The following is a 57,671-nucleotide window of genomic DNA, read 5'->3' as shown; positions in this document are numbered from 1 at the left end:
GCCGCCTGATCAAGCGCGAGCGCCCGACCATCGTGCTGGGCATGATGACGACCGCGTCGGTCCTGGCCATCGTCGCGGCGCGCGGCCAGCCTTGCCGGGTGATCGCCACCGAACATACCCACCCGCCCTCGCAGGAGCTGCCCGAAATGTGGCTGCGCCTGCGGCGCTGGGCCTATCCCCGGGCGGCGGCGGTGGTGGCGCTCACCTCGGGCACGGCCGCGTGGCTGCGGGAGCACGTGCCGGGCTCGCAAGTGACCGTGATCCCCAACGCGGTACGCTGGCCTCTGGATCGCGCCGAGCCGCTGCTGCCGCCGCCGCCGCGCGATGGGCGCCTGCGCCTGCTGGCCGCCGGGCGGCTGCATCCGCACAAAGGCTTCGATCTGCTGATACGGGCTTTCCACGCGGTAGCCAGGCAGTTTCCGGATTGGGACCTGGTGATCCTGGGCGAGGGCGATTGCCGCGACGCGCTGCAAAGCCAGATAGACGAAGCCGGCCTGGCGGCGCGCGTCAGCATGCCGGGGCGGGTGGGCAATGTGGGCGACTGGTACGCGCAGTCCGACCTGTATGTGCTGAGCTCGCGCGTCGAGGGCCTGTCCAATACCTTGCTGGAAGCCATGGCCAGCGGCCTGGCGCCGGTGGCTTTCGATTGCGAGACCGGGCCGCGCGAAATCGTGCGCAATGGCATCGACGGCGTGCTGGTCCGTCCTGCCGAGGACGACGAAGCGCTGGCCGCCCATTTGTCGGACATGATGGCGCATCGGGAGCAGCGCGCTGCCTATGCGCGGCGCGCCGTCGACGTGCGCGACCGGTTTTCCACGACACGGGTGATGGCCTTGTGGGGCCATTTATTTGAAGTCCATTGAGGCCGCGAGCCTGGAAGCGAGCAGACTATGTGTGGAATCGTTGGAATATGGGGCGCCCTGCCGGACAAGCGGGCCGTGGTCGGGGCCGGATGCCGCAGCTTGCGGCATCGCGGCCCGGACAGCGAGGGCTATTGGGAAGACCAGCAGGCCGGCCTGGCGCTGGGCCATGTGCGCCTGGCCATCCTGGACCTGACAGAGGCCGGGCACCAGCCCATGATATCGGCCTGCGGGCGCTACGCGCTGGTGTTGAACGGCGAGATCTACAACCATCTGGAGCTGCGCGCCGATCTGCAGGCCCAGGGGCATGCACCCGCCTGGCGCGGGCACTCCGATACCGAGACCATACTGGCCGGGTTCGCCGCCTGGGGCGTGCAGAGCACCCTGCAGGCGGCCGTGGGCATGTTCGCCATGGCCTTGTGGGATCGCCAGGAGCGCACGCTGACGCTGATGCGCGACCGCATGGGCGAAAAGCCGCTGTATATGGGCTTTGTCGCCGGCAATTTCGTATTCGCCTCGGAACTCAAGGCGCTTACCGGCATACCGGGCTTCAATAAAGAGCCGGACCGCAAGGCCTTGTCCCTGCTGGTGCGCCACAACTATATTCCCGCCCCTTTCAGCATATACAGCGCGATCAGGAAGCTGGAGCCGGGCTCCTGGCTCCAGCTGTCGCAGGAGCAGCGCCAGCATGGCGCGCTGCCCTTGGCCCAGCGCTATTGGTCGGCCCGGGAAGTCGCGCGGCAGGCCCGCGGCAATAGCCTGTCCTTCGGGTCGGACGGCGAGGCCGTGCAGGCGCTCGAAACCGTGCTGGCCTCGGCGGTAAAGGGCCAGATGATTTCCGACGTCGACCTGGGGGCCTTCCTGTCCGGCGGCATAGACTCGTCCATCGTCGTCGCGCTGATGCAGAAAGACAATGCGCAGGCCGTCAAGACCTTTTCCATCGGCTTCAATGAACCGGCCTATAACGAGGCCGAACACGCCAAGGCCGTTGCCGCCCATCTGGGCACCGACCATACCGAACTCTACGTCAGCGCCGGCGATGCGCTGGCGGTGGTTCCCGGCCTGGGAGGCCTGTACGACGAGCCCTTTGCCGATTCCTCGCAGATTCCGACCATACTGGTGACGCGCATGGCGCGCCGCCACGTAACGGTGGCATTGTCCGGCGACGGCGGCGATGAATTGTTCGGCGGTTATTCGCGTTATTTTCGCGCCAGCCGCTGGTGGGACAAGCGCGCATCCATCCCGGCGCCCTTGCGCGGTCCCATGGCCGCGGCGGCGCGCCTGGGCGCCGGATGGCTAGCCGCGGGGCGCGCCGGCGAACAGTTCGACAAATTGGCGCAAGTGCTGGCGGCGGACCACTCCGGCAAGTTCTATCAGCAATTCGTGTCGTACTGGAAAGATCCGGCGCAGGTGGTGATAGGCGCCGATATTCCCGCGACGGCGTTCGACGAGCCGTCCGACGACGCCATCTTCGAACGCATGATGCTGCTCGATGCGCTAACCTATCTGCCTGACGATATCCTGGTGAAGGTGGACCGGGCGGCGATGGCGGCCAGCCTGGAGACCCGGGTGCCGATGATAGACCACCGCGTGTTCGAGTTTGCGCAGCGGCTGCCGCGCGATTACAAGATACGGGACGGCCAGGGGAAATGGCTGCTGCGCCAATTGCTGTACAAGCATGTGCCGCGCCAGATGGTCGACAGGCCCAAGAAAGGCTTCTCGGTTCCGCTGGCCGCGTGGCTGCGCGGGCCGCTGCGGGACTGGGCGGCGGCCTTGCTGGACCCTGCGCGCTTGCGCCAGCAGGGCCTGTTCCACGCCGAGCCTATCGTGCGCAAATGGCAGGAGCACCAGGCCGGCAAACGCGACTGGAGCACCCACTTATGGAGCATTCTGATGACGCAGGCATGGCTGGAGCATAACTCGGCGGCGGGCGCGGGGCACTCATGAAAATATTGTTTTTCGTCAGTTCCATGCATGCCGGGGGCGCCGAACGGGTGGCGGCCACGCTGGCCAGCGCCTGGGCGGCGCGCGGCGACCAGGTGATACTGGTTCCCAGCTACACGAAAAAAGGCAGGCTGTTCTACCGCCTCGACCGCGGCGTCAAATTGATATGGCTGGCGGACCGCATGGGATGGCTGGGCAAGACGCGGCTGGCCAGCGTGCGCAAGTGGTTCGCCATGCGGCGCCTGGTCAAGGAAACCAGGCCCGACGTGATTATTTCCTTCCTGACCAACGTGAACGTGATGGTGCTGCTGGCCACCCGCGGGCTGGGCGTGCCCACCATCGTCTGCGAAAGAACCAATCCGGCGGTCAGCACCAGCGCCGGCAAGACGCTGGCCTGGCTGCGCCGCCATACCTATCCCTGGGCCAGCCTGGTCACGGTGCAGGCCCAGGCCAGTGCCGAGCCTTTCCGCAAAATGCTGCCGGCGCTGCAGCGCCTGGCTGTCATTCCCAACCCCTTGCCGCCGGAGCTGGCGGGGCCTTTCACGGCGCGTCCTGTTCCGGACCCCGACCAGCGCCGCCGCCTGGTGGCGATGGGCAGGCTGGTGCCGATCAAGCGCTTCGAGTCGCTGATACAGGCATTTGCCGCCTTGGCCGAAGGCTTCCCGGAATGGGACCTGTATATCTGGGGCGAGGGCCCTCTGCGCGCCGGCCTGACGCAGCAGATCCGGGACGGCGGGCTGGAGGCGCGGGCATTCCTGCCCGGCCGCAGCGCCGAGCCCTGGCAGGAACTGGCCAAGGCCGATGTCTTTGTCCTGACGTCCGAGGTGGAGGGCTTCCCCAATGTGCTGCTGGAAGCCATGGCGCTGGGGCTGGCATGCGTAACGGTCGATTGCCCCAGCGGCCCGCGCGAGATAAGCAACGACGGAGAAGACGCCCTGCTGGTGCCGCTGGGCGACCAGCAGGCGCTTGCCGGCGCGCTGGGCCAATTGATGGCCGATCCCGTTTTGCGCGATGTGCTGGGCAAGCATGCCGCCATCGCGGTGCGCGACCGCTATGAGCTGCACGAAGTATTGCACCAGTGGGACGGCTTGATAGCCAGCGTGCGCGAGCCGCAAGACCAGGAAGGCACAGCATGAGCGACTACGCGGACACGAACCCCGGGCCACTGCAGGTGGTGCATATTATTTCGGGCCTGGGCCACGGCGGCGCCGAAACCGTGCTGCACCGGCTGCTGACCGCGCCCACCCAGCCCGATCGCCATTGCGTGATCTCCATGGGAGACGAAGGCGTGTTCGGCCCGCGCCTGCGCGCGGCCGGCGTGGCGGTCTACACGCTGGACATGAAGACGCCCGCCGGGGCGCTCAAGGGCTTGTGGCGCCTGCATCGCCTGCTGCGCCAATTGAATCCCGACGTAGTGCAGACCTGGATGTATCACGCCGACCTGATAGGCGGCCTGGCCGCCCGCCTGGCGGGCATCAAGGCCGTCGCCTGGGGCATACGCAACTCGGGCGCCGACCTGCAAAAAAGCAGCCGCTCGGCCAAGGCCTTGTCGTGGCTGTGCGCGCGGTTGTCGCGGCTGGTGCCCGGAGTGATCGTGGCGTGCGCCGACAATGCCGCGCAGCGCCACCGGCAATGGGGCTATCGGGCCGACCGCATGCTGGTCATTCCCAACGGCTACGACCTTTCCTGCTGGCAGCCCGACGAGCAGGCGCGCGCCGAATTGCGGGCCGAATGGGGCTGGGCCGGCGAGGCGGGCGTGATCGGCAGCGTGGCGCGCTGGAATCCCTTGAAGGACCACGCCAATCTGCTGGCCGCCTTTGCGCTGAGCGCGGCCCGCGATCCATCGCTGCGCTGCGTGCTGATAGGCCATGGCATGGACGCGTCCAACGAGGCGCTCATGGCCTTGATCAATGGCCATGGCATAGCCGGCAAGGTGAAGCTGCTGGGCCGGCGCGATGATGTCCCCAGGTTGATGAACGCGCTGGACCTGCATGTATTGTCGAGCCGCGCCGAAGGCTTTCCGAACGTGGTGGCCGAAGCCATGGCGACGGGCGTGGCATGCGTGGTGACCGACGTGGGCGACGCCGCCAGAATCGTCGGCGATGCGGGCTGGGTGGCGCCGCCGCAGAATCCCGCGGCCTTGTCCGAGGCCATGGACCAGGCCGTGGCCCAGCTGGGCACCGCGCAGATGCGGGAGCGCTTGCGGCAGGGACGCGAGCGGGTAGGGCGATTGTTCAGCCTCGAGGCCATGGTGGACGCCTATCATGTCGTGTGGCGGCGCCTGGCGCAGGATTATCCGCGCCGGCCCGGTCCGGCGATGGACGCTTCATATTCCGGGGCGGGCGGCGGCAGGGCGGGCCGGCCGCGGCGCTTGTTGTTCGTGGTGAACAATCCCGCGTTTTTCCTGTCCCACCGCTTGCCGCTGGCGCTGGGCGCGCAGCGGGCGGGCTTCGAGGTGCATGTGGCGACCATGGACGGCCCGTCGGTGCCGCAGATCGTGGAGCATGGCCTCGCGCACCATGTCATTCCCATGTCGCGCAGCGGCAAGCACCCTGTGCAGGAAACACAAAGTATCTACGCCTTGTGGAGGCTGTTCCGGCGTTTGCGGCCCGACGTGGTCCATGCCGTGACGATCAAGCCGGTGTTGTATGGCGGCATTGCGGCGCGCCTTGCCGGCGTGCCGGCCTATGTCGCCGCCATTTCCGGCCTCGGCTTTGTCTTTACCAAGCGCGGCCAGGGCCTTGATTTTCTGCGCCTGGCCGCCACCCTGCTTTACCGGCTGGCGCTGGGCCATCCCAATAGCCGGGTGATTTTCCAGAACGTCAACGATCGCGATGTATTGCGCAAGGCCGGAGTGGTCAGGCCCGAGCAGGTCGTGCTGATACGGGGATCGGGCGTGGATTTGAACGAATTCCAGGCGGTTCCCGAGCCGGACGGCCCGCCGGTCGCGATCATGGCGGCGCGTCTGCTGCGGGACAAGGGCGCCGTCGAGTTCGTCGAGGCGGCCCGCCTGGCGGCGGGCCACGCCGGCGGCTTGCGCTGGGTGCTGGCGGGCGGGCCGGACGCCGGCAACCCGGCCAGTGTCTCCGAGGAGGAGTTCGCCCGGTGGCAGCGCGAAGGGGTGGTCGAATGCCTGGGCGAACGCTCGGACATTGCCGCGCTGTACCAGCAGTCGCATATCGCGGTACTGCCTTCGTACCGCGAGGGTTTGCCCAGGTCGCTGGTGGAAGCGGCGGCTTGCGGGCGGGCGGTGGTGACGACCGATGTTCCGGGCTGCCGGGATGCCATCGAGCCGGGGGTATCCGGTCTGCTGGTGCCGGTGCGTAATGCCAGGGCCTTGGCCGATGCGGTCATGCGCCTGGCCGGCGACGCGCAACTGCGGCATCAAATGGGCGAGGCGGGCCGGCGCCTGGCGGAACGCGAATTCGATATCCGCAAGATCGTGCAGACGCATGTGGATCTTTATGAGATGCTCAGTGACGGCTAGAAAGGCAGCGCAATGTCCGCCGACAGCGCGCTTAATGCCGAGCGGAACTCCGCCTTGATGCGCTCCAGCGCCTCCGGCGTATCCCCCTCGAAACGCAACACCACCACAGGCGTGGTATTCGAAGCGCGCGCCAGGCCGAAGCCATCCCTGTACTCGGCCCGCACGCCGTCTATCGTGCCTATGCTCGTCGCCGTCGGAAAATCGCCATCCTTCTGCAGCCGCTCGATCAGGGCATGCGGCTCGCCTTCCTGCATCTCCAGCTTGAGTTCCGGCGTCGAAATATCCTGCGGCAGCGCCTCCAGAAGGACCGAAGGCTGCTCATGGCGGGACAGGATTTCAAGCAGGCGGGCGCCCGTGTATAGGCCGTCGTCAAAACCGTACCAGCGTTCCTTGAAGAAAATATGCCCGCTCATTTCCCCGGCCAGCGGCGCGCCCGTTTCGGCCAGCTTGGCCTTGATCATCGAATGTCCGGTTTGCCACATCAGGGGCTTGCCGCCCGCCTCCTTGATGGAACGGGCCACATGCCGGCTGCACTTGACGTCGAAAATAATCGTCGAGCCCGGCTGACGCTGCAGAATATCGAGCGCATATAGAATCAACTGGCGGTCGGGCCAGACGATTTCGCCCGATTTGGTCACCACCCCCAGCCGGTCCGCGTCGCCGTCAAAGGCCAGGCCCAGCTCGCAATCCGTTTCCTTGACGCGCCGGATCAAGTCCTGCAGATTGTGCGGGTCCGCCGGATCGGGGTGATGGTTGGGGAAACTGCCGTCGACCTCGCAGAAAAGCTCGTCCACGGTACAGCCCAGCGCCTTGAACAGGCGGGCCGCCACCACGCCGCCGACGCCGTTGCCGCAGTCTATGGCTATCTTCATCGGGCGGGCGAGCTTGACATCGGCGCTGATGCGCTCCACATAGTTGTCCAGCAGATCGAGCTTGCTCAGCTTGCCGGGCGCCGGATGCGCCGCGCCGGCGTCCAGCTCCGTCATGGCGCGCTTGAGGGCCTGTATGTCCTCCCCATGCAGGGTCTTGCCGCCCATCATCATCTTGAAACCATTGTAATTGGGCGGATTGTGGCTGCCAGTGATGGCGACGCCCGAGCCGGTTTGCTGTGTGTGGGTGCCGAAGTAGACGACGGGGGTAGGGACCATGCCGATGTCTATGGCGTCTATGCCCCCTTGCATCAGGCCTTTCTGCAAGGCCTGGGCCAGTTCGGGGCTGCTGAGCCGGCCATCGTAGCCCACCACCAGCGCTGCGATGCCCTCGCTGCGGGCGCGCTGCGCCAGGGCCAGGCCCAGCAGGTGGGCGAATCCGGGATTGAGCTGTTCGGGCACGGTGCCGCGAATATCGTAGGCTTTGAAAACGGCGCCGGGCAGGGCGGGGGTATCGGTCACGATGCGTCCTTGAAAAGTCAGAGTCTTGACCGTGATTATGGCGGATTCGGCCCGCCAGTGCCGACCAAAGGTATCGCTCGGCGATATTCTGTATCTGCCTTAAAATGGGCTTTCGGGCATTTCATTCGTGAAGAAGGTAAATAATGAGTCGTGTGGACGAGTTAGTTCAGATGTTGGGCCGGCAGCATGTATTGACCGGCGAAGAGGCCGTATCCTATACCGTCGACTGGCGCGGCCGCTACAGCGGCAAGTCGCTGGCTGTCGTCAAGCCCGGCTCCACCGAAGAAGTCGCGCAAGTCGTGCGCTGGTGCGCGGCCAACAAGGTGCCCATGGTGCCGCAGGGCGGCAATACCGGCCTGTGCGGCGGGGCGACCCCCGACGCCAGCGGCGCCGCCGTGGTGGTGTCGCTGGCGCGCCTTAACAAGATACGCAGCGTCGATACCGACAACGACACCATGGTGGTCGAGGCCGGCTGCATTTTGCAGTCGGTGCAGCAGGCCGCGCGCGACGCCCAGCGCCTCTTTCCGCTGAGCCTGGCGGCCGAGGGCAGCTGCACCGTGGGCGGCAACCTGGCCACCAATGCCGGCGGCACCCAGGTGCTGCGCTACGGCAATGCGCGCGACCTGGCGCTGGGGCTGGAAGTGGTGACGGCCGAGGGCGAGATCTGGCACGGGCTGCGCGGCCTGCGCAAAGACAACACCGGCTACGACTTGCGGAATCTATACATAGGCAGCGAAGGCACGCTGGGCATCATCACCGCGGCGACGGTGAAACTCTATCCGCTGCCCGTGGCCCAGTGCACGGCGCTGCTGGCGCTGAATTCGATCGAAGACGCGGTGTCGGTATTGTCGGCCGCGCGCAAGGGTTTCGGCGCGGCGCTTACCGGCTTCGAACTGATAGCCGGCGGTTGCCTGCAGGGCGTCGTCCAGTGCTATCCGCAGCAGCGCATTCCCTTCGAGGGCGAGTCGGCCGGGCTGCCCTGGTATGCCTTGCTTGAGCTGTCCGACAGCGAAAGCGCCGAGCATGCGCGCGAGCGTTTCGAAACCGTGGTCGGGGAGGCCATCGAGGCGGGCCTGGTGCTCGACGCGGTCATTGCCGAAAACATCGCGCAAAGCAAGTCGCTGTGGCATTTGCGCGAAAGCATACCGCTGGCCGAAAAGGCCTTCGGCAAAAGCATCAAGCACGACGTCTCCATCCCGGTATCCAGAATGGCCGACTTCGTGCGCAGCACCAACGCGGCATTGCAGGCGCGCTTCCCGGGCATAGAACATGTGATTTTCGGCCACCTGGGCGACGGCAACCTGCACTACAACGTCGCCAAGGGCCAGGCCTGCACCGAGGATGAGCTTCTGGCCAGGCAGGATGCCATCTACGAACTGGTGCACGACAGCGTGCACCAGTTCGGCGGCTCCATCAGCGCCGAGCATGGCGTCGGCCAGTTGAAGCGCGACGCCCTGCCGCGCTACAAGGATCCCGTCGAGCTCGCCATCATGCATCGCATCAAGCGCGCGCTCGATCCGGACGGCCTGATGAACCCCGGCAAGATGCTGGCTCCCTGACCCGGTCCGCTTGCCAGATTAAAGCCTGGCGGGCAGGACGGTGCCGGCGCATACGCCCAGGCTGATGGTGGGGTAGCCCGGCTTGCTGCATCGGGCGCGCAAGATGACTTCGTCATGGTCCTGCAAAAAAAACCGCTCCTCGCCCCATGGCAGCGCGACGGGCTTTTTCCCGCCCTGGTTGAGCTCCAGCAGCGAGCCTTCCTGGCCCTGGTCCGGGCCGGACAGCGTGCCCGTGCCCAGCAGGTCGCCGGCCTGCAGATTGCAGCCATTGACGGTATGGTGCGCCACCAGCTGGGCCGCGGTCCAGTAGGCGTGCCTGAAATTGCTGCTCGACAGAAGGGCCGGCTCGAGCTTGGCGGCGCGCGACCGCTGCGTGCTCAGCAAGACTTCCAGGCCGATATCGAAAGCCCCCGCCGCCTGGTTGTCTGGAGAATCCAGGTAGGGCAAGGGCTGCGGGTCACCGGCGTTGCGCTGGAACGCCGTGCGGAAGGGCGCCAGGGCTTCGAGCGTGACCACCCAGGGGGAAATGGTGCTGGCGAAATTCTTGGCGAGGAAGGGGCCCAGTGGCTGGTATTCCCAGGCCTGCAGATCGCGCGCCGACCAGTCGTTCAGTATGCAAAGGCCGAACACATGCGACTCGGCCCCGGTGATGGCGATGCGCTCGCCCTGCGGGTTGCCCTGGCCGACGAAGATGCCCAGCTCCAGTTCGTAATCCAGGCGCTCGCAGGGGCCGAAGCCGGGCTCGCCGCCTTCGCTGGCGGGGCGTGTCTGGCCGACGGGCCGCGGGAATTTCTGGCCGGTGACGCCTATGCTAGAGGCGCGCCCGTGGTAGCCGATAGGGACCCATTTGTAATTGGGCAGCAAGGGGTTGTCGGGACGGAACTGCCTGCCCACGGCGGTGGCGTGATGCAGCGAAATATAGAAGTCGGTGTAGTCGCCGATATGCGCCGGCAGCGCAAATTCGAGGCCGGCCTGATCGTGCAGCAAGGGCTCGAGCGCTTGCCGCATGGGCGAGCCGCCGCGCAGGGCGCGCGATAGCTGCAGGCGCAAGGCCGACCAATGGTCCGGTCCGAGCGCCATGAGGCCATTCAGCCTGTCCGCCTGGCAGGCCGCCAGGGCCTCGCCGGCCGCGCCGGGCCACGGCCGGGCCCGCGCCAGCGCCGCCAGGTCCAGCGCCCGGTCGCCGATCGCCACGCCCGGCCGGAATGCCTGCGCGCTTGCGGCCGGCCGGAAAACCCCGAATGGCAGGTTCTGGATGGGGAAGCCATTGTCCGGAATGTTGGCCGAATCGACCCAGCTTTGCAGGGCCGGGTCATGCGTTTCGTTCAGGTATGCCATGCGGGTCTGCATCCTCGAGTCCTTACGGTTTGTCCGGATTGAAGTGTTTCTTGAAGCCCGACCATGCCGCATCGTAGTCGCTTTGCAGCGTGTCCGACGACAAGGCCGCGGGGGTGGGGCGGATGACGCGGCGCGTTTCGAACATGAAGGCCATGGTGTCGCGTATGTAGTGCGGCTGGCTGAGGTCGGCGCTGGACGCCTTCTCGAAGGTTCCGGCGTCCGGGCCATGGGGCGTCATGCAGTTGTGCAGGCTGGCGCCGCCCGGCGAGAAGCCCTCGGCCTTGGCATCGTACACGCCCTGGATCAGGCCCATGAATTCCCCGGCGATATTGCGGTGGAACCAGGGCGGGCGGAAGGTGTTTTCCATGGCCAGGATGCGCGGCGGGAAAATGGCGAAATCCATGTTGGCGGCGCCGGGGGTGTCCGAAGGCGAGGTAAGCACCGTGAAAATGCAGGGGTCGGGATGATCGTAGCTGATCGAGCCTATGGCGTTGAACTGGCGCAGATCATACTTGTAGGGGGCGTTGCTGCCGTGCCAGGCCACGACGTCCAGCGGCGAGTGCGGCAGCGATGTGCGCCAGAAGGCGCCCGTGAATTTCGCAATCAGTTCGAAGTCGCCCTCGATGTCCTCGTACCAGGCGACCGGGGTCTTGAAGTCGCGCGCATTGGCCAGGCCATTGGAGCCTATCGGACCCAGTTCGGGCAGGCGCAGCACCGCGCCGAAATTCTCCAGCATATAGCCGCGCGCCGTCTGGTCCAGGAGCTCGACGCGCAGGCGCACGCCGCGCGGAATGACCGCGATTTCGCAGGGTTCGATGTCGATCAGCCCCAGTTCGGTGGCCAGGCGCAGGCGGCCTTCCTGCGGCACGATCAGCATTTCGGCATCGGCGTTGTAGAAAAAGCGGCGCGCCATGGAGCGGTTGGCGGCGTAGAGATTGATGCTCACCCCGCTCAGGTCGTCGCTGTCGCCGTTGCCCGCCCAGGTGCGCATGCCCTCGATGAAATCGGCGGGCTCGGCGGGGATGGGCAGTGGATTCCAGCGCAGGCGGTTGGGCGTGACGGGCCCCGAGCCGAACTGATGCAGCCAGGACTCGGCGCCATCGAAGGGCTGGAAGGGCTGCTGCAGGGCGGCGGGGCGGATGCGATACAGCCAGGAGCGGCGGCTTTCCGCGCGCGGAACCGTGAACGCCGTGCCGGACAATTGTTCGGCATACAGGCCGTAGGGGCAGACCTGGGGCGAATTGCGCCCCACCGGCAGGGCGCCCGGCAGGGCTTCGGTTGCGCAGTCGTTGCCGAAGCCGGTTTGGTATTTGAGTGTGTTCATCGCGCATGGCTCCTGGAAAATGGGCTTCAGTCCGTATGTTGGGCGACTGCGCGGGCCTTGGCCAGCGCGTCGGCGACGACGCCCATGTCGCCGATGTGATTCGACAGAAGCAGCACCAGGGCCGCGTTCATGGCGTGGCTCTGTTGCGTGCTCAAGTCGCGATGCGCATCGATGAGGCGTTCGTAGAATTCATCGGGTAGGGCAAAGTTGGATTGCGTGAATAGCTGCGTCATGATGCCTCCTGTGGAGGTAAGCCCGCCGCCTGTTGCAAGGCGCCAAGAATGCGGCGCTTGTCCGGCTTGCGCCAGCGCGCGGCGATATGCTGGTCGGGCCGGATCAGATAACAGGCGCCATCCCGCGCATCATAGCGCCCGGCCAGGACAGCGTCATGGTCCTGCACCGATGCCAGCCCGTCCGGCGCCGGGCCGGCCACGCCGGCGCCCAGGACCAGCACCACCTTCACCCGCAGCGGCCCGCCCTGCAGGCCGGCAAGCTCATGCAGAAGGCCGGGATCGGGCAGGGCGGTGGGGCAGAAGACGGCGACCGTGAACCGGCCGTCGAGCTGGCCCAGCCACCAGGCGGCGTTTCCCGCCACGCGCAGCGGGCCGTCGGGCGCTACGGCGCCCAATGGCAGGGCGGGGGAAAAGTCGTCGGCGTCGGCCGTGTTCAGGCTGGAACCGGTGTAGGCCGAGGGCAGGGAAAGCCGGCCGCTATTGACCAGCTTGCGCGCGAATTCATAGTCCCTGGCCAGCCTCAGCGTGGTGTTCCTGAACAACAGGCTGATTTCGCTTTTGGGCGTAATGAAATCGGTGGCGCGGGATGAATGCAGGATGTTCTCGTCGGCGGCCTGTTCGCGTTCGCTGGCATAGCTGTCCAGCAGAGACTCGGGCGCCAGGCCGCGCACGACCAGGTCCAGCTTCCAGGCCAGGTTGTCGGTATCCTGCACGCCGCTGTTGGCGCCGCGCGCGCCGAAAGGCGAGACTCGATGGGCGGCGTCGCCGGCGAAGAGTATGCGGCCATGGCGGAATTTTTCCATGCGTTCGCAGGCAAAGGTATAGACGCTGACCCATTCCAGTTCGAATTCGGCCTCAGGGCCCAGCAATGCGCGTATGCGCGCCGCGACTTTTTCGGGCTTGATTTCTTCGGCCGGGTCCGCGTCCCAGCCCAATTGGAAATCCACCCGCCAGACGTTGTCCGGCTGGCTATGCAGCAGCACCGACTGGTTGGGGTGAAAGGGCGGGTCGAACCAGAACCAGCGTTCATGCGGATAATCGGCCTGGGTCTTGATATCGGCGATGAGAAAGCGGTCGCGGAAGCTGCGGCCGCGGCTTTCCTGCCCTATCATTTTGCGTATGGGCGAGCGCGCGCCGTCGCAGGCGATCAGCCAGTCGGCGGTCATCGCATAGGAGCCGTCGGGCGTTTCGACCGTAAGCGCCACGAGGCCGTCGCGCTCCTGCGCCGCGACGGCCTTGTGGCGCCAGCGCAGCTCTATGCCGGGATGCGCGGCGGCCTGCTCGTACAGATAGCCTTCGCAATAGTATTGCTGCAGATTGATGAAGGCGGGCCGGCGATGCCCAGGCTCGGGCAGCAGGTCGAAGTTCCAGACTTCCTTGTCCTTGAAATAGACCCGGCCCACATTCCAGGAAATGCCTTTGCGGACCATGCGTTCGCCCGCGCCCAGGCGGTCCCATATGTCCAGCGTGCGCTTGGCGAAGCAAATGGCGCGCGAGCCGGTGGACAAGCGGTGATCGTCGTCGATCACCACCACCTTCTGTCCGTGCAGGGCCAGGTCCAGCGCCATGCTCAGGCCCACCGGCCCGCCGCCCACCACCACGATGCCGTGGTGGCTGGCGCCTTGCGCCGGCTTGTATTCAAGCTCTATGGCTTGATAGTCGATGTCTCCCACCCCATGCTCCTGTCTGGTGGTTGCGCCGCGGTTTTTATTTTTTTTCCCTGACCGTCTTGCGTCGCCGCGGTGTTGCTTGCCGCGCAGCGCTCAGCTTTCCAGCTGCTTCCACATCTCGATGTCGCGCTCCGCCGTCCAGATGCGGGGATCGTCGTGGCCGGTGGCTTCATCGTAGGCGCGCGACACATCGAAGGGCATGCAGTGATCGAAAATGACCCAGTCCGCATAGCGCGGCTTCATGAAGTCATAGGTTTCGCGGTAGATCGCTTTCAAGCCCTTGCCCGCGGCGACGCCATTGTTGACGCAGGAATACAGATCGGTCAGGAAGGCGCGCGTGCCGGCCAGGCCCTTGCGGACTTCATCGGCGGACTTGAGCGCCGGCCCGCGGCCCGGCACCATTTTCTCGGCGTTGAACTCGGCCAGGGTATCCAGCGTGTGGGGCCATTCGCGGAAATAGCAGTCGCCGGCATAGGGGGTGGACTGATACTCGACCAGGTCGCCGGCGAACAATATGCGCTGTTCGGGCAGCCAGGCTATGGTGTCGCCCTTGGTATGGCCGCGGCCCACTTGCAGGATCTGGACCTCGAGATTGCCGAGATTGACGGTCATTTCGCCGTCGAAGGTGATAGTGGGCCAGGTCAGGCCCGGCGGCACCGATTCGACATTGCGGAACAGGCGCGGGAAGCGGCCGATCTCGCTGGCCTTGTCCTGTTCGCCGCGCTCGACGATGAGGTCGTAGGTATCGCGGCTGGCGATGATTTCCTGGGCCTCGTAGGCCGATGCGCCGAGCACCCGCACGGCGTGGTAATGCGACAGCAGGATGTATTTGATGGGCTTGTCGGTGACTTCCCTGACGCGGCGGATCACGTCCTGCGCCATCACGGGGGTGGCCTGGGTATCGATCACCATGACCGCGTCATCGCCGACGATGATGCCCGAATTGGGATCGCCTTCGGCGGTGTAGGCATAGGCGTTGCCGGAAAGTTTCTCGAACGAGACGGCCTTGTCTTCAAGGTCGGCGTGGGAGGCGAATTGTTTGCTCATGGGATTGCAGTCTCCTTGTATTGGCTAAAAATATATCGCACTATTCGTTAATGTGCAATTGATTCGTTATAGACTAATACGCAATCAGGGCAGCCCCGCACGCGCGCCGCCTAAACAGGCTATCGAAGGAGAGCTCGCGCCTCATGGCCGCCCCGCATGCCGCGGCTAGCGCCGCTGGCACTTGGGGCAATAATACGTGGCCCGCTGTCCTTGCACGATACGCTTTATTGGGGTGGCGCAAATGCCGCAGGGCTGATTCGCTTTTTCATAGACCGCCGCATAGACTTCGAAATAGGCGCCCGGCTGCCCCGTCGCATTGACATAATCGCGCAGCGTGCTGCCGCCCGATTCCAGCGCCTCGCCCAGGGTTTGCCGGATGGCGGCGGCCAGCCGGCGGCAGCGTTCCAGCGAAATGGCGCCGGCGGCCGTGCGCGGGTTGATGCGCGCGCGGAAAAGCGCTTCCGAAGCATAGATATTGCCCACCCCGACCACGATATTGCCGGCCAGCAAGGCCTGCTTGATGGCCAGGGTCTTACCCCGCAGGTGTTCATGCAGGTAGCCGGGCGTGAACAAAGGGTCGAAGGGTTCTATTCCCAGCCTGGCCAGCAATATGTGGGCGGCCAGCGGCCCGTCGGCATTGTCGTGCCACAATATGGCGCCGAAGCGGCGCGGGTCGTGCAGCAGGAAGCGCGCATGGTCGAAGATCCATTCCGCATGGTCGTGCTTGCGCCGCGGCTCGTCGGGCGTCACGCGCCGCAGCGAGCCCGACATGCCCAGATGTATGATCTGTGTCCCGTGGGCGAAATTGATCAGCAGATACTTGCCGCGGCGCTCGCAGCTTTGGACTTCATGCCCGCTGATATTCCGGCCGAGGTCGGAAGGCACGGGCCAGCGCATGCGGGGTTCGTAAACTACAAACTGCTTTAATACATGGCCGGGCATAATCGTCGCTATTCCGCGACGCGTCGTTTCAACTTCTGGTAGTTCAGGCATACGGGGGTGATAACATCCTTAAATCTGAGTGTGTAATTTTGCCATCTGACGCTTTATTCCCGGCGCAGCGGCGGTGGTTCTCTTTAATGAAACGTTCAATTCCTCTGCTGTTAATGCTGTTTGCGCCTGTTTTTGTGTCCTGGTCCGGGCCGGCCTGTTCGGCCGAGGCCGCCAGGACACGCGAGCAGATCGAACAGATACGCCTGCGCTCGGGCGAACTGCCCGCGGTCAAGCTTACCGCCGATATCCTTTATCGGATACTGGCATCTGAAATCGCGGCGCAGCGCAGCCAGTACGATATGGCCAGCCAGACCCTGCTCGACCTGGCCCGCGAGACCTCCGATCCGCGTCTGGCCAAACGGGCCTTTCAGTTTTCCATGGCCGATCGCGACCTGGCGCGTTCGCTGCAGGCGGCGCGCGCCTGGGTTCTGCTGGCGCCCAACGATCCGGAAGCGGTGGCCTCGTCGCTGGCGCTGGCCGCCTCCAATGGCCAGACCGCGGGGCTGGCGGCCGCGCTCGGCACGCGCATAGAAAAGGCCGAAAACAAAGAGCAGGCCATCATCCAGGCCTCGGCCATCGTCAGCAAGATGGCCGACAAGCGCATGGCATTGGATGTGCTGGAAAAAGCCCTGCATCCGTCGGTACGTTCGCTGCCCGTGGCGCACCTGGCGCTCGCCGATGCGGCCTGGGCGGCCGCCGACCCCGCGCGGGCGCTGGCCGAGGCGCGCCGGGCCCTGGCGCTCGACCCCGAGTCCGAGGTCACCGCCCAGCGCGTGCTCGAATACGGCCTGAAGGTGGATTCCGTCGCCGCCATCAACGAAACCCGCGCCTATATCGCCAAGCATCCCGACAGCCGCAAGCTGCAGCTCTTGCTGGTCAACCGCTTGGTGGACCGCAATGACTTCAACGCCGCCCTGGCGCAGGTAAAGGCCATGCGCCAGCAGGCGCCCGAGGATTTCGACCTGCTCTACACCGAGGCCGAAGTGAATATGCGGGCCGAGCGCTATCCGCAGGCCCAGGCCCTGCTGGAAGAATATATCAGTGTCCAGACGCAGCGCCGCAAGTCCGTCAACGACAAGGCCAGCAATGCCGCCGCCGATGCCTCCGACGCCCGCCTGCTGCTGGTGCAGATCGCCGAGAAGCAGAACCGGCTGGGCGACGCCATCGCCCAGCTCGACCTGATCGACGAAGGTTCCCTGCGCTTCCAGGCGCAGATACACAAGGCGGTGCTGCAGGCCAAGCAGGGCAATCTGGCGCAGGCGCGGCGCAGCATCGACGCCCTCAAGCCCCAGGATCACCACGAGCGTTCGGTCGTCGCCCTGACGCTCGCCTCCATTTACCGCGAAGCGGGGCGCACCGACATGGCCGTCGAGATCCTGGCCAAGGCCGACGCCGCCATGCCGGACACGTCCGAGATCAAGTACGACCTGGCCATGCTGTACGAAAGGCAGGGCAAGTACGAGGAATTCGAAAAGCTGATGAAGCGCGTCATAGAGCTGGATCCGAATAACGCCAACGCCTATAACTCGCTGGGCTACACCTACGCCGACCAGAACCGCAAGCTGGACGAGGCCCAGGACCTGCTGGAGCGCGCGCTCGACCTCGATCCCGGCAATCCCTTCATCCTGGACAGCGTGGGCTGGTACCTGTACCGCAGCGGCGACTACGAGGCGGCGCTGGAATATCTGCAGCGTTCCTACGATCAGCTGCCGTCGGCGGATGTGGCGGCCCATCTGGGCGAAGTGCTATGGGTCACCAAGCGCGGCGATGAAGCCCGGCGCATCTGGAGCGCCGGGATGGCCAAGGATCCCCAGAACGAGACATTGCTCAAGACCCTGAAGCGCCTGGGAGTCACGCTGCAATGAGTCTTTCCTTCATGCGGCGCGGCTGGGCCTGGTGCTGCGCCGGCCTGCTTTGCCTTCTGCTGGCGGCTTGCGCCACGCCGCCGCGAATCGACAAGGGCGCCCCCGGCCAGGCATTCGACCGCAGTGGCCGGTTCGCCGTTAGCGTCAATTACGCGGACGGCAGGCGGGACGCCGTGCAGGGGGGCTTCGCCTGGCACGATACCGGCCGCGCGCTCATGCTGGACCTGGCCAACCCGCTGGGCAATACCCTGGCGCGGGTCCAGGTGGAGCCCGGCCTGGCCACGCTCACCCGCAGCAATGGCTCGATCGAACAGGCCGAGCATCCCGATACGCTGGTGGAGCTTGCGCTGGGCAGCCCCATACCGGTGGGGGGCCTGCGCGACTGGCTGCAGGGCCGCACGGGCAAAGGCAGCGTCGCGGGGCTGGAAAAAAACGGCGGCGGCCAGCCGGCGTCGTTCAGCCAGGATGGCTGGCGGGTGCAGCTGTCGCGCTACGATGCGCAGGGTCCCACCCTGCTGCAGCTCAACCGCAGCGACGCCAATCGCGCCATCAGCGTTCGCCTGGTGGTGGACGGCGGCTGAGCGGGGCGCGGCGTGGCTTCTTTGTATGATGTCCCGGCTCCGGCCAAGATCAATCTCTTCCTGCATGTGACGGGGCGCCGCGACGACGGCTACCATCTGCTGCAAACCGCCTTTCGCTTCATCGGCCTGTGCGATACGCTGGATTTCGACCAGCGCGGCGACGGCCGGATCGTGCGCGAGGGCGGGCAGGTCGCCGGGCTCGCCGCCGAGGACGACCTGGTGGTGCGCGCCGCCCGTGCATTGCAGAAGGCGACCGGCACCCCGCTGGGCGCGCAGATACGCTACCAGAAGCGGATTCCCTCCGGCGGGGGGCTGGGCGGGGGCTCCAGCGATGCGGCGAGCACGCTGATCGCCCTCAACCGACTTTGGCAGACCCGATTGACGCGCGCGCAACTGATGCAACTGGCCCTGCCGCTGGGCGCCGATGTGCCGGTGTTCATCTACGGCCAGCCGGCTTTTGCCGAGGGAATAGGCGAGCGGCTTGCGCCCCTGGCATTGCCCGACCGCGCCTATCTTGTTGTGCAGCCGACGCAGAATGTGCCGACCGCGGAGGTGTTTTCTTCACCCGATTTGACAAGAGATACGCCTTCGGTCAAAATGTCGGTCTTTACTGATTGGCAAACAATCAATGCACCGGAACAAGGCCAGGCAACACCCGGCCTTTTTGGGCGCAACGATTTGGAATCAGTGGTTTTTGCAAACTACCCGCGGGTGCACGAAGCCGCAATGTGGCTTAGGCAGCAGGGTCTGGATGCAAGAATGACCGGTTCCGGCGCCTGCTTTTTTGTTGAATTTGTAACGCTCGAGCTAGCGGCAGTGTGTCAGCGGGAAATTATCGGTAAAATGCTGAATCGTGAAAACGACAACGCAGCGGCGGTTCAAAACGCCTGGGCTTGCCCCGGGTTGCATGAGCATCCGCTACGACACTGGACAAGCAGTTGAATTGGGGAATCGCCAAGCTGGTTAAGGCACTGGATTTTGATTCCAGCATGCGAAGGTTCGAATCCTTCTTCCCCAGCCACTTTTTCAAGCCATACAGGCTTGCTTCAACGTAAAGCTGTTGAGTCGGCCCCTAACGGCGGTGCTGGTCAACAGCTTTGTTGTTTAACGCAACGCCAACTTTAGCGTCCATCATGACACACGACAGATTCATGATTTTTACCGGCACGGCTAACACTCGGTTAGCGGTCGATGTTGCAAATCACCTCGATATGTCGCTCGGAAAAATGACGGTAGGTCGTTTCTCTGACGGCGAAGTCATGGTCGAAATCAATGAAAATGTTCGCGGCAAGGACGTCTTCGTGCTGCAGCCCACCTGCGCCCCGACCAACGACAGCCTGATGGAAATCATGGTGATGGTCGATGCCCTGCGACGCGCTTCCGCCGGCAAGATCACCGCGGCGATTCCCTATTTCGGCTATGCCCGCCAGGACCGCCGCCCGCGCTCCGCCCGCGTCTCCATATCGGCCAAGGTAGTGGCCAATATGCTGCAGGTCGTGGGCGTCGACCGCGTCATGACGATGGACTTGCACGCCGACCAGATCCAGGGCTTCTTCGATATCCCGGTCGACAACATATACGCCGGTCCCATCCTGCTGGGCGACATCTGGCGCCGCAATTACCAGGACCTGGTCGTGGTGTCCCCCGATATCGGCGGCGTGGTCCGCGCCCGCGCGCTGGCCAAGCAGCTGGAAGCCGACCTGGCCATCATCGACAAGCGCCGTCCGCGCGCCAATGTGTCCGAGGTCATGAACATCATCGGCGAGGTCGATGGCCGCACCTGTATCATCATGGATGACATGGTCGACACCGCCGGCACCCTGTGCAAGGCCGCGCAGGCGCTCAAAGAGCGCGGCGCGGTCACGGTCTACGCCTATTGCACGCATCCCGTGCTGTCGGGCGGCGCCGTGCAGCGCATCGCCGAATCCGAACTCGACGAATTGGTCGTCACCGACACGATTCCCCTTTCGGAAGCGGCGCGCGCCTGCAAGAAAATCCGCCAGCTTTCCTGCGCTTCATTGCTGGGCGAAACCATATTGCGTATTTCCCACGCCGAATCGGTCAGTTCCCTTTTCGTCGATTGAACCATACCGTTGCCTGCTGGTCGCGGCAGGCAGCAGTCGCTCGCAGCCCTTCCCGGCTGCGTTTACCAACGGGCTACCCAGCCCACCCAGTTTTTGGAGTCTTCCATGAAATTCAACGCCACTTCGCGTAGCGATAAGGGTACGAGTGCGAGCCGCCGCCTGCGCCACGCTGGCCGTGTTCCAGCCATCGTTTATGGCGGTACCGCCGAGCCGATAAGCATCGAGCTCGACCACAACGAGATCTATCACGCTTTGCGCAAAGAGTCCTTCCATGCATCCATCCTCGGCATGGAACTGGACGGCAAATCGGCCGGGCAGGTCTTGCTGCGCGCCGTGCAATGGCACCCGTACAAGCAACTGGTCCTGCACGTCGACTTCCAGCGCGTCGATGCTTCGCAAGCCCTGACCACCAAAGTGCCTTTGCACTTCGTCAACGCCGAGACATCGCCCGCCGTCAAGCTCAGCGCGGCCATCATCAGCCACGTGCTGACCGAAGTCGAAGTCGTCTGCCTGCCCGCCAACCTGCCCCAGTTCATCGAAGTCGACCTGGGCGGGCTGCTGGCCGGCACCACGCTGCACATGTCCGACATCGTCCTGCCCAAGGGCGTGGTGTTGGCCGCCCACGGCGGCGACGTCAACCCTGTCGTGGCGGCAGCCCACGTCAAGGCGGGCAGCGCCAGCAGCGATGACACAGCTTCGGAAGATACTCCCGCAGCCGAATAAGTCGCTTATCTTCACACGGTTCTGACGCCTGGCTGTCAGACGGTGTGCGGCAAAACCCCTGCCTAGCGTAAGCTGACAGGGGTTTCTCTTTGTAGGCTGTCCATGACACCACCCATACGCCTGATTATCGGCCTGGGCAATCCCGGCCCCGAATACGAAACTACCCGGCACAATGCCGGCTTCTGGCTGGCCGACCACCTGGCCGACGACCTGAAAGCCAGCTACACGCTGGAGAAAGGGTTTTCGGCCTGGGTCGCCAAGGCGCGCTTCGAGGGCGATGCCGTCATGGTCGCCAAGCCCACCACCTTCATGAACCGCTCCGGCCAGGCGGCGGGCGCCTTGATGCGCTTCTACAAGCTGGCGCCGGAACAGGTGCTGGTACTGCACGACGAACTGGACCTGCTGCCCGGCAACGCCAAGCTCAAGCAGGGGGGCGGCCATGCCGGCCATAACGGCTTGCGGGACATCCAGGCGGCTTTCTCCAGCCCGGATTTCTGGCGCTTGCGCCTGGGCATAGGCCACCCGCGCACCCTGGGGGTGGCGCAGCAGGTCGCGGCTTTTGTGCTCAGCCCGCCGCGGCGCGACGAGCTGCAGGAAATCGTGGCGGCCATAGACCGCTGCCGCGCCATTGTCCCGGCCCTGCTGCGTGGCGAATACCAGCAGGCCACCAGTCAGCTGCACGAGGCCAATCGTGGGTGACGGCCGCCAGGTCTTGCTTTTTCGCGACGAATTGCGCGACTTTTTCCGCTTCGCCCTGCGCCCGCGCTTCGGGCCGCGCCTGCCGGGCCGCCATGCGGGCAGCGGCTGGTGGGAAGACTGGTTTCCCGGCCTGGCTATAGGCCGCCTGTGCAAATGGGCGTGTTTCCTGTGGGCCGTCAACCTGGCCTTCCTGGGGCCTATCGCGGTCATGGCGGCGGGGGCGGGCGGGGCGACCCACCGGCTGGACATCCATAATATTCCCTGGCTGCAGGCCTTGCTGTGGGCGCCTGTCGTCGAAGAGCTGGTGTTTCGCTACGGCTTGCGGCGCATCGCGCAAGCCTGGTGGCTGGTGCCCGCGGCCGTCGGCGCGATGCTGATGGGGCCGCAATGGTCGGCCATTCTGCTGGTGACGGGAATCTTCGTGGTGTGCTGGCTGCCTTACCTGTTCGGCATGCCCTGCGCCCGCCGCAGTCTGGCCTGGCGCCATCGCCTGCTTTACCGCCGCTGCTTTCCCTGGGTGTTCCACGCGACCTCGCTGCTGTTCGCCGCCGTGCACCTCTATAACTTCAATCTGCATCAAACGCCGCTGTGGCTGATGCCGCTGCTGGTATTGCCGCAATGGCTGACCGGCCTGGTGCTGGGCTGGCTGCGCGTCAAGCGCGGTATAGGCGCAAGCATGCTGCTGCACGGCATTTTCAATGGCGGGCCTCTGCTGCTGGTGTGGCTGGTGCTGCGGTTTGTGCCGGAAATGGTGGCCTGATGCGGCCGCTTGCGGCGATACCGGCGCCCGGCCTGGCACGCCGCGCGTGCCAATCGGACCGACCCGACCTACAATAGGCCCTTTCGCTTTTATCTTATTCCAGGACACTCATGGCTTTGCAATGTGGCATTGTTGGTTTACCCAACGTAGGAAAATCGACACTTTTTAATGCGTTGACCAAGGCTGGCATTGCCGCCGAGAACTATCCTTTCTGCACGATCGAACCCAACGTCGGCGTGGTGGAGGTCCCCGACCCGCGCATGGCGGCCCTGGCGGCCATCGTCAAGCCCGAACGGGTCGTGCCGGCCGTGGTGGAATTCGTCGACATCGCCGGCCTGGTGGCCGGCGCGTCCAAGGGCGAGGGGCTGGGCAACCAGTTCCTGGCCAACATCCGGGAAACCGACGCCATCGTGCATGTGGTGCGCTGCTTCGAAGACGAAAACGTGATCCACGTCGCCGGCGCGATCAACCCCCTGTCCGATATCGAAGTCATCAACACCGAGCTGGCCCTGGCCGACCTGAGCGCCGCCGAAAAAGCCCTGCACCGCCACCAGAAAACCGCGCGGGCTGGAGACAAGGACGCCATCAAGATGGTGGCGCTGCTCGAGAAAGTCCTGCCCGTGCTGAATGAAGCGCGCCCGGTGCGTTCCATGGGGCTGGACGCGGACGACATGGCGCTGCTCAAGCCCTTGTGCTTCATCACGGCCAAGCCGTCCATGTATGTGGCCAACGTCAAGGAAGACGGCTTCGAAAACAATCCGCATCTGGCCGCGGTGCAAAAATACGCCGAGGCCGAGAACTCGCCCGTGGTCGCCGTCTGCGCGGCGGTCGAGGCCGATATCGCCGACCTGGACGACGAAGACAAAAGCATCTTCCTGGCTGACATCGGCATGGACGAGCCCGGCCTGAACCGCGTCATCCGCGCCGGCTACCGCCTGCTGGGGCTGCAAACCTACTTCACCGCCGGCGTCAAGGAAGTGCGCGCCTGGACCATCCATATCGGCGACACCGCCCCCAAGGCGGCCGGCGTCATCCACACCGACTTCGAACGCGGCTTCATCCGCGCCCAGACCATAGCCTACGACGACTTCATCGCCTTCAAGGGCGAGCAGGGCGCCAAGGAAGCGGGCAAAATGCGCGCCGAAGGGAAGGAATATGTGGTCAAGGATGGGGATGTGCTGAATTTCTTGTTTAACGTCTGACGGTTTTTTTGATGGCTGTCAGTGTTGAACGATGCGTCCATCCGCTAAGCATTGACTCCCGCCGTGTCGACTATGCGGCTGGGCCACGCGCCAACGCATAGCCAAGAATGGCCCGTTCTGGTCATGTTTTGCGCTATCCCGAGTGTAAAGGCGCATTGCCAGTTGAATCCGCAAATGCCAAGCGCAGCCGCCGCGCAAGCGCCGCAGCGCACCCAGGGCACCCTGAGACGTTCAATACGCCCATGTGCCATGCAAACCGAGCAGCTTGCATGGCATTTTAGTTCCGTAGGCCTGCGGGACTCCCAGCGCGCGAATCATCTTCTACCCGCCGGGGTTCCATCCCGGCGGCGAAAGGTCTCGGTCTTCCCTGTCCCGAGGAGAGACTGAGGTACACGCCAGGAAGTGTCGAACCTAGATCCGGCTTTCGCCGGGTTTCGCTTCAAAGCCATTTTCTCTTCCTTGATGCAGCGCAAATGGTGGGTATGCTGGGCGTTGCAATAAATACATTCTTAATGTTAGCATAGGTTACAAAATCGTCTCTTTGGTTTTGATATAACAAGGAGTAATAATGCAGTTGATCTATCCCTACTGCTGAATATCGATGAGGCCTTGTATGGAACATATCCAGGTTCCAGCTTGGTGATGGTGTAACTACCTTTAAACTTAAATAGCTGAATATTGGGGGGATTTATGAGTATTTCAGTCAATGGGCGTGGCTATCCCGCGGGAGCATTCGAGCTTGGCGCCAATAAGGTTGCTGCGCGGTCTCTTGCTACGTTCCCACAAGGCAAGCAGCCTTCTGCGTCCTATATGGCTGAATCAAATCGGATGTTTCAGAAAGCGATGGAAGACCTGAATTCCCCGCAGAATACTGGCTTGGCCGACAATGCACCCGAAAAGGCGATTAAACAGGTTATGGTGAATGGCCGGCTTGTTGCCACAATTTATGAATCCGGCGTTGCAACGATTACTAGTTCGTTTGCTAATGCATTGAAAAATTTGGCCCTTCCGACCACTCATTCTGATCAGTTGGCCGCGATTCGTGCGGAAATGATCGCAAAGGCCATAGGTGGGGAAGTCAAGGATGTGACTCAATCTAAGCCTTCTTCTTTTCCATCGCCGAGTCGCCGTTTTTCCGTGAACGCTTAAATTAATCCGATCCAAGTGGCATAGGGTAAGTTTTAGATAAAGAAAGCTCGCTTCGGCGGGCTTTGTTTTTGCAGGACGGTTTTCTGAAGACGATGTACCGGTGTTGGATCGGATGTAGCTCTTGTGCGCCGGAATCAATGACCCGCTCTCCGCAGGCGGCAGGGCGGCGCTCTCGATACGGAAAGGATGCCGCTATACAATCCTGAATAAACAACGATTTTGTAGTAACGTGCGTTGCGCGAGCGGCCCGACGAAGGTATCGACTACAGCGAGCAGCCTGCGCTGGATGAAGTATTCTGGACCCAAGCGCTGCGCAATCCACTGAACCGGCCAACCAAGACCTCGACGACTGTTCGCATCGACTCCGACGTACTGGCCTGGCTGCGCTCGCAGGGCAAGGGTTATCAGTCCCGTATCAATGCCATCTTGCGCAAGGAGATGCTGGCGTCGATCAAGTGAAAACAAGAGCGATGATTACCGTTTGGTGGTGGCAGTGCGCTATGACAGGCGAACATTTCCCGATTGCTGACCCCGACCCTATCGACCTCATCGTCGGATATTAAAAACTTGCAAGAGAAGGGTGACTCATTTATGCCGCTTTCCACTTCGTCTGCCGCGCCCCAGCTTTTCTATTCCGAGGGTTCTCCTTATGCCCGCATCTGCCGCATGGCGCTGCGCGAGCGTGGGCTGATGCCGCAGGTAAGAGAGGCGACAACTACGCTGCGCGATCCCGCCGCGGCGGTGCTGCCTCACAATCCCGTTGGCCGGGTGCCGGCGCTCGTGCTGCGCGATGGAACGACTCTTACCGAGACCACCCTGATTCTGGGATGGCTCGATGAACACGGAAGCGAGCCGGCCATGCTTCCTGGCGATGCGCAGGGTCTGGCCGCGTATGGGCGTGTGCTCGGTCTTCTCGATGGGATCGCGGTCTGGAACAGGGAATTGCGGCGGCCGGAAGCTGAGCGCAGTCCGTCCGTCCTGTCCCTGGAGGCCACCAGGGCAAACCGGATTGCCGACGCGCTGGAGCGCGACGTGGCCGATGGCGTGTATGCGAACATAGACGCCGGGTCTCTGGCGCTGCTTGCGGTTCTGGGTTACGCGGAGCGACGGCATACCGTCTGGAAGTGGCGAATGAACCGGCCGCAGCTTGAGCTATGGTTTATTCGGGCATCGCAGCGGGCTTCCTTTTGCGAAACCCTGCCCCCACTAAGCGGAATATGAGCCGGAGTTAGCCCGAACCGGATACACCCGTCGCGACACAGGAATTCGCACACGGCGATCGACAGCGTAAGTCTGCGCGGCACACTTCCCGCCGCCAGTGGCGTTCTGCAGTACTACTGAGATAGTATTATAGCGATCCGCCTGCTTTGGTGCTATAGTGCCTTAGTATTTTAGTGCACAACGGAGTTTTCCATGCCCACGCATACATCCTCCCCCGTAGTGAAGCTCGTCGGCGCCAACGGGCAGATTTCACTGGGCAAGCAATTCGCCGGACGTCAGGTGCTGGTGGAAGAACAGGGGCCGGGCGTGTGGCTGGTGCGCACCGCCACTGTTATCCCCGACAACGAGCGCTGGCTGCACAGCGAGCAGACCGCCGGCGCTTTGCGCGTAGCCTTGGACTGGGCACAGACCCATCCCGCGCGCGACGATACCGCCGACGATCTACTGAAGCGCCTGCGCGATGAGCCGGCCTGAGTCCGATACCAGGGTTCGGCTGGATCTGAACAACCCCATTTTCCAGCGCGACTTGCTCGACTTGCAGAGGACCGAGCGCCATGCGGCGCTGAACACCTTGGCCAAGCTGCATCAGTTAACCTGGAAGCAGGTTTATCGCGACCAAGGTTTGCACTGGGAAAAAATCACCAGTCTCAAGCCACCGCCCGGCATTGATGCTCTCTATAGCCTGCGCATCACCCAGTCGCGACGGGCCGTGGCTTATCGCGAGGGTGACTTCATCCGCCTGCTGGCCATTCCGCCCGACCACGACGCCACCTACGGGAAGAAGTGAGGGCAGCTGGGCCGCGCATGTGGCTCAAGTCTTGGCAGCGATATCCTTGTACGACTCATAAATGGCCTGCGTGACGCCTTGCTGCCTGCTGTCGCGCCGCTCGAGCAGGCCGATGTCGCGCGTCAGGGGGCCTAGTTCATTCGGCAGCGGCAGGAGGCGCAGGTCGTGCATCCCGTTCCAGTCCAGGGTGTGGAGCAGGGGCAGTATCGTGACGCCCACTTCTTGCCGCACCAGGCCCAGCAATTGTTCGATGGCGTTGAGCTCGAGGAAATCGTCGGTGATGACGCCCATTTTCTGCAGCACCCGGTCGATCTGGCGGCCCGTATGCTGGCTGCGGTCGAAGCGCAGAAAGGGATTCCCGGCCAATATCTCCCGTGGATCGTCGCCGACGATCGACGCCGGGGCTATCAGGCGCAACGGCTCCTGGTACAGCATGGCCCAGCGGATGCCAGCCAGCCGCTTGCCCGCGCCGACGACGATGGCCGCGTCGATTTCGCCGTGCTCGACCTTGTGCGTCAGTTCGCTGGATTTGCCCGACACCAGGCGGATGCCCAGGCCTTTGTGTTCGCTTTTCAGCTGCGAGACTATCCTGGCGAGTATGCTCATGCAGGAAACAATGGCGCCTATCGTCAGCTGGCCCACGAACTGGCCCGATGGGGCCTTGGGCAGGCGTATCCGGTCGTAGAGCTCCAGCAGCTTCTTGATTTCCGGCAGCAGTTCCTGGCCCGCCGGATTCAGCAGCGCCAGCCTGCCGCTGCGATCGAACAGCTCGCGGCCGAACTCTTCTTCCAGCGCCCGCATCTGCAGGCTCACCGCCGCCTGGGTCAGGCCCACATGCTCGGCGGCGTCCGAAAACGAGCCCAGCCGCGCGACGGCGGTGAAAGTGCGCAGGAAACGTATGGTACTCATAAGGAAAACTTGTTTGAGAGAATAGAAAATTAAATTGATGTAATGCCAATTTGATAGTAGCTTACTGGGCCTGAGCCACACTTTCTTACCGACATGAAAAACTTCAATTGGGCCAATCCTTATCCGTCCACCCGCACGCCCTTGTTCGCGCGCAATGTGGTGGCCACTTCGCATCCTCTGGCGGCCCAGGCCGGCTTGCGCATGATGCTCAAGGGCGGCAATGCCGTCGACGCCGCGATTGCCGCCGCCGCCACCATCACGCTGGTCGAGCCGGTGTCCTGCGGCATAGGCGGGGACTGCTTCGCCATTCTGTGGGACGGCAAGAAGCTGCATGGTCTGAATTCTTCGGGCCCGGCTCCCGCGGCCTGGAATGTCGAATATTTCAAGCGCAAGTACGGCAGCGGCCCGGACGGCCTGGCCAAGCAGCCCAAGCGCGGCTGGGACACAGTGACCGTCCCTGGCGTGGTGGCCGGCTGGGCGGCATTGCACGGCAAATTCGGCAAGCTGCCTTTCGACGCGCTGTTCGAGCCGGCCATTGAAATCGCCGAACGGGGTTATGCCGTGCCGCCCATCGTGGCAGGCAAATGGGCCAAGGCCGCCGACGAGTTGAAAGACCAGCCCGGCTTCGCCCAGGCTTTCATGCCTGGCGGGCGGGCGCCCGCCATCGGCGAGAACTTCCGTTTCGCCGATGCCGCGGGCACATTGAAGCGTATCGCGCAAAGCCACGGCCGCGACTTCTACGAGGGCGAGCTGGCCGAGAAGATCGCCGCGTTCAGCCGCGAAGGAAACGGCGCGCTGACGCTGGACGATCTGCGCAGCTACCGCCCCGAATGGGTCGAGCCCCTGTCCAAGGATTACCACGGCTATACCGTGCACGAGATTCCGCCCAACGGCCAGGGCATTGCGGCGCTGGTTGCCCTGGGCATCGCCGAGCGCCTGGATTTGCGCAACTTTCCCGTGGATTCCCTGCAGTCGCAGCACATCCAGATAGAAGCCATGAAGCTGGCTTTCGCCGACCTGTACCGCTACGCGGCCGACCCGCGCGGCATGACGGTGACGCCGGCGCAGATGCTGGACGACGATTACCTGGACAGCCGGGCCAGGCTCATCCGCCTGGACCAGGCCACGTTCCACGAGGCGGGGCGCCTGCCCGCCGGCGGCACGATTTATCTTTCCGCCGCCGATGAAAGCGGTATGATGATTTCATTCATTCAATCGAATTACATGGGTTTCGGGTCGGGTGTCGTGGTGCCGGGCACGGGCATAAGCCTGCAGAACCGCGGCGTGGGGTTTTCCATGGATCCCGCCTCGCCGAATGTGGTCGAGGGCGGCAAGCGGCCGTTCCACACCATCATCCCGGGCTTCCTGAGCAAGAACGGCAAGCCGGTCATGAGCTTCGGCGTGATGGGCGGGGATATGCAGCCGCAGGGGCATATGCAGACGCTGGTGCGCATGATCGATTACGACCAGCAGCCACAGGCGGCATGCTGCGCGCCGCGCTGGAAGGTGAACCGCGACTTTACGCTGGATATTGAGCCCAATATGAACGCCGATGTGGTCGAGGGCCTCAAGGGCCTCGGGCACACCTTCAAGTCCGTTTACGATCCCTACATGGATTTCGGCGCCGGGCAGTTCATCTGGCGGCTGTCCGAGGACGACAAGGATGCGGGGTACGTGGCCGCCAGCGATGGCCGCAGGGACGGCCAGGCCGTTGGATTTTGAAGCCAATCAGGAGGCAGGGAAATGAAAAGAACGACGCTATTGCTGGGCAGTCTTTTGCTGGGCGCCGCGGCGGCCGCCAGCCATGCGCAGGTGCTGCGCATAGGGATGCAGGACGACCCCGACACCCTGGACCCCCACCGCTCGCGCACTTACGCGGCGCGCATCGTATTCACTTCTTTGTGCGACAAGCTGGTGGACATCGACGCCAAGCTGCAGTTCGTGCCCCGGCTGGCCAAATCCTGGTCCTGGAATGACGACAATACGCAGCTGACCTTCAAGCTGCGCGATGATGTCGTGTTCCACGATGGCAGCAAGTTCGACGCGGCGGCGGCCAAGGCCAATCTGGACCGGGCCCTGACCTTGCCGGGCAGCCAGCGCAAGAGCGAGCTGGCCTCGGTCAAGCAGGTCGACGCGCCCGATGCCGCCACCCTGGTCATCACCGTCAAGCAGCCCGACGCTCCTTTGCTGGCGCAGTTGTCGGACAGGGCCGGGATGATGCTTTCGCCCAAGAGTTTCGCGGGGGCCGACAGCGCTTCGGACGTGGGCCGCCATCCGGTCTGCTCCGGGCCTTTCAAGTTTGTCGAGCGCGTCCAGAACGACCGCATCGTGCTGGAGAAATTCGACAAGTATTACGACGCCAAGGATTTTGCGTTCGACAAGGTCATATTCCTGGCGATACCCGACTCGACGGTGCGCCTGTCCAACCTGCGCTCGGGCGGCATAGACATCCTGGAACGCCTGAATCCCTCTGACGTGCCGCAGGTCAAGGAAAATGCCAACCTGGCATTCAAGCCCGTCACCGGCCTGGGTTTCCGCCAGTTCATGTTCAATGTCGGCAATGGCGAGCGCGCCAAGACCAGTCCGTTCAAGGACAAGCGCGTGCGGCAGGCCTTCCAGCTGACCATAGACCGCCAGGCCATAGGGGACGTGATAGGCGGCGGCATTTTCCCGCCGGCGCAGCAGCCCTTCCCGCTGGCCAGCCCCTATCATAGCGACAAGTTCCCCGTGACCGCGCCCGATATCAACAAGGCCAGGGCGCTGCTCAAGGAAGCGGGCCAGGAAAACGCCAAGGTGGAACTCACGTTCGCGAATAACACCATAGAGCAGTCCACGGCCGAAATGGTGCAGGCCATGGCCGGCCAGGCGGGCTTCCAGGTGAGCCTGCGGCCCACCGAATACGCCGCGATGCTGGCGGAATCGGCGAAAGGCAATTTCCAGGTCGATATGCGCGGCTGGTCGGGCCGGGTCGATCCCGACGGCAACATCTATTCCTTCGTCACTTGCAAGGGCACGCTGAACGACAGCAAATATTGCAACCCCAAGGTCGATGAGCTCCTGGACAAGGCGCGGACGATATCCGACCAGGCCAAGCGCAAGGCCGTCTATGACGAGGCCCAGGCCATACTGCAGGACGAGCTGCCCAGCATGTATATTTACTATCAGCCATGGCCTTTCGCCGTCAACAAGAAAGTCCAGGGCTTCGATCCCTTTCCCGACGGCATGATCCGCCTGGACAAGGTTTCGTTCAACTGATGGCGGCACGGCCGGGTCCCTTTGCATGTTCAAACTAATCTTGCGCCGCATCATCGTCGCGATACCCACCTTGATCCTGGTATCGATGGTGATATTCGGCTTGCAGAAAATCCTGCCCGGCGATCCTGTCCTGGCCATGGCCGGGGAGGAAAGGGATCCCGCCGTCCTGGAATTCCTGCGCGATAAATATCGCTTGAACGATCCCCTCCCGGTGCAGTACCTCGCGTGGGTCAAGGAGGTGGGGCAGGGCAACCTGGGCGTCTCGCTGCGCACCGATATTCCCGTGACGACGCTGGTCAGGCAGAAACTGCCGGTGACGATCCAGTTGGCCGTCATGGCGATGTTCTTCGCGATACTCGTAGGCATACCGCTGGGCATCCTGGCCGCGGTGCGCAAGGGCAGCCGCATCGAATTCGGGGCCAATCTCTTCGCGCTGTCGGGCATGTCCATACCCAACTTCTGGCTGGGCATAGTGCTCATCATGATAGTTTCGGTGTGGCTCAAGTGGCTGCCCGCCTCGGGGTATGTGCCGCCGGGCACAGATTTATGGCTATCGCTCAAGACCATGCTCATGCCCTCGCTGGTATTGTCCACGGCGATCAGCGCCTACCTGATGCGCCATACGCGCTCGGCCATGCTGGAAGCGCTCAGCGCCGATTATGTCCGCACGGCCCGGGCCAAGGGCGCCTCCGAGCGCATCGTGGTCTTGCGCCACGCCTTGCGCAACGCCCTGATGCCCATCGTGACCCTGGTGACCATCCTGTTCGGCGAACTGCTGGCCGGCGCGGTGCTGACCGAGCAGATCTTCGGCATACCGGGGTTCGGCAAGCTGCTGGTCGACGCCGTGTTCAATCGCGACTACGCCGTGGTGCAGGGCGTGGTGCTGTGCATCGCGGTGGGCTTCATCGTGCTGACCCTGGTCGCCGATGTGCTTTATATCCTGATCAACCCACGCCTGAGGTATGCATGACTGCGCAAGCCGCGACCGCAACATTGGCGCCGCCGCCGCCCGGGCGGCGCGGCAACCGTTCCTGGGGCAAATTCAAGCGCAACCGCTCGGCCATGCTGGGCGCGGCCATCGTGCTGTTTTTCATGCTGGTGGCCTTGTTCGCCCCCTTCATCGCCGCCTACGATCCGGCGCAGGTCAGCTTCAGCGCCATACGCAAGGCCCCGACTGCGGCGCACTGGCTGGGCACCGACGAGCTGGGGCGCGATATCCTGAGCCGCCTGGTGTTCGGGGCCAGGGCTTCCCTGCTGGCGGGCATGTGCTCCGTCCTGATCGCCTTGCTGGTGGGCGTGCCTTTCGGCTTGCTGGCGGGCTATTTCGGCGGCTTGGTCGACGGCTGTATTTCGCGCGCCACCGAAGCCTTGCTGTCCATCCCCTTCCTGATCCTGGCCATCGCCCTGGCGGCATTCCTGGGCCCCAGCCTGGTCAATGCCATGATAGCCATCGGGGTGTCGGCGGCGCCTCTTTTCATACGCCTGGCGCGCGGCCAGGTGCTGGCGATCAAGAATGAGGACTATGTGCAAAGCACGCGCTCCCTGGGGGCGTCCAATACGCGCATTGTGCTGCGCCATATCCTGCCCAACATCATGCCGGCGCTCATTGTGCAGGCGACCATCATGATCGCGAGCGCCATCATTGCCGAAGCCAGCCTGTCGTTCCTGGGCCTGGGGCTGCAGCCTCCCAACCCGTCCTGGGGCTCCATGCTGAACACGGCCAAGAACTTCATGACGCAGGCGCCGTGGATGTCCATATTCCCGGGCTCGGCGATTTTCCTTGTGGTCTTCGGATTCAACCTGCTGGGCGACGGCCTGCGCGACGCGCTGGACCCGCGCCAGGATCACTGACGATATGCGGACGATGAAAGACGAGCGCGTCATCCAGGTCGAGGGCCTGACGGTCAGTTTCAAGACGCCGGAAAGGACGGTCGAGGCGGTAAGAGACCTGTCCTTCCATGTCGGCAGGGGCGAGACCCTGGCTATCGTGGGCGAATCGGGCTCGGGCAAGTCGGTGACATCGCTGTCGCTGATGCGCCTGGTCGAGTTCGGCAACGGCCGCATCACGCAAGGCGAGATGCTGCTGCGCAGGCGCGACGGCAGCCTGCTGGACCTGGCCGCCGCGACCGAGCAGGAAATGCGCAAGGTGCGCGGCGCCGATATCGCCATGATCTTCCAGGAGCCCATGACCTCGCTGAATCCCAGCTTTACCGCGGGCGTGCAGATCGCCGAAGCCCTGCAGCTGCATCAGGGGCTGGACAAGGCGGCGGCCCGGGCGGAAACGCTGCGCCTGCTCGAGACCGTGCGCATTCCCGACGCCGGGGCCGTGCGGGACCGCTACCCCCATCAGTTGTCGGGCGGCATGCGCCAGCGCATCATGATCGCGATGGCCTTGTCGTGCAAGCCGCAGGTGCTGATCGCCGACGAGCCCACTACGGCCCTGGACGTGACCATACAGGCCCAGATACTGCAATTGATCCGCCAGCTGCAGCAGGACATGGACATGGGCGTGGTGTTCATCACCCACGACATGGGCGTGGTCGCGGAGGTGGCCGACCGCGTCATGGTCATGCACCGGGGCGACAAGGTGGAGGAAAACGATTCAGAAGGCTTGTTCCACCAGCCCCGGCATCCCTATACCCGCGCCTTGCTGTCGGCGGTTCCCAGGCTGGGGTCGATGAAAGGCAGCAGCGAGCCCGCGCCCTTCGTGCTGCTCGACTACGCCGCGTCGCAACAGCCCGCGCCGCCGCCCGCGCAGCAGGCCAGCACGGCCCGCTACGATGCGGGCCCGCTGGTGCAAGTGGACAAGCTCGTGACGCAATTCGATATCGCCAGCGGCCTTTTCGGCCGCGTCAGGCACCGGGTGCACGCGGTCGAGCAGGTCAGCTTCGACCTCTATCCCGGCGAGACCCTGGCGATCGTGGGCGAGTCCGGCTGCGGCAAGACCACCACCGGGCGTTCCCTGGCGCAGCTGGAACGCATACGCGGCGGCAGGATTCTGTTCGAAGGCCAGGACGTGAGCCTGCTGCGCGGCAGCCAGATGCAGGCATTGCGCCGGCATATCCAGTTCATCTTCCAGGACCCCTTCGCCTCCCTGGACCCCCGCGTGACGATAGGCTATTCCATCATGGAGCCGCTGCTGATACACGGGGTGGCCAAGGGCCGCGCGGCGGCCGAGCGCGTGCGCTGGCTCATGGAGAAGTGCGGCCTTACGCCCGAAATGATAGACCGCTATCCGCATGAATTCTCCGGCGGGCAGCGGCAGCGGATCTGCATAGCCCGGGCCCTGGCATTGAATCCGCGGGTCGTGATCGCGGACGAATCGGTGTCCGCCCTCGATGTCTCGATACAGGCCCAGATCGTCAACTTGCTCCTGGACTTGCAGCGCGAGCTGGGCCTGGCGATTCTGTTCATCTCGCACGATATGGCGGTGGTCGAGCGCATCAGCCATAGGGTAGTGGTCATGTACCTGGGGCAGGTCGTGGAAATCGGCCCGCGGCGGGCCATTTTCGAGGACCCCCAGCACCCCTACACCAAGAAGCTCATGGCGGCCGTGCCGATAGCCGACCCGGCTTATCGCCATCGCGCCCATTCCCTGCTGGTCGATGAGATCCCCAGCGTCGTCAGAAGCGTCAACGACGAGCCGGTGGTCCAGCCCCTGGTACGGGTAAGCGAGGGGCATTTCGTCGCGCGCCATCCCGTCGGTGTTTATTGATATTCAAAGCGCAGCCTCTGTTCATATTGGAGTTCCATCATGCATAAAACCGCAATCAAGCTCGCGACAGTGGCCGGCCTGCTGCTGTCCGCCACCGCGTTCAGCCAGACCACGCTGCGCATAGGGCTGCAGGACGACCCGGACCAGCTCGATCCGGCGCGCGCGCGAACCTTTGTCGGCCGCATCGTGTTCGCCTCCCTGTGCGACAAGCTGGTCGATATCGCGCCGAATCTCGAGTTCGTGCCGCAATTGGCGACTTCATGGTCCTGGCCGGACAACAAGACCCTGCAATTCACCTTGCGCGACAAGGCGGTGTATCACGACGGCACGCCCATCGACGCGGCGTCGGTCAAGGCCAACCTGGAGCGCGCCAAGAACCTGCCGGACAGCAACCGCAAAAGCGAACTCGCCACGCTGGCCAGCGTCGACGCGCCCGACGCCAGGACGGTGGTCCTGCATCTGACCGAGCCCGATGCCTCTTTGCTGTCGCAATTGTCGGACCGCGCCGGAATGATGCAGTCGCCCGCCAGCTTCGACAAGGACCCCGGCAAGAACCCGGTGTGTTCCGGGCCCTACCGCTACAAGGAAAGGGTGCAGAACGATCACATCACCCTGGAGAAATTCCCGCAATACTGGGATGCGCAAGACTATCATTTCGATACCGTGATCTTCAGCCCCGTGCCGGACGCCACCGTGCGCCTGAACAATATGCGCTCCGGCGGGCTGGATATCGCCGAGCGCCTTGCGCCCAGCGACGCGCAAACGATCAGGGACGATCCCAATCTGGTCTTCAGGCCGGTCACCGGCCTGGGCTTCCAGGCCCTCTCGGTCAATTTCGCCAATGGCCCGCGCGCCGACAATCCCTTCGCCAAGGATGCCCGCGTCAGGCAGGCCTTTGATCTTGCCATAGACCGGGACGCCCTCAACCAGGTGGTGGGCATGGGCCTGTATCAGCCCGCCTTCCAGCCCTTTCCCCCGGCCAGCTTCGCCTACGACAAGGGTGTCGAACGCCAGGGCCGCGATGTCGAAAAGGCCCGCGCCTTGTTGAAGCAGGCGGGTTTCGACCGGGTCAAGGTCGAGATCTCCTACGGCAACAACACGATCATGCAGCAGGGCTTCGAACTGATACAGGCCATGGGCAGCGAGGCCGGCTTCGACATCAGCCTGCGCCCCATGGAATTCGCGGCTTTGCAATCGACCATGGCGCGCGGGGATTTCGAGCTGGCGCAGGCCGGCTGGTCCGGGCGCGTCGACCCCAGCGGCAATGTGTTCCAGTATGTGTCGTGCAAAGGCAGCCTGAACGACGGCAAGTTCTGCGACGCGGCCATGGACAAGCAGCTCAACGACGCCCGCCAGGAACTGGACACCGCCAAACGCAAGGCGCTGTATGGGCAGTTCCTGGAACAGATGCGCAGCAAGCTGCCTATCTTCTATACCTACTACCTGCCATGGACGTTCGGCGTGCAGAAGCGGGTGCAAGGCTTCGTGCCTTATCCAGACGGGCTGGTGCGCTTGAAGGGCGTGACGCTGGCCCAACCATAGCGGGGTTTCCCATGTTCACCACTCGTCCAGAAATCGCCGGCACTTTCGGTGTCGTCACGTCAACGCACTGGCTTGCCTCTTCGGTCGGCATGGCCATGCTGGAGCGCGGCGGCAATGCCTTCGACGCCTGCGTGGCCAGCGCCTTCACCCTGCATGTGGTGGAGCCGCACCTGGTGGGCCCGGCCGGCGAGGTGCCGGGCATTTTCTATTCGGCGCGGACGAAACAGGTGGAGGTATTGTGCGGGCAGGGGCCCACCCCGGCCGGGGCGACGCTGGAACATTACCGCGCGCAGGGCCTGGCGCTCATCCCCGGCAACGGCTTGCTGGCCACCGTGGTTCCCGGCGCCTTCGATGCATGGATGATACTGTTGCGCGACCACGGCACCAAGTCGCTGCGCGAGGTGCTGGAGCCGGCCATCCATTATGCGCTGCGCGGCCATCCCATGATGCCGCGCGTGTCCAACACCATAGCCAGCCTGAAGGATTTCTTTGAAACGCACTGGCCCACGTCCGCGGCCGTGTATGTGCCCAAGGGCGCCGTGCCGCAAGCTGGCCGGCTCTTTTGCAATCCGGCGCTGGCGGGCACCTGGACCCGCCTGCTGGCGGAGGCCGAAGCGGTGGGCGGCGACCGCGTCCGCCAGATTGAGAAGGCCAGGCAAGTGTTCTACCGGGGTTTCGTGGCCCAGGCCATAGACCGGTACGCGGCGGGCAACGAGATCATGGATGAAAGCGGCGCGCCGCACCGGGGCGTCATCACGGGCGACGACATGGCGCGCTGGTCGGCCAGCTACGAAGCGCCCCTGCAGTATCAGTACCAGAACATGACGGTCGCCAAGGCGGGCCCGTGGAGCCAGGGGCCCGTCTTCCTGCAGACCCTGGCCCTGCTCAAGCATACCGGCATCGCGGACCTGCAGGCGCAGGACCCGCTCTTCATACATCTGCTGATCGAGGCGATGAAACTCGCCTTTGCCGACAGGGAAGCCTATTACGGCGATCCCGAGTTCGTCGATGTTCCCATGTCCGCGCTCTTGTCCGACGACTATAGCCGGGAGCGCAGCCGGCTTATCGGCGAGCGGGCGTCCAATGAATTGCGTCCGGGCGTCATTCCCGGCTACGAAGCGCAGGTGGAGCGCGTCAACGCCACGCTGCAACGCTTGTCCCAGCCGAATACCGAAGGCGCCATCGTTTCGGCCATGGACCGGGCGAATCCCATCCTGTCGGCCAAAAGAGGCGACACCACGCATATCGACGCCATCGATCGCTGGGGCAATATGATTACGGTCACGCCTTCGGGAGGATGGCTGCAGTCCTCGCCCGTCATCCCCGAGCTGGGCTTCGGCCTGAATACGCGGGCGCAGATGTTCTGGCTGGAAGAGGGGCTGCCGGGCACGCTGGCGCCCAACAAGCGGCCGCGCACGACGCTCAGCCCGACCTTCGTCTTCAAGGACGGGGCGCCTTACATGGTCTTGGGGACGCCCGGGGGCGATCAGCAGGAGCAATGGCAGCTTGCCCTGTTCCTGCGGCACCTGCACCATGGCATGAACTTGCAGCAGGCCATCGATACCCCCCTGTTCCATACGCAGCATTTTCCCAGTTCCTTTTATCCGCGCGGCCGCAAGCCGGGCAATATCACCATAGAAACCTCGGTCGGCCAGCGGGTGCTAGACGCCTTGCGGCAGCGCGGCCACCAGGTGGAAGAGGCGCCCGAGTGGAGCATAGGCCGGTTGACCGCGGCATCGCGCGACCCCGACGGCCTGCTGCATGCCGCGGCCTCGCCGCGCCTGATGCAGGCCTACGCGGTGGGGCGATAAGCCCGCGAATTGATAAAGATCAATGAGCGGCGTAATCGCCTGGCGGTTACGCCGGCAGTAGGGAGCCGGCGAGCTTACAATTTCCTTCTATTCCTCCTCGCGTCGAGACAAGCGCTTTCCGGAATGTCATAAGAAAAGGATTGAAAGCATGCAAGCCCTCATGGCCAATTTGAGAATGTGGCAGAAGTTCGCCCTCATTGGCGTCCTGGCTCTGGGGATGCTGGCTATCCCCACGGTGCTGGTTGTCAAGGCGCACCTGGACTCAGTGAGCGCGGCGCGCGCCGAAGCCGCCGGGATCGCGCCCTCCGGCGCGGTGCTCAAGCTCATCCAGCTCACGCAGCAGCATCGCGGGATGTCGGCGGGCTTCCTGGCGGGCGACAGCGCCCTGGGCGCCGCCCGGCAAAGCAAGCAGGGCGAGCTCGACCAGGCGCTTGCGGCGACGGCGGCCGCGGTGTCGGCCAGCCTGGGCGATACCGCGCCGCTGGCCAGCGTCGAAAAAATCAAGCGTGACTGGCAGGCGCTGGCTCGCGCCGTGGGCGGCAAGTCCATCAGCGGGCCTGAAAGCTTCGCGCGGCATACGGCGCTGGTGGGGCAGCAGTTGGGCCTGCTGGAAAGCATCGTCGATATCTCCGGGCTGGCGCTGGATCCCGATGCCGGCAGCCACCACATGATCAGCGCCGTGCTCGGCGACCTGCCGCAACTGACGGAAAACCTCGGCCAGGCCCGGGCGCTGGGCTCGGCGCTTCTGGTCAAGGGCAGCGCCACGCCGGCCGACAGGGTGCGCATCAATGTGCTGGGCAGCGTGGCCCAATATGCTTTCCAGAACTCGCACAGCGCATTGGGCAAGGCCGCCGCGGCCGATCCCGGCCTGAAAGAAACCATAGCCCGGCCATTGGCCGCGGCGCGGACGGCGGCCGAACAGGGCCTGAGGCTGCCGGACGAGAAAATCGTGCAGGCGCAGCAGCTGGATTTCCCGGCGCAGGAATACTTCGCAGTGATGAGCAAGGCGATAGACGCGCAGTTCGAGCTCATCGGGGTCGCCTTCGGCGCCCTCGACCAGGCGCTTGTCGAACGGGTGCATGACAGGCAGCAGACGCTATGGCTGGTGACCGGGCTGATCGCCGCGTTCGCCGCGCTGGCGCTCTGGATCGCCATGCTCGTCACGCGCACCATCGTCGGCTCGATGAACCGTTCCCTGAAAATCGCCCAGACCGTGGCCCGCGGCGACCTGACCTCCATCATCGAAGCGCAGGGCAGCGACGAGACCGGGCAGCTGCTGCAGGCGCTGGGCGCCATGAACAGCAGTCTGGCGGGCATCGTCGCCCAGGTGCGCCACGGCACCGACAGCATTGCCATCGCCTCCAGCCAGATAGCCGCGGGCAACACCGACTTGTCGGCGCGCACGGAAGCGCAGGCCAGCTCGCTGGAACAGACCGCCGCCTCGATGGAACAGCTTACCAGCACGGTAACGCAGAATGCCGACAATGCCAGGCTGGCCAATCAGCTGGCCTTGTCCGCGTCCGACGTGGCGGTCAAGGGCGGCGCGGTCGTCCAGCAGGTCATGGACACCATGGCCTCCATCAACGTGTCCTCGCGCAAGGTCGTCGACATCATCGGCATTATCGACGGCATCGCCTTCCAGACCAACATCCTGGCCTTGAACGCGGCGGTCGAGGCGGCTCGCGCGGGCGAACAGGGGCGCGGCTTTGCCGTGGTCGCCTCGGAAGTCCGCAGCCTTGCCCAGCGCTCGGCGGCCTCGGCCAAGGAAATCAAGGATCTCATCGGCGAGTCCGTGGGCCAGGTGGGGGCGGGTAGCGAGCTGGCGGGCGTGGCGGGCCGGACCATGGAAGAGATCGTGGGCAGCATCAAGCGGGTGACCGACATCATGGGCGAAATCACCATGGCCAGCCACGAACAGTCCTCCGGCATCGAGCAGATCAATCAGGCCGTCGCGCAGATGGATCAAGTCACGCAGCAGAATGCCGCCCTGGTCCAGGAGGCTGCCGCCGCGGCGCACTCGCTGCAGGACCAGGCCGACCACCTGGTCGCGGCGGTCAGCGTATTCAAGATCGCCGACGAGCCGGCCCAGCCGGCGCCAGCGCCCGCGCGCGGCGAGCCCCGGCTGCTGGCGCTGCGGGAATCATTTCAATAGCGCTGGGGGTGTTGTCCCTGCTGCGCAAGGGGCTGAGCATGTGTTTACCGCCAAGATGCGTCACAATGGTGCTTTGCCGTTTGCCGGAGCCTTGATTCATGACCCGTATAGTCCTTTTTGAAAACATACATCCCAGCGCCAAAGAAGTGTTCGCCGCCGCCGGTTTCGACGATGTCGTCGCGCACGCCTCGTCGCTGCCCCCGGACGCGCTGCGCGAAGCCTTGCGCGGCGCCAATCTCGTGGGCATTCGCTCGCGCACCCACCTTGACGCGGCCTTGCTGTCGGACGCGCCCGACCTGCGGGCGATCGGCTGCTTCTGCATCGGGACCAACCAGGTCGACCTGGACACGGCCATGCTGCACGGCGTGCCGGTGTTCAACGCGCCTTTCTCCAATACGCGCTCGGTCGCCGAGATGGTGCTGGGCGAAGCCATTTTGCTGTTGCGCCGCATCCCCGAGAAAAACGACCGCGTGCACCACGGCCACTGGGACAAGACCGCCGACGGCGCATTCGAAGCGCGCGGCAAGACGCTGGGCATCATCGGTTACGGCAATATCGGCTCGCAGGTCGGCACGCTGGCCGAAGCCGCCGGCATGCGGGTCATCTTCCACGACGTCGAAGCCAAGCTGCCGCTGGGCAACGCGCGGGCCAGCACGGCGCTCAAGAAGCTGCTTGCGCAGTCCGATGTGGTCACTCTGCATGTCCCCGGCGGCAAGGCCACCCGGAACATCATGGACGCCTCCACCATCGCCGCCATGAAGCCGGGCGCCATACTCATCAACGCCTCGCGCGGGACGGTGGTCGACATAGACGCCTTGCACGACGCCCTGGAGTCCGGGCACCTGTCCGGCGCGGCGATAGACGTCTTCCCGACCGAACCGAAAAGCGCCAACGAACCCCTGGACAGCCCGCTGATCGGCATGCGCAATGTGATTCTTACGCCGCATATCGGCGGCAGCACGCAGGAATCCCAGGAAAATATCGGCCGCGAAGTCGCCGAGAAGCTGCTGCGCTTCGTGTTGAGCGGGACCACCAAGGGCGCTGTCAACTTTCCCGAAATCCCCTACCAGGAAATCGCCGGCACGGCGCGCATCCTGCATGTGCACCGCAACCTGCCGGGCGCCATGGGCACGCTGAGCAACCTGATGGCCGAGCATGGGCTGAATATCGTCAGCCAGCAATTGCAGACGCGCGGCCCGATCGGCTATGTCATTTCCGATGTCGAAGGCAAGGTTGACGACACGGTGGTTTCGGTCTTGCGCGCGCACCCGATAACGGTGCGCTGCGACCTCGTGTAGACACTGAACATGCCGGCCCGGGCCTATGACGTCCTATAACAATCCTTCGAAAAGCCTGGACGGCACGCCCACAGCCGGCGATTATCAGGCGCTGGCCACGTTCCGCCTGGCCTTGCGGCGCTTCATGGTGTTCAGCGAATCGGCCGCCATCGAGGCCGGCCTCAGGCCGCAGCAGCACCAGGCCTTGCTGATCATCAAGGCCTTGAGCATATTGTCGCCGCCCAGCGTGGGCGAGGTGGCCGAGCATCTGCTGCTGCGCCACCACAGCGCGGTCGAGCTCATCAACCGGCTGGTCCGCATGGACCTACTGCTGCGTTTCCGGGACCCCGAAGACCGCCGGCGGGTGCGCGTGGCGCTGACCCCGCTGGGCGAGGAAAAACTGGCTGTCCTGGCCACAGCCCACCTCGAGGAACTGCGCGCCGTGCGCCCCTTGCTGATCAAGCTGTTGCGCCACTTCGACAGCTGAATTCAGTTCATGTTCACCAGCTTGACGGCATGTTCCGCCGGGGCCGCGCCGCAATTGGCCGGCTCGGGCAGGATGTCGGCCAGGGTGTAGCCGTCCAGGTGCTGCAGAAACTGCTGCAGCGCGCCCTCGATGATGCCCGTCAGGCCGCAGCGGCCGCTCAAGGTGCAGTTGTTGCCGCTCACGAAACATTCGACGATCGCGAGATCGTTTTCGGTATCGCGCACCACCGCGCCCAGGCAGATGTCTTCGGGGCGGCGGCCCAGGCGCATGCCGCCATTCTTGCCGCGCAGGGTTACGATCCAGCCCTGCTGCGCCAGCCTGTGGGTGATTTTCATGAGATGCGGCTCGGAGATCTGGTAGGCCTGGGCGATTTCGGAAATGGTGCACAAGCGGTCGGGATGCCTGCCGACATACATCAGCAAGCGCATCGCGTAGTCGGTCATGGTGGTCAAGCGCATGCGGTGCCCCATCCCAAGGTTTTCATGACGCTTTGCCCTTCAAGGCCATGTTGACCGCCTTGCCCGCGGCCGGCGCCGCCGCAGCGGGCGGCGGGGTATAGCGCGGGCGTATCAGCATGGGCACGAAGCGCCACAGGTACAGGCCCATGGCGAGTATCCAGCACGACGCGGCCGCCTGCAGCAGCCAGCCGCTGGCGGCCGAAGGCCACAGCGCCGCCAGGCGCAGCGCGACCGCGGCCATCATCAGGAAGTAGCTGGCCAACATGCTGCGGTCCAGCGCCAGCGGGCGCCCGAGATGCCCCAGGGCGGTGCGCGTCAGCATGCCGATGATGAGCAGGCCAAAGCCGCCCATGCCTATGATATGCACGTGCACGGCCGAACGCGCCAGCGCGCCGGCGCCCAGGCCGCTGGCGTGGAAGGCGGCGAACAGCAGCCCCGCGCCGAGGGCGACATAGCCCAGGTACAGTATCCAGAGCATGGGTTTGTGCATGACGGCCAGGGGCTTCCAGCTGGCGACTTGCCACAGGCTGATGACTCCCGCGACGGCGAGCGCGGCGGCCATGTACTGCGCCAGGCCGGCGATGCCCAGGGCAATGGCCAGCACGCTTATCGCCAGCTGCGCCTGGCCGCTGCGCGCTTGCATGGGGAGTTCGAGCCCCGGCACCATGCGCATGGAAAAGAAGGGGATGACGCGCCGGGCGATCAGCAAGGCAATGACCGCCATGCAGATCATGCCGAGGTCGAAGCGCTGCATGAGCAGGATGTAGTCGCCCTTGAGCGCCGCCTGCAGGTAAAGGACGTCGGCGATGCCCAGTCCCAGCACCAGCCATGGAATCCCGTAATTGCGGCGGCTTTTGCCTTTGATCATGACGCGCATCAGGCAGGCCGCGCTGATGGCGAAAAAGGCCAGTTCGGCGATGCCGGCCACCCAGAATCCCGCCCCGCCGCCAAACAGGAAACCCAGGCGGGCGATGACCCACAGCAGGCTGACCATCCCCAGCGGCGCGCCCTTCAAGGGATTGAACCCCGTCCAGGTGGCGCTGGCGGTCAGCAGGAAGGCCACCGCAATGGTGGCGATGAAGCCCCACAGCATTTCGTGGGCGTGCCAGGCAACGGCCGACAGCGGCTGGCCGATGAACTGCGGCGCGAAAATCCACAGTGCGATGGATATCAGCGCCCAGCCCGCCCCGGCGATATACAGGGGGCGGAAGCCCAGGCCGAGGAATGCGGCCATGTTGGGCCGGTTGGCGCAGGCCGTGTCGCGTTCTTCGATTTGCAGGAGGTCAGCCATGCGCCAGCTCCGAGGGAATGCGGTTGGGTTGATTGTTGATTTGATAGCCGTACCATAAGCTGCGCGCGATGCGCTCGGCGTATTCTTCGGCGCGCGCGGCCAGCATGCGGTTGGGAAGGGTTTCGGTGGTTTCGTGGAACAGGGCCAGCCATTGCCTGAACATGCCGGCGGCCAGGTCCGGCAGGGCAATGTGCTTGGGCATGGGCGCGCCGCTGTAGGACCCCGTGCCCAGCAGCAGGGAGGACCAGAACCGGACCATGATGCCCAGGTGCCGGTCCCAGTCGTCGATATGGGTGTCGAACACGGGGCCCAGGGTGGCGTCCGCCCGCACCCGGTCATAGAAGCCGTATACCAGGGCGCTTATTTCTTCTTCGGTACAGAGTTCGGATCGGTCCATGTGGCGGGGTTCCTGCGGGACGGGGTGAAAGGGCGGGGTTGTTGAAGTATTGAATACATAAGATTCATCTAATAGTGATCTTATGAAAAAACAGGCCCGCCGTCAATTGGCGCAGGCGTCCGCGCCGAAACATCGAGAACGGCGCACGTCAAGGGAACAAGCACAGCAGCAATAGCCCCAGCGCCGATGCCGATGCCAGCCTAGCGGTCCGGAGGTGTTCCGCTGCCCGGCCCCAGCGCGCGCTGCATGAACACTACATCTATCCATTGATTGAACTTGAAGCCGGTGGCAAGTTGAGTGCCCGCATGCGTGAATCCCATGCTGCGGTGCAAGCCTATCGAGCTCAGGTTATTGTTGCCGGCAATGACGGCTATCATCTGCCGCCACGGCCCTTGCTCGCAACGTTCGATAAGCGCCGACAGCAAAGCCTTGCCCAGGCCCTTGCCCGCCTGGCCTTCGGCCAGGTATATGGAATCCTCTATCGTATAGCGGTAGGCCACCCGCGGCCGGTACTGCGCGGCATAGCAGTATCCCGCTACCTCATTGTCGAGCACCGCGACCAGGTAAGGCATGCCCGATGCCACCACATGGGTCCGCCGCGCCAGCATATCGTCGACGGTCGGAGGCACTTCTTCGAAAGTTGCCGTACCATGCAGGACGTGGTGCGCGTAGATGCGCTGCACGTCCGCCATGTCCTCGGGCGCAGCATCACGAATGATCAAGGCCGTGTGCGGCGAGGCGCCGGTGATCGGAGCCGATCGGCCCGGTACTTGCGCTATGTTCGCGCTGGTCATACTATTTTCCTCGATAGAAACGTTAGAGGCGGCCTGAACCAGCCCCGCGCAAGGCGCGGGTCGTGTGCGGGCCATCCCTTGGCTAGTATAAACACCAGGAGTCATCCATGTCTGTTCCCATCAATGCGCTTACCGATACTTTCGCGGTCGCTCCGCAATTGTCGCCCGACGATATGCAGGCCGTGGCCGATGCCGGCTTCAAAAGCGTGATCATCAACCGTCCCGACCTCGAAGGCGGCCCCGATCAGCCGTCCTCGGCCGACGTTATCGCGGCGGCCCGCGCCGCCGGGCTGGCGGTCGAATATCAGCCCGTAGTCAGCGGCGCCATGACGCCGGAAGACGTAGCCCGTTTTGCCGTATTGCTCAAAGAGCTTCCTGCGCCCATCCTGGCTTATTGCCGTACCGGCACCCGCTGCTCGCATCTCTTCAAGGCGGCTACGGCTCTTTGATTTACATCAACTCCAAGCGTATATACCCGCTATTTTTTCCAGACACTTGCGGTTAAGCTTGGCATATCCGATAACAAAGGGGCAACACCATGTTCAAGAAAATTCTGATTCCCACCGACGGGTCGGCATTGTCGGCACAGGCCGCTAATAAAGGTGTGTGCTTTGCCCGCGAAGTAGGCGCCGAAATCGTCGCGCTTTATGTGACCCAGCCTTTTGCGGCGACGGTGGGTTTCGACGGCATGGCCGCCGCCTATGCCATTACGGACGAGGATTACGATAAAACGGCGCAGGAGCAGGCGCAGAAGTACTTGAAGGCGGTGCTCGACCGCGCCGAAACGGCTGGCGTCAAGGCCACCGGCAAGGCGGTTTCGAATTTCAACGTGGCCGACGGCCTGGTGCAGGCCGCCGAGGACGAAGGCTGCGACCTGATTTTCATCGGCAGCCATGGGCGCAGCGGCTTGTCGCGCCTGCTGCTGGGCAGCGTTACCGTCAAAGTGCTGGGCCTGGCCAAGACGGCGGTACTGGTGTACCGCGTCAAGGAAGGCGACAAGCCCTGAACCGGCCGGCTCGCCGCAAGGCCCAAATTTGCGTTGGGGCGGCCAGGCGGCAAAAAACAACCCACCATTGAGGTGGGTTGTTTTTTTGCCGCCAGCAGCATGCGGGCCGCGAGGTGAACAGCGCCGCCGCGTAGCGGCGGACCGGATTGCGCCTATTTGAACAAGGCGCTTGCCTTGACCAGCGTTTCCCAGATGCCTGCGGCCAGCGGCACGCCGACATACAGCCAGAAAACAATGAGAAGAAGGGGCGAGGTCGTGCTGCGTTGTTCCATGAAGAGTCTCCTTGATTATTTGCCGGCCATGGCGGGGGTCAGTGCGGGCTGGTCGCCGCTCATGTGGTGATGCGTCGCCACCGGGCGCACGAGCAGATTGCAGACGAAACCCACGATCAGCAATGTGGCCATGAGATACATCGTGCTGGTGTAGGCCTGGGCGGGGGGCACGCCGTGATCGACCTGGTATTGGCGTATGTAATTGACCAGAACCGGGCCGAACACGCCCGCGGCGGCCCAGGCGGTCAGCAGGCGGCCGTGTATTCCGCCCACATAGCGTGTGCCGAACAGGTCCGCCAGGTAGGCCGGCACCGTGGAGAACCCGCCGCCGTACATGGAAATGATGATCGCGTAGAACAGCACGAACAGGGCCACGTTGCCCGCCGAACCCATGCCGGGCACCAGGAAGTAAAGAATCGCGCCAAGCACGAAGAACAGGTAATAGGTGTTCTTGCGGCCGATATAGTCGGACACCGAGGACCAGAAGAAGCGCCCCAGCATATTGGCCAGCGACAGCACGCCCACGAAGCCGGCCGCGGCGGCCGGAGTGATGGCGCCCTTGAAGCTTTCCTGGATCATCACCGACGCCTGGCCCAGCACGCCGATGCCGGCCGTGACGTTAAGGCAAAGCGCCCACCACAGCAGCCAGAACTGCGGGGTCTTGATGGCCTGGTCGATGTGCACGTGGTTGCGCGTGATCATGGCGTTCTGGGTCACCGGAGGGGTCCATCCGGCGGGTTTCCAGCCGGCCGCCGGAATGCGTATGGCGCAGGCGCCTATCATCATCGAGATGAAATACAGCACGCCCATGACGACAAAGGTCTGCGCCACGCCTACCGATGTCGGGGTCTGGAAGTGCTTCATGAGCGCCACCGACATCGGCGAGGCGATGAAGGCGCCGCCGCCAAAGCCCATGATGGCCATGCCGGTCGCCATTCCGCGCTTGTCGGGGAACCACTTGATCAGCGTGGATACCGGCGATACATACCCTATGCCCAGGCCTATGCCGCCTAGCACCCCGTATCCGAGGTATACCAGCCATATCTGGTGCAAGGCTATCCCGGCGGACGCCACCAGGAAGCCGCCGCCGAAGCAGCACGCCGCCACGAACATGGCTTTGCGCGGCCCGACTTCTTCCAGCCACTTGCCGGCGAAAGCGGCCGACAGGCCGAGGAACACGATGGCCAGGCTGAAAATCCAGCCCAGCGTGGGAAGATCCCAGTCGCCCGCGGCGGGCTGCGTAATGCCCAGCAGCTTGGTCATGGGATTGTTGAAAACCGAGAACGCGTAGGCCTGCCCTATGCATAGGTGCACGGCCTTTAACTCCCTAATATTGCGGATATTTATTGCAATTAATATGGAGTTTTGCCATTATGTGCCATGGAATGGGATACAGACGTCTCTCTTTACATGCCGCACTTTCGGAATAGGCTCCGCCGTGGTCAAGGGCTGGGAGTACATGCCGCGTACAAGCCATGGCTTAGAGTCCGGGATGTCCCCTCTCGTGGGACCTCCAGCATAGTTAGAGGAATTCGAACGTCCCGATCTGTCCATTTACTTTCAAAGATCGAAACCACCTACTTCTTTCTGCTAGAACGTAGACGCACTACCCAGGACTGTCGCGAGCAATTCCCAATCCTCGAGATAACGCGCACGCTCGAGTTATGTGAAGAATTAGGTGTCCGCCATCCTCATAAGGGCTTTTATCCCGAGCCGTTCACCATCGATTTCATGGTTACCGAACTTATAGACGGAAAACCTTATTTTCGTGCCGCAAGCATCAAAACCCCAAATGATGCAACCAATCCTTCTGTACTGAACCGCTTGGCCGTCGAGCATCGTTGGTGTGCCGAACACAATATTCCTTGGACGCTCGTAGACACATCCGCATTCGACGATACATTGCTTAAAAACCTCAGGTTCATGCGGGCCTGGTTTCTACATCGACATATACCCGACTATCCTCAAGCGATACGGTTTGCGGCATGCTTCCTCGATATCTACCGACGGAACACCCTACTAGATGAAATCGTCCACGATGTATGCCAACGATTACACCTACCAATTAATTCGGGACACGACACTTTCCGTTTCTGTGCATGGAGCGGACTCATACCCATTTCCTTAAGCCATGGGTTGGCTCTTAATTTGCCATTGGTGCTTCGCAATGTCCAAAATACCCATTGAGTTCGAAAAGGTAGGAAACATAACGCCCACAGAAGGCCTGGTACTGCGCGTGGGGAATCAGCAACCCAAATATTTAAGAGTCACGCATGTGTTTACCAGCTGCATATATGGAATATGGGTGACTACACCCCAACAAGCGCGGAGCGCTCGTCGGCCAAAACGAATCTCTTCAAACGAAGTTACCCATCTTATTGAAAATAACGGTGGCCAATGGGGGAAACTACGCCTGCCGTACCAATTCATAGGAATTGGCAAATTTCGTAAAAATGACCACACCGAAGCGATCGAAGCGGCCTGGAATCTCATCGAACCGTTGGTCTATGCGTTTAAAAATGAAGAAAATCTTTCGTCGGCTCATTTCACTTCGCTTATACGCAATCGCTCCGAAACGTTGGGAGTCAATTTCTTAACCCTTTATCGACTTGTGCTGCGCTATTACTATTTCGGCGGAACAAGACTTGCCTTAATTTCATTGCCGCCTGGGGCTAAGCCTGCAGCACGCGCCTACTCACTAGGCGAGAAAAACGAATCCCCGTCAACTCAGCCAAGTATGCGTCGAGGGCGGCAACCGGCACTGGCATCAGAACTCGGACGCAACAATTTCATTATTGATGACGACGATATATCTGACATGCTCGCCTGCCTTAAAGGAAGCCTACGGAAGGGGCCGGCGTTTTTCACGGAGGTTCATCAAGAATATCTTTCTACTTATTTTCGACGTAGGCATCCGGACACTTTCAGTCAGTATATTGATAACAGATACCCGGAACCCATAACGCTGCGTCAGTTTCGATACTACGTAAATGAAAATCTGCAGCTCACTGACGATCTGGCACGAAACCTTCGAAAGTATGAACGTAATCCCGGACGAACGGGTTCTGTTAGGGCTGCCGGCCCAGGTGAGGTTTATGAAATCGATGCAACGGGCGGGCGGATATTCTTAGTAACCGATGAAGAAAATCCCGTCACTGTCGGTAAGCCAATTATTTACCTGATCATTGATCGCTGGAGCCGTTTCGTTGTGTCCGTGTATTTGTCCCTGCGTCCACCATCATGGAGTGAAGTTCAGTACGCCTTACTTATCGCGTTTACATCACGCACAAAGCGCTTTGCCTCAATGGGAGTGGATATCGACGACGAGCGCTGGCCTATCGGGAGATTCCCTTCCACACTTTGCCCTGATCGTGGATCGGACTTCATGAGTCGATCCATGGAAAAAGTTGTCACCGACGATTTACGGATTGAGCTTACGCCACTGCCTCCGCTATGCCCAGATGGGAAAGCGATTGTCGAACGCACGATTCGGGAAATAAAGCGCCGTATGTTTATGTCGAAGCTAAAAGGCACATACGCCGATAGGCCGCTCGACCCACCTACCAAAAGAGAAGCCAAAAAAGCACAAGCTACCGCTGTCAATTCCCTTGCCGATGCATATAGAGCTGTTATCGAAATTATTGACGACCACAATAACCGTCCACATTCGGCGCTACGCAGAAGGCGCACTCTAGCTCGGGCAGGCGTGCCACCAACCCCAAAAGAAGCGTACCTATGGGGACTCAAAAATATTACGGGATTACGCACTCCGCCTTTAGCAGACGGTGACTATCGGCGATTACTGCTCGGAATAGATGATGCGAGCATCGCTAAAGGCGTTATTCGCTATTGTAGTCGGCTCTATTATCCTGTTAATGAGCCTGCCCAAGAGCTGGCGTTTAGATCAGCCGCTCGTCCAAAGCGTGTAGAAGTGCGAATCGACCGGACAGACCCCTCTGAACTGTTCATCGAAACCTCGGCGCCAGAATGGGCTCATTTCTCGCTAGGCGTTGGCGGGGCAGGAGAATTGATGTCGCTCACTCTAGATGAAGAAGCTGCCTTAGCCGACCAAACAGCGCTTGCCTTTGCAAGAGCTGACCACGAAAGCAAAATACAGCGTATTCGGAAAAAGGTCGCCGACGTGGCAAAGACTCCCAAAAAGAACCTCAACGCAATGCCCACGGTAAATCGCGATAAGCTCAGCCAAATTGATCTTTCCCTGGCGAGACAACACGAAACAACCAAAATGAAAGAGGCTCTGTCCGGTAAATCAGCGGCAAGAGATCATGTACCAGCAACATCTGAACCAACGTGGGAAGCGCTTGAAGAACAGGAGCGACTGCAAAACTTGGAAATTATCCGCAAAAACAGGGGTAGAGAGTGACCGATATCATGGCGGCACATTATCAAGAGACAGGCGTTCGTTCTTTTAAAGGCAATCCCTTCATCGAAGCACTGCCTGTGCTCGAAGAACGAAAAGAACAATTCTTAACAGAGCTAAGTCATTATCCTCCCAGGCCGACCGCTAAAGACAGGCAAGCCGGTGACGTGAGCCGCATCATGGAACTATCCATTTTGAACGACATCGTCCATCCCTTCCCTGAGTTCCAAAAGGCCGGGTTAGCGTTGGCGACTATTATTCGCCAGAGCTATATTGGCCGTAACCCGCTTACTGTTATCGATCGACAACGACGCCATGCCATGGCATCCCATCAAGGCGGTACGGGCAGTGGCGTGCCATTCCCTAGAGACTGGAATTCATCCGCAAGGGGCCATCTCATCATGGGCATTAGCGGCATGGGAAAAACGACCTTTGCAACGACTTTTCTAATGCGCTATCCGCAGGTCATTGCACATACCTGCTATCAAGGCACAAGCCTTGTATGCCACCAAGTCGTCTTCGTTGTTCTTCGCGTTCCTCACGATGCCACTCTGCGAAGCTTATGTGTGCAGTTTTTCGAAGAAATCGATAAGGCCCTCGGCACGAACTACGTTAGGCAAGCCAGATCTGTGCATCAAATAGCCCCCATGGTGGCGCTGATGAATCACGTAGCGACAGCTGTCTCGCTAGGATTTCTCGTGATCGATGAGGTACAGAATCTGCGCTATGCCCGAGGGAGCAATGCAGAATTTATGCTGAATCTATTCAGTGAAGTCATTGAGCGATTAGGAATCAGCCTACTTTTGCTAGCCACGCCAGCAGTACAACCGGTTCTTGAGGGTAGCGTGCGCAATTTACGTAAACTGTCGTCTAGTGGAGAAACGATCTTCAAACCCATGTCGCAAAATGATCCTCAATGGGACGAGTTTTGCGAAGTCTACTGGGACTACAGCTTAACAAGAAACAAATGCAGGCTATCAGACAGCATCAAGAAAGCCTGGCATACATCTTCGGCCGGCAACACCGCGTTTGCATCACTGGCGTTTATGCTCGCGCAAAGAAATGAGATCGGAGGACGCGAGATTATTGACGAACAATCTTTTGAACGAGTATCAGCGACTGATATGGCATTTCTGCAACCGGCCATCCGAGCGCTAGCCAGTCGCGACCCTAAAAGATTACGCGTTTTTGATGATCTGCTTTTTAGTGCCAAGTATCGTGATCTAAGAAAACAACTTGGTGCGAACGAACATACAGCCAACAATCCAGTTAATCGAATCGACGAATTTGAAGATTGCCATGCCGAAACCATCCGTCCCGAACGAAAAAGCACGTCAAGTAAAGCCAGGACACCAAAAAATAAGATTCATTCAAAACATGCCCCGGATATCAAATTGCCCATGGAAGATCCACTGGCATTAGACTAAGGCGCTCTCCATGCGAACGGCCCATGTCTTGACAACGAGATCGGACGCCCCGCTGTGCTTCATCCCTGAATTGCTTCCAGATGAATGCCTGTATTCTTTCTTACAGCGTATTTGGTCATTAAACGCGTTTACGTTACCCCGCCAATTTATGCTTCTCCTATTTGGGTGCGACAGCCACATACCTGTGCTTGATTTACCAACAGGACTGGATGCATTACAACGCACTCTGGGAGAGCGATCCCCATTTAAATCAGCCGACGATCTCATTGATCGTGCAACGTTATATCCCTATCACAGGCCATTTCTTTCGGTTTCCCGAGACACGCGACTAGTTCATCTATTTCGTGGCACAGGTGGACAGGGAGTAAAGACACTGCTGGGGCGCGTAGCCAATGGCTTCGGTGCGCAAGTCATAGCCCGCTACTGCGTGCTTTGCAACACGAGCACGGCCAAACAGTATGGATGCACGTATTGGCAACGAAGTCATCAACTCCCTGGCGTTGTGTACTGTACGGTACATGGCATTCAACTCGAAGTGTTCTCTGGGCTTAGCTGTTTGTCACATCGCCAGCAACTGCAACAGTCCCCATGGTCCTCCACTTTTGAACCGACCTACATAGCCCGCGAATCACACAACTACCAACTAGCCTTAATGTCAGTGGCATTGCTTAAAGCAAACCTCTATATCAGCGACGTAAGCGCCCTCAACCTCGTCTACATTTCTAAAATTCTAAGTCTAGGCTTTAAGAAGGCTCACGGAAAAATTGATTTTCCTGCACTGACTGACGCACTCCGAGAATATTACAACCAGTTTCAAGGGTTCGAGCATCGCGAAAGACTGCTTTCCAGCTCGAACCACCCCCTGTTTTGGCTCTATTCAACGTTAAGACGGCCCGAGCGATCATCCCATCCCATCTGCCATCTCCTTCTGATTCGGTTTTTGTTCGGTTCTATTGAAAAATTCCTTGGTACCTTCAATCCGTCGAAGAACAACATGGCCGACAGGTGGCGAACCCAAGAAAACGATACCTTGCCGCGGCGAACTATCGTTGTCCCGCGCCATCCTCGTCGCGATACCACATTCTCGAATCAAACGGAATTTGGCCAAGCCACATCCGAACGATTGGAGTCCACTAGCTCAGCGGTGGCGGCAAGCCGACAAACCATCGAAATGACCAACCCGGGCCACTGCCATAGGGTTCCCGAAGTGATCCGCTTGGCCATCGTTACAGACTTGTGCGCCGGATTAGCAATAGCGGAAATCTCGAAAAAGCACAGTGTATCTATAAGCGTAGCCTATCGTATTCGCGCTCACACGCCAGGCCTCAAGCAGCTACACGCGGACCACAAAATCGAATCAGAAAGGATAACGCATCGACAGCACTGGTTAGCCTTGTGCAAAAAACTTCCCGCAAAAGGAGTAACTATGATTCGCGCCACAGCGCCAGGCGCATATGCATGGCTTCGGCGCAATGACCAGCAATGGCTTAAAGATGTTTGCTCTACATTACCCCGTGCCCTCACTAGTCCCAGAAACAGCAAAGTGGATTGGGCTAAACGTGATCAAAGCCTTGCCGAACAGGCTCAACAATTTGTGAGGAACGAAAGAACTCGAATCAATCGCTCTCGGATCAGTGCAACGCTCATTCTGCGGCATCTGAACCGTGAAGCAATGGTAAGAGCAAACCGTGAACGACTTCCCACACTTAACAATACTCTTATCGAATTGTCGGAATCAATTGAACAGTTTCAAAAGTTTCGCATTGATCTCGCGATTGATAAGTTGAGGCGCCTTGGTCTCCTGCGATCACGTTGGCGGATCCAACGACTGGCTGGACTAAAGAATTGGACGCCTAGTCTTAGCGCTTACGCAATATCGCGCGGAATAGATATGTCATAACCCTAATCACTTTTGCCATGCCACTACTTCCCTTTCGCCTGCAACCTTATCCCGATGAGCTTCTGTGTTCGTGGCTTGCCCGACTTGCCCACCATAATGGTAGTGGAGCATGGCGTCCTTTCTTAGAAGCAACTATCCACAATCGCCGCATGCAACATCCCATGCTAGGCATGGTCAGCTATAGCGATGAACTCGAAAACCTGCTGAACGCACTTGGTACGAATTACTTTACGGCCATGATGGAGTTGACAACGCTTCCATACTGGCTTGCGTTCGACTCACCTGAAAATCTGGACAATAAGTCCATGGCTAGCAATCCTACACGCCAGATAAGAATCCAACGGAAGAAACCTACAACACACGGCATCCATCAAACTGGATCCAAACATACGGCAGGCCTTGCAGATACGGCGCGTCTATGCCCTGCATGTTTGGACGATGACTGCCGCCGGTATGGTGAACCCTACTGGCACAGGATCCACCAACTTCCCAATGTATTCGTTTGCGCCTCTCATGGATGCATTCTGCTAAGTGCATGTCCCGAATGTAATCAGACAATCGTGCCTTTATCCTCCCGATTGCTAGACCTTCCTAAACTGCAGTGTTCTTGCGGCTACTCTTTAGGCCGATCACAGATCCAACCGCCGACCATACCCGCTATGTATAAGCAGCTCGTAGACGTTAGCGTCGCTGCTTTAAACAATGAATGTCGGAAATGGTCGTATGCCGATATTCGTCATTATTTCGAACTGAAAATGAACGAGAGAAATGGGCTCAACAGCTACAAAAAGATTCTCTGCAGTGCCTTTGAATTAGAGCAACCTCCACTGGGCCAACCGTTACGATTATATATAAATGACCGCTCGGTCGTTACTTTTCGACCTTATTTTTCCGTAGCACGGTCCTCTGATTTTTGCGCCCTCATGGTTGCGCTTAATCTGGACTTCAAGCAAATATCAAGGGAATTAGCCGATCGGACCTTCCCCGGTCCGGAGCACAGCACACCACGCCCCAAGATGGTAAGGCAGACGTTAACCCGCGAGGTCGCCAGACAAAGAATGCGCCAATTCATGAGTGAACACCGAGGCTGTTCACCGTCTAACAGCAAAGTGCTTTATTGGTTCCTAAAACTATTCGATGAACAGTGGCTAAGTAAAAACTTTGTAGTGACTACAACCATCAATCCTACCGTCGGCCAAGACAGAAAAAACTTGATAGAAGTATTCATGCAACAGCAGTTTTCTCGAGATAAAATCAGAGAAAGACTAATGAATTCGCCGGCGGGCGTGCGAGCTTCATTGCGTGATGAGGTGTGGCTAAAAAATAAGCTGCACGAGCTGGATGTGCGGAAGAAAGAACATAGAACCGCACGACGCATTCAAAACGTCGCCTCACGTGTCATAGTGCTTCATGCGGTGCTGCAGCAAATTCTTGCTGCGCAAGACTGGCCCGTGCGAATCAATGGTGCAGTTTTGGGCCAGAAGGCCGGGCTAAGCAGTAGCCAAGCACAGGGTGCCATTAGACGTGACCCTGGGCTTCGGCGTGCAGTTGAAGCGGCTAACGAAAGCAAAACTGAACGCCAAATAATTTGGGCGGCACGGCAGTTTCAAGGCGAAGGGCACTCGATAAGCCTCAAGCAAATTCTTCGCCGAGCTCGACTGCCTACTCTGCTCCAAAATTTTGATATGGCACGAAAGGCTAGGGATGGCCTGTCAATGACACAGCATCGGGATCTGGCTCCGCCGCGCCCAGAATACTGCTCTCTGACCGGGAATACCGATGCGGCGAAGTGCGCCATGCATCCAATCGAACTTCGCTAGCTACCTTTTCCCTTTCGCTATGATGCAGGAATAATTGCCATAGAGGTTGGCGTGCAAATGGACATTAATTGCCAAATTTTACAATTCATCGCTAAACGTATACATTGGTCCCGGTTCAATATCGTAATTACCCGGGAGGATGAATAATGGCAAGCGTTACCGTGCTCGTAAGCAAGCTCGATTTTGACTTGGAAAATCCTCGGTATATTGCGCAAAAAAGTCAGCGGGAAGCGTTTGAGCGGATATTGCTTGATAATCCGACAAAAACCATAGCATTAGCCGAACATATAGTAAATAACGGCCAAAATCCTATAGATCTTATTGCCGTCATCGCAACCGAAAATAACCGGTACATCGTTCTCGAGGGAAATCGTCGAGCGGCGGTATTGAAAGCGTTAAACAAACCTGTATTGCTCGACGCAATACCTCTGGGTACAGGGGTCCCTGCCTTCTGCAAGAAGATGAAGCTATTAGCGAAACGCGCAGATAAATCGACGATCAATAAAGTGGGGGCTGTCCAGTTTGATTCGCGCGAAGATGCAGACATTTGGATACCACTAAAGCATACTGGCGAGAACGAAGGCGCCGGCACGGTACCGTGGGACGGTACGCAACGGGCGAGGTTCCGTAAGGGTGACGCAGGCCTGAACTTGCTCGACTTCGGAAAAGCCAACGACTGGTTTACAGAAGAGGATTTGACCGACCGTGCGGCATTTCCTATCTCCACGCTTAATCGTCTTCTTGGCGATCCTGCAATCAGGAAGGCGCTCGGCCTAGAACTTTCAGCGGGCAAGCTACAGTCTACAGTGGCGATTAGCGACTTGGAAAAGGGGATCAAACAAGTAGTCTCTGACCTTGCCACAGGAACATGGAATGTTTCTATGCTTAAGTCGAAACAGGACAGAAAAAAATACCTTGATCAGTTCCCTGCCGCCTCACTTCCGAGTTTGCCTGACGAGGAGACCCTTTGGCCCCTAGACCCCGATCTGGCGCCCGCGCCAGAATCCAAACCGGCTGCGACAGAACCCAAAGTGCGATCCAGGAACGACAAGCGATCCACACTCATTCCTAAGAGCTTCGTAGTTACTACGAGCTCGGAAAGTCCGCGGTTGAACAAAATCTATCGTGAGCTAAAGCGACTTTCCGTCGAGGACTATGAAAACGCAGTTGCAGTGCTCCTGCGCACTTTCATCGAACTTAGCCTAGATGATTTCATCGCACGTGACAACGTCACCATTGTCAAGGCAAGGCACCAAGCGACGCTCGCAGAAAAGGTACGAAGTACCGCCAAACACCTTAAAGATCAGGGAAAATTCGATAAAAATCAAGAGGGCATCGTTAACAAGTTAGCGAGCACGGAGCCCGACGACCAGGCACAGCCGACGAGCATTACTACTTTGCATTCGTTCGTTCACAGTCGGTACGCCTCTCCCCTTGGCTCTGAACTGAAGACAATCTGGGACAACATTTCACCATTTATGTTGCACATTGCCCACGTCTAAATTAGATGGCCCAACCAGCTGGCCAAACTCGTTCGAAATTGCTAAAGTGGGTCGAACTTAATGCGGAGGCCCGTTGTCTAGCTATCACTCACCCTTGCGCTATCCCGGGGGGAAAACCAAACTCACCGAGTATGTAAAGGCATTATTTCGCCATAATGACCTTATGGACGGACATTACGTTGAACCGTATGCTGGCGGTGCATCGATTGCCTTGGAACTGGTCATTCAAGAGTTTGCTTCCCATGTTCATATTAACGATATAGATCCCTCAGTGTGGGCGTTTTGGCACTCAGTCCTGAATGACTCTGAGAATCTGTGCAGGCTCATCTCCAAAGTAACTGTTGATATGCAGACATGG

The 57,671-nt window shown here is 61.5% G+C and carries 50 protein-coding genes, 1 tRNA gene and 4 pseudogenes (1 of these 55 running past the window's edge); 41 read left to right on the top strand and 14 right to left on the bottom strand.

What is annotated here, in order from left to right; genetic code table 11:
• From BUB23_RS03440 to BUB23_RS27645, 5 genes and pseudogenes are all read left to right on the top strand, one after another.
• Positions 1–863: the 3' portion of a glycosyltransferase family 4 protein gene (locus tag BUB23_RS03440; RefSeq protein WP_073101714.1), read on the top strand. The gene continues 232 nt to the left of window position 1, outside the view; the window shows 863 of its 1,095 coding nt (coding positions 233–1,095); its start codon lies beyond the left edge, outside the window; it ends in the stop codon at positions 861–863.
• A 27-nt stretch (positions 864–890) separates the two neighbouring features.
• Positions 891–2,807, top strand: coding sequence for an asparagine synthase (glutamine-hydrolyzing) (gene asnB / locus BUB23_RS03435; RefSeq protein ID WP_073101713.1), 1,917 nt, complete (start codon positions 891–893; stop codon positions 2,805–2,807).
• Entirely contained in the window at positions 2,804–3,940 is a 1,137-nt protein-coding gene (locus BUB23_RS03430) for a glycosyltransferase family 4 protein (protein WP_073101712.1), read from the top strand. Before asnB ends, BUB23_RS03430 begins: the two co-directional genes overlap by 4 nt.
• Positions 3,937–4,950, top strand: a pseudogene (locus tag BUB23_RS27650) (glycosyltransferase); the annotation flags it as partial. The gene BUB23_RS03430 and the pseudogene BUB23_RS27650, both read left to right, overlap by 4 nt.
• 171 nt (positions 4,951–5,121) lie before the next feature.
• Complete coding sequence (locus BUB23_RS27645) at positions 5,122–6,291, top strand: glycosyltransferase family 4 protein (protein ID WP_342743823.1); 1,170 nt, start codon at positions 5,122–5,124, stop codon at positions 6,289–6,291.
• Here BUB23_RS27645 and BUB23_RS03420 read toward each other — a convergent pair.
• Positions 6,288–7,682, bottom strand: coding sequence for a phosphomannomutase/phosphoglucomutase (locus BUB23_RS03420; protein WP_073101710.1), 1,395 nt, complete (start codon positions 7,680–7,682; stop codon positions 6,288–6,290). The two genes, BUB23_RS27645 and BUB23_RS03420, sit on opposite strands and share 4 nt — an antisense overlap.
• Positions 7,683–7,825: 143 nt before the next feature.
• Here BUB23_RS03420 and BUB23_RS03415 point away from each other — a divergent pair, with 143 nt between their 5' ends.
• Positions 7,826–9,241 carry an FAD-binding oxidoreductase gene (locus tag BUB23_RS03415; protein ID WP_073101709.1) on the top strand — a complete coding sequence of 472 codons (1,416 nt, stop codon included), beginning with the start codon at positions 7,826–7,828 and terminating at the stop codon, positions 9,239–9,241.
• A gap of 18 nt (positions 9,242–9,259) precedes the next feature.
• Here the strand turns inward: BUB23_RS03415 and fahA are convergent, their stop codons facing one another.
• The 6 genes from fahA to mutM all read right to left on the bottom strand — a co-directional run bounded on the left by fahA (position 9,260) and on the right by mutM (position 15,846).
• Positions 9,260–10,579 (bottom strand): fumarylacetoacetase, encoded by a 1,320-nt coding sequence (gene fahA, locus BUB23_RS03410; protein WP_073101708.1) that lies wholly within the window; start codon positions 10,577–10,579, stop codon positions 9,260–9,262.
• A 22-nt stretch (positions 10,580–10,601) separates the two neighbouring features.
• Positions 10,602–11,903, bottom strand: a complete 1,302-nt coding sequence (gene hmgA / locus BUB23_RS03405) for a homogentisate 1,2-dioxygenase (RefSeq protein ID WP_073101707.1) — start codon at positions 11,901–11,903, stop codon at positions 10,602–10,604.
• 26 nt (positions 11,904–11,929) lie between these two features.
• Complete coding sequence (locus BUB23_RS03400; RefSeq protein WP_073101706.1) at positions 11,930–12,136, bottom strand: DUF2783 domain-containing protein; 207 nt, start codon at positions 12,134–12,136, stop codon at positions 11,930–11,932.
• A complete protein-coding gene (locus tag BUB23_RS03395) occupies positions 12,133–13,809 on the bottom strand; it encodes an FAD-dependent oxidoreductase (RefSeq protein WP_073101705.1) in 1,677 nt (558 codons plus the stop codon). The genes BUB23_RS03400 and BUB23_RS03395 overlap by 4 nt, the downstream gene beginning before the upstream one ends.
• A 90-nt stretch (positions 13,810–13,899) precedes the next feature.
• Complete coding sequence (locus BUB23_RS03390; RefSeq protein ID WP_073101704.1) at positions 13,900–14,853, bottom strand: MBL fold metallo-hydrolase; 954 nt, start codon at positions 14,851–14,853, stop codon at positions 13,900–13,902.
• Positions 14,854–15,018: 165 nt separating this feature from the next.
• Positions 15,019–15,846, bottom strand: coding sequence for a bifunctional DNA-formamidopyrimidine glycosylase/DNA-(apurinic or apyrimidinic site) lyase (gene mutM, locus BUB23_RS03385; RefSeq protein WP_073101703.1), 828 nt, complete (start codon positions 15,844–15,846; stop codon positions 15,019–15,021).
• Between the two features lie 86 nt (positions 15,847–15,932).
• On the opposite strand from mutM, the gene BUB23_RS03380 reads away from it, so the two are divergent.
• From BUB23_RS03380 to BUB23_RS03315, 14 genes are all read left to right on the top strand, one after another.
• The gene (locus tag BUB23_RS03380; RefSeq protein ID WP_073101702.1) at positions 15,933–17,711 is read left to right on the top strand and encodes a tetratricopeptide repeat protein; all 1,779 of its coding nucleotides are present in this window, start codon (positions 15,933–15,935) and stop codon (positions 17,709–17,711) included.
• Positions 17,708–18,292, top strand: coding sequence for a lipoprotein insertase outer membrane protein LolB (gene lolB, locus BUB23_RS03375; protein ID WP_073101701.1), 585 nt, complete (start codon positions 17,708–17,710; stop codon positions 18,290–18,292). Before BUB23_RS03380 ends, lolB begins: the two co-directional genes overlap by 4 nt.
• Positions 18,293–18,304: 12 nt before the next feature.
• The gene (gene ispE, locus BUB23_RS03370) at positions 18,305–19,234 is read left to right on the top strand and encodes a 4-(cytidine 5'-diphospho)-2-C-methyl-D-erythritol kinase (protein ID WP_073101700.1); all 930 of its coding nucleotides are present in this window, start codon (positions 18,305–18,307) and stop codon (positions 19,232–19,234) included.
• A gap of 2 nt (positions 19,235–19,236) precedes the next feature.
• A tRNA-Gln gene (locus BUB23_RS03365) sits at positions 19,237–19,313 on the top strand.
• Between the two features lie 112 nt (positions 19,314–19,425).
• Positions 19,426–20,376, top strand: coding sequence for a ribose-phosphate pyrophosphokinase (locus BUB23_RS03360; protein WP_073101699.1), 951 nt, complete (start codon positions 19,426–19,428; stop codon positions 20,374–20,376).
• A gap of 105 nt (positions 20,377–20,481) precedes the next feature.
• On the top strand, positions 20,482–21,099 hold the full coding sequence (locus BUB23_RS03355; RefSeq protein ID WP_073101698.1) for a 50S ribosomal protein L25/general stress protein Ctc: 618 nt from the start codon (positions 20,482–20,484) through the stop codon (positions 21,097–21,099).
• A gap of 102 nt (positions 21,100–21,201) precedes the next feature.
• Positions 21,202–21,798 carry an aminoacyl-tRNA hydrolase gene (gene pth, locus BUB23_RS03350; protein WP_073101697.1) on the top strand — a complete coding sequence of 199 codons (597 nt, stop codon included), beginning with the start codon at positions 21,202–21,204 and terminating at the stop codon, positions 21,796–21,798.
• A complete protein-coding gene (locus tag BUB23_RS03345; RefSeq protein ID WP_245801147.1) occupies positions 21,791–22,558 on the top strand; it encodes a CPBP family glutamic-type intramembrane protease in 768 nt (255 codons plus the stop codon). Before pth ends, BUB23_RS03345 begins: the two co-directional genes overlap by 8 nt.
• A gap of 110 nt (positions 22,559–22,668) precedes the next feature.
• On the top strand, positions 22,669–23,760 hold the full coding sequence (gene ychF, locus BUB23_RS03340) for a redox-regulated ATPase YchF (protein ID WP_073101696.1): 1,092 nt from the start codon (positions 22,669–22,671) through the stop codon (positions 23,758–23,760).
• Positions 23,761–24,450: 690 nt separating this feature from the next.
• The gene (locus BUB23_RS03335) at positions 24,451–24,909 is read left to right on the top strand and encodes a hypothetical protein (RefSeq protein WP_143160864.1); all 459 of its coding nucleotides are present in this window, start codon (positions 24,451–24,453) and stop codon (positions 24,907–24,909) included.
• Between the two features lie 234 nt (positions 24,910–25,143).
• Positions 25,144–25,368: a BrnA antitoxin family protein gene (locus BUB23_RS03330; protein ID WP_073101694.1), complete on the top strand. Its 225-nt coding sequence runs from the start codon at positions 25,144–25,146 to the stop codon at positions 25,366–25,368.
• A gap of 63 nt (positions 25,369–25,431) precedes the next feature.
• Complete coding sequence (locus tag BUB23_RS03325) at positions 25,432–26,130, top strand: glutathione S-transferase N-terminal domain-containing protein (protein ID WP_073101693.1); 699 nt, start codon at positions 25,432–25,434, stop codon at positions 26,128–26,130.
• Positions 26,131–26,322: 192 nt separating this feature from the next.
• A complete protein-coding gene (locus tag BUB23_RS03320) occupies positions 26,323–26,604 on the top strand; it encodes a hypothetical protein (RefSeq protein ID WP_073101692.1) in 282 nt (93 codons plus the stop codon).
• On the top strand, positions 26,591–26,917 hold the full coding sequence (locus tag BUB23_RS03315) for a hypothetical protein (protein ID WP_073101691.1): 327 nt from the start codon (positions 26,591–26,593) through the stop codon (positions 26,915–26,917). The genes BUB23_RS03320 and BUB23_RS03315 overlap by 14 nt, the downstream gene beginning before the upstream one ends.
• Before the next feature lie 24 nt (positions 26,918–26,941).
• On the opposite strand, the gene BUB23_RS03310 is transcribed toward BUB23_RS03315, so the two are convergent.
• Positions 26,942–27,826: a LysR family transcriptional regulator gene (locus tag BUB23_RS03310; RefSeq protein ID WP_073101690.1), complete on the bottom strand. Its 885-nt coding sequence runs from the start codon at positions 27,824–27,826 to the stop codon at positions 26,942–26,944.
• A gap of 93 nt (positions 27,827–27,919) precedes the next feature.
• Between BUB23_RS03310 and BUB23_RS03305 the strand changes: the two genes are divergently transcribed.
• The 10 genes from BUB23_RS03305 (at position 27,920) to BUB23_RS03260 (ending at position 42,065) form a co-directional block, all read left to right on the top strand.
• The gene (locus BUB23_RS03305) at positions 27,920–29,548 is read left to right on the top strand and encodes a gamma-glutamyltransferase family protein (RefSeq protein WP_073101689.1); all 1,629 of its coding nucleotides are present in this window, start codon (positions 27,920–27,922) and stop codon (positions 29,546–29,548) included.
• 21 nt (positions 29,549–29,569) lie between these two features.
• Positions 29,570–31,081, top strand: a complete 1,512-nt coding sequence (locus BUB23_RS03300) for an ABC transporter substrate-binding protein (RefSeq protein ID WP_073101688.1) — start codon at positions 29,570–29,572, stop codon at positions 31,079–31,081.
• A gap of 25 nt (positions 31,082–31,106) precedes the next feature.
• Positions 31,107–32,051 carry an ABC transporter permease gene (locus BUB23_RS03295; protein WP_073101687.1) on the top strand — a complete coding sequence of 315 codons (945 nt, stop codon included), beginning with the start codon at positions 31,107–31,109 and terminating at the stop codon, positions 32,049–32,051.
• Positions 32,048–32,932 (top strand): ABC transporter permease, encoded by an 885-nt coding sequence (locus BUB23_RS03290; protein WP_073101686.1) that lies wholly within the window; start codon positions 32,048–32,050, stop codon positions 32,930–32,932. Before BUB23_RS03295 ends, BUB23_RS03290 begins: the two co-directional genes overlap by 4 nt.
• Positions 32,933–32,945: 13 nt before the next feature.
• Positions 32,946–34,796 (top strand): dipeptide ABC transporter ATP-binding protein, encoded by a 1,851-nt coding sequence (locus tag BUB23_RS03285; protein ID WP_143160890.1) that lies wholly within the window; start codon positions 32,946–32,948, stop codon positions 34,794–34,796.
• Between the two features lie 39 nt (positions 34,797–34,835).
• A complete protein-coding gene (locus tag BUB23_RS03280) occupies positions 34,836–36,338 on the top strand; it encodes an ABC transporter substrate-binding protein (RefSeq protein WP_073101684.1) in 1,503 nt (500 codons plus the stop codon).
• Positions 36,339–36,349: 11 nt separating this feature from the next.
• Positions 36,350–38,149, top strand: a complete 1,800-nt coding sequence (locus BUB23_RS03275) for a gamma-glutamyltransferase family protein (RefSeq protein ID WP_073101683.1) — start codon at positions 36,350–36,352, stop codon at positions 38,147–38,149.
• A gap of 148 nt (positions 38,150–38,297) precedes the next feature.
• Positions 38,298–40,301 (top strand): methyl-accepting chemotaxis protein, encoded by a 2,004-nt coding sequence (locus tag BUB23_RS27535; RefSeq protein WP_073101682.1) that lies wholly within the window; start codon positions 38,298–38,300, stop codon positions 40,299–40,301.
• A gap of 98 nt (positions 40,302–40,399) precedes the next feature.
• Complete coding sequence (gene serA, locus BUB23_RS03265) at positions 40,400–41,599, top strand: phosphoglycerate dehydrogenase (protein ID WP_073101681.1); 1,200 nt, start codon at positions 40,400–40,402, stop codon at positions 41,597–41,599.
• A gap of 25 nt (positions 41,600–41,624) precedes the next feature.
• Positions 41,625–42,065: a MarR family winged helix-turn-helix transcriptional regulator gene (locus tag BUB23_RS03260; protein ID WP_073101680.1), complete on the top strand. Its 441-nt coding sequence runs from the start codon at positions 41,625–41,627 to the stop codon at positions 42,063–42,065.
• Positions 42,066–42,067: 2 nt separating this feature from the next.
• On the opposite strand, the gene BUB23_RS03255 is transcribed toward BUB23_RS03260, so the two are convergent.
• The 4 genes from BUB23_RS03255 to BUB23_RS03240 all read right to left on the bottom strand — a co-directional run bounded on the left by BUB23_RS03255 (position 42,068) and on the right by BUB23_RS03240 (position 45,005).
• A complete protein-coding gene (locus BUB23_RS03255; RefSeq protein ID WP_073102151.1) occupies positions 42,068–42,523 on the bottom strand; it encodes an RrF2 family transcriptional regulator in 456 nt (151 codons plus the stop codon).
• Between the two features lie 22 nt (positions 42,524–42,545).
• A complete protein-coding gene (locus BUB23_RS03250) occupies positions 42,546–43,814 on the bottom strand; it encodes an NnrS family protein (RefSeq protein ID WP_073101679.1) in 1,269 nt (422 codons plus the stop codon).
• Complete coding sequence (locus tag BUB23_RS03245; RefSeq protein ID WP_073101678.1) at positions 43,807–44,211, bottom strand: group III truncated hemoglobin; 405 nt, start codon at positions 44,209–44,211, stop codon at positions 43,807–43,809. Before BUB23_RS03245 ends, BUB23_RS03250 begins: the two co-directional genes overlap by 8 nt.
• A 200-nt stretch (positions 44,212–44,411) precedes the next feature.
• On the bottom strand, positions 44,412–45,005 hold the full coding sequence (locus BUB23_RS03240; protein WP_073101677.1) for a GNAT family N-acetyltransferase: 594 nt from the start codon (positions 45,003–45,005) through the stop codon (positions 44,412–44,414).
• Positions 45,006–45,112: 107 nt separating this feature from the next.
• Here BUB23_RS03240 and BUB23_RS03235 point away from each other — a divergent pair, with 107 nt between their 5' ends.
• Together BUB23_RS03235 and BUB23_RS03230 are read left to right on the top strand one after the other, a co-directional pair.
• Positions 45,113–45,454 carry a protein tyrosine phosphatase family protein gene (locus BUB23_RS03235; RefSeq protein WP_073101676.1) on the top strand — a complete coding sequence of 114 codons (342 nt, stop codon included), beginning with the start codon at positions 45,113–45,115 and terminating at the stop codon, positions 45,452–45,454.
• 89 nt (positions 45,455–45,543) lie between these two features.
• Positions 45,544–46,011 (top strand): universal stress protein, encoded by a 468-nt coding sequence (locus tag BUB23_RS03230; protein WP_073101675.1) that lies wholly within the window; start codon positions 45,544–45,546, stop codon positions 46,009–46,011.
• A gap of 152 nt (positions 46,012–46,163) precedes the next feature.
• Here the strand turns inward: BUB23_RS03230 and BUB23_RS27145 are convergent, their stop codons facing one another.
• Together BUB23_RS27145 and BUB23_RS03225 are read right to left on the bottom strand one after the other, a co-directional pair.
• Positions 46,164–46,283, bottom strand: coding sequence for an MFS transporter small subunit (locus BUB23_RS27145; protein ID WP_218598861.1), 120 nt, complete (start codon positions 46,281–46,283; stop codon positions 46,164–46,166).
• A gap of 15 nt (positions 46,284–46,298) precedes the next feature.
• Positions 46,299–47,600 (bottom strand): annotated as a pseudogene (locus tag BUB23_RS03225) (L-lactate MFS transporter); the annotation flags it as partial.
• Positions 47,601–47,663: 63 nt separating this feature from the next.
• Between BUB23_RS03225 and BUB23_RS27760 the strand changes: the two are divergent.
• The 9 genes and pseudogenes from BUB23_RS27760 to BUB23_RS03190 form a co-directional block, all read left to right on the top strand.
• Positions 47,664–48,470: a TnsA endonuclease N-terminal domain-containing protein gene (locus tag BUB23_RS27760; protein ID WP_073101673.1), complete on the top strand. Its 807-nt coding sequence runs from the start codon at positions 47,664–47,666 to the stop codon at positions 48,468–48,470.
• On the top strand, positions 48,451–50,667 hold the full coding sequence (locus tag BUB23_RS03215; RefSeq protein WP_178372258.1) for a DDE-type integrase/transposase/recombinase: 2,217 nt from the start codon (positions 48,451–48,453) through the stop codon (positions 50,665–50,667). The genes BUB23_RS27760 and BUB23_RS03215 overlap by 20 nt, the downstream gene beginning before the upstream one ends.
• Positions 50,664–52,091, top strand: a complete 1,428-nt coding sequence (locus BUB23_RS03210; RefSeq protein WP_073101671.1) for an ATP-binding protein — start codon at positions 50,664–50,666, stop codon at positions 52,089–52,091. The genes BUB23_RS03215 and BUB23_RS03210 overlap by 4 nt, the downstream gene beginning before the upstream one ends.
• A 10-nt stretch (positions 52,092–52,101) precedes the next feature.
• Positions 52,102–52,611, top strand: a pseudogene (locus BUB23_RS27755) (TniQ family protein); the annotation flags it as partial.
• Between the two features lie 138 nt (positions 52,612–52,749).
• Positions 52,750–53,991 carry a TnsD family Tn7-like transposition protein gene (locus tag BUB23_RS03205; RefSeq protein WP_245801146.1) on the top strand — a complete coding sequence of 414 codons (1,242 nt, stop codon included), beginning with the start codon at positions 52,750–52,752 and terminating at the stop codon, positions 53,989–53,991.
• 17 nt (positions 53,992–54,008) lie between these two features.
• A pseudogene (locus BUB23_RS27750) lies at positions 54,009–54,506 on the top strand (TniQ family protein); the annotation flags it as partial.
• Positions 54,507–54,650: 144 nt separating this feature from the next.
• Positions 54,651–55,811 (top strand): hypothetical protein, encoded by a 1,161-nt coding sequence (locus BUB23_RS27255; RefSeq protein WP_245801145.1) that lies wholly within the window; start codon positions 54,651–54,653, stop codon positions 55,809–55,811.
• Between the two features lie 146 nt (positions 55,812–55,957).
• Positions 55,958–57,313 (top strand): hypothetical protein, encoded by a 1,356-nt coding sequence (locus BUB23_RS03195; RefSeq protein ID WP_073101668.1) that lies wholly within the window; start codon positions 55,958–55,960, stop codon positions 57,311–57,313.
• A gap of 73 nt (positions 57,314–57,386) precedes the next feature.
• Positions 57,387–57,671, top strand: a 285-nt coding sequence (locus BUB23_RS03190) for a DNA adenine methylase (protein ID WP_143160862.1), incomplete at its 3' end; no start/stop codon positions are given.

Origin of the sequence: Pollutimonas bauzanensis, from assembly GCF_900129885.1 — a bacterium.
GTDB classification, from domain to species: domain Bacteria; phylum Pseudomonadota; class Gammaproteobacteria; order Burkholderiales; family Burkholderiaceae_B; genus Pollutimonas; species Pollutimonas bauzanensis.
Note: the sequence above shows the minus strand (reverse complement) of the source record. Positions and strands in the feature narration are given on the sequence as shown.

Excerpts from the sequence above, each read along its gene's own strand:
- BUB23_RS03355 (WP_073101698.1), top strand. The coding sequence starts at position 20,482 with ATGAAATTCAACGCCACTTCGCGTAGCGATAAGGGTACGAGTGCGAGC.
- BUB23_RS03305 (WP_073101689.1), top strand. The coding sequence starts at position 27,920 with ATGAAAAACTTCAATTGGGCCAATCCTTATCCGTCCACCCGCACGCCC.
- BUB23_RS03310 (WP_073101690.1), bottom strand. The coding sequence starts at position 27,826 with ATGAGTACCATACGTTTCCTGCGCACTTTCACCGCCGTCGCGCGGCTG.
- BUB23_RS03360 (WP_073101699.1), top strand. The coding sequence starts at position 19,426 with ATGACACACGACAGATTCATGATTTTTACCGGCACGGCTAACACTCGG.
- serA (WP_073101681.1), top strand. The coding sequence starts at position 40,400 with ATGACCCGTATAGTCCTTTTTGAAAACATACATCCCAGCGCCAAAGAA.
- BUB23_RS27255 (WP_245801145.1), top strand. The coding sequence starts at position 54,651 with ATGTATAAGCAGCTCGTAGACGTTAGCGTCGCTGCTTTAAACAATGAA.
- BUB23_RS03245 (WP_073101678.1), bottom strand. The coding sequence starts at position 44,211 with ATGGACCGATCCGAACTCTGTACCGAAGAAGAAATAAGCGCCCTGGTA.
- hmgA (WP_073101707.1), bottom strand. The coding sequence starts at position 11,903 with ATGAACACACTCAAATACCAAACCGGCTTCGGCAACGACTGCGCAACC.
- ychF (WP_073101696.1), top strand. The coding sequence starts at position 22,669 with ATGGCTTTGCAATGTGGCATTGTTGGTTTACCCAACGTAGGAAAATCG.
- pth (WP_073101697.1), top strand. The coding sequence starts at position 21,202 with ATGACACCACCCATACGCCTGATTATCGGCCTGGGCAATCCCGGCCCC.
- BUB23_RS03250 (WP_073101679.1), bottom strand. The coding sequence starts at position 43,814 with ATGGCTGACCTCCTGCAAATCGAAGAACGCGACACGGCCTGCGCCAAC.
- BUB23_RS03335 (WP_143160864.1), top strand. The coding sequence starts at position 24,451 with ATGAGTATTTCAGTCAATGGGCGTGGCTATCCCGCGGGAGCATTCGAG.
- fahA (WP_073101708.1), bottom strand. The coding sequence starts at position 10,579 with ATGGCATACCTGAACGAAACGCATGACCCGGCCCTGCAAAGCTGGGTC.
- BUB23_RS03400 (WP_073101706.1), bottom strand. The coding sequence starts at position 12,136 with ATGACGCAGCTATTCACGCAATCCAACTTTGCCCTACCCGATGAATTC.
- BUB23_RS03280 (WP_073101684.1), top strand. The coding sequence starts at position 34,836 with ATGCATAAAACCGCAATCAAGCTCGCGACAGTGGCCGGCCTGCTGCTG.
- BUB23_RS03240 (WP_073101677.1), bottom strand. The coding sequence starts at position 45,005 with ATGACCAGCGCGAACATAGCGCAAGTACCGGGCCGATCGGCTCCGATC.
- BUB23_RS27535 (WP_073101682.1), top strand. The coding sequence starts at position 38,298 with ATGCAAGCCCTCATGGCCAATTTGAGAATGTGGCAGAAGTTCGCCCTC.
- BUB23_RS27760 (WP_073101673.1), top strand. The coding sequence starts at position 47,664 with ATGGAATGGGATACAGACGTCTCTCTTTACATGCCGCACTTTCGGAAT.
- BUB23_RS03255 (WP_073102151.1), bottom strand. The coding sequence starts at position 42,523 with ATGCGCTTGACCACCATGACCGACTACGCGATGCGCTTGCTGATGTAT.
- BUB23_RS03415 (WP_073101709.1), top strand. The coding sequence starts at position 7,826 with ATGAGTCGTGTGGACGAGTTAGTTCAGATGTTGGGCCGGCAGCATGTA.
- BUB23_RS27145 (WP_218598861.1), bottom strand. The coding sequence starts at position 46,283 with ATGGAACAACGCAGCACGACCTCGCCCCTTCTTCTCATTGTTTTCTGG.
- BUB23_RS03300 (WP_073101688.1), top strand. The coding sequence starts at position 29,570 with ATGAAAAGAACGACGCTATTGCTGGGCAGTCTTTTGCTGGGCGCCGCG.
- BUB23_RS03230 (WP_073101675.1), top strand. The coding sequence starts at position 45,544 with ATGTTCAAGAAAATTCTGATTCCCACCGACGGGTCGGCATTGTCGGCA.
- mutM (WP_073101703.1), bottom strand. The coding sequence starts at position 15,846 with ATGCCTGAACTACCAGAAGTTGAAACGACGCGTCGCGGAATAGCGACG.
- BUB23_RS03215 (WP_178372258.1), top strand. The coding sequence starts at position 48,451 with ATGTCCAAAATACCCATTGAGTTCGAAAAGGTAGGAAACATAACGCCC.
- BUB23_RS03285 (WP_143160890.1), top strand. The coding sequence starts at position 32,946 with ATGAAAGACGAGCGCGTCATCCAGGTCGAGGGCCTGACGGTCAGTTTC.
- BUB23_RS03380 (WP_073101702.1), top strand. The coding sequence starts at position 15,933 with ATGAAACGTTCAATTCCTCTGCTGTTAATGCTGTTTGCGCCTGTTTTT.
- BUB23_RS27645 (WP_342743823.1), top strand. The coding sequence starts at position 5,122 with ATGGACGCTTCATATTCCGGGGCGGGCGGCGGCAGGGCGGGCCGGCCG.
- asnB (WP_073101713.1), top strand. The coding sequence starts at position 891 with ATGTGTGGAATCGTTGGAATATGGGGCGCCCTGCCGGACAAGCGGGCC.
- BUB23_RS03260 (WP_073101680.1), top strand. The coding sequence starts at position 41,625 with ATGACGTCCTATAACAATCCTTCGAAAAGCCTGGACGGCACGCCCACA.
- BUB23_RS03430 (WP_073101712.1), top strand. The coding sequence starts at position 2,804 with ATGAAAATATTGTTTTTCGTCAGTTCCATGCATGCCGGGGGCGCCGAA.
- BUB23_RS03315 (WP_073101691.1), top strand. The coding sequence starts at position 26,591 with ATGAGCCGGCCTGAGTCCGATACCAGGGTTCGGCTGGATCTGAACAAC.
- BUB23_RS03195 (WP_073101668.1), top strand. The coding sequence starts at position 55,958 with ATGGCAAGCGTTACCGTGCTCGTAAGCAAGCTCGATTTTGACTTGGAA.
- BUB23_RS03390 (WP_073101704.1), bottom strand. The coding sequence starts at position 14,853 with ATGAGCAAACAATTCGCCTCCCACGCCGACCTTGAAGACAAGGCCGTC.
- BUB23_RS03295 (WP_073101687.1), top strand. The coding sequence starts at position 31,107 with ATGTTCAAACTAATCTTGCGCCGCATCATCGTCGCGATACCCACCTTG.
- BUB23_RS03320 (WP_073101692.1), top strand. The coding sequence starts at position 26,323 with ATGCCCACGCATACATCCTCCCCCGTAGTGAAGCTCGTCGGCGCCAAC.
- lolB (WP_073101701.1), top strand. The coding sequence starts at position 17,708 with ATGAGTCTTTCCTTCATGCGGCGCGGCTGGGCCTGGTGCTGCGCCGGC.
- BUB23_RS03235 (WP_073101676.1), top strand. The coding sequence starts at position 45,113 with ATGTCTGTTCCCATCAATGCGCTTACCGATACTTTCGCGGTCGCTCCG.
- BUB23_RS03290 (WP_073101686.1), top strand. The coding sequence starts at position 32,048 with ATGACTGCGCAAGCCGCGACCGCAACATTGGCGCCGCCGCCGCCCGGG.
- BUB23_RS03275 (WP_073101683.1), top strand. The coding sequence starts at position 36,350 with ATGTTCACCACTCGTCCAGAAATCGCCGGCACTTTCGGTGTCGTCACG.